The sequence below is a fragment of the Lentzea sp. NEAU-D7 genome (assembly GCF_026242055.1).
GTDB lineage: Bacteria > Actinomycetota > Actinomycetes > Mycobacteriales > Pseudonocardiaceae > Lentzea.
This window is the reverse complement of record NZ_JAPJDL010000017.1, coordinates 1-56627: the sequence shown is the minus strand read 5'-3', so window position 1 is coordinate 56627 and position 56627 is coordinate 1. Positions and strand designations below refer to the sequence as shown.

Sequence of the window (56627 nt, the reverse complement as noted above, 5' to 3'; positions counted from 1 at the left end):
ATCCGTTCACCGCGTAGAACTCCCGCGCGTTCACCCGGTTCACCCCGGTCACCAGCCGCACCCCGCGAGCACCGTCGGCCCGCGCCCACTCCTCGCCCGCGGTCAGCAGGGCCCTGCCCACGCCCCGGCGCTGGTGCCGCGGTGAGATCGCCAGCGTGATCAGGTTCTTCAGAGAGTGGTGGTACGTGTTCTCGTAGTCGCTGAGCTGGATGTAGCCCAGCACGTCGGCGTCGTCGACGGCCACGAGCAGCAAATCGTTGGGCGCCTTGATGATGCGTTCCAACTGGGCCAGCGTTTCGGACAGGGGAAACTCGTAGCCCAGAGCCTCGCGGTTGATCTGCTGGATCGCCGGCGCGTCTTCGGCCAGCACGTCCCGGATGTGCAACTCGCCCCCTTCGGTTGACCTCTCCAGCCAACCACACTGGGCAGGACGGGCGAATCGGCTGGACACAAACGGGATCCCGCTGCCAACCTGGGCCGGCGAGGTGATGCCGGTGCGCGGGACCCGACGACGCTTCGACCTGTCCGCCGTGACCGAACTGCTGCTCGGGATCCCCACGGTGCTGAGCAGCCTGCTGATCGTCGGCCTCGCCGGCAAGGCGCTGACACCGGGGACGTTGTGGCTGCTGCCGGCCATCTGGCTGGTGTCCGGGGCGATCGTGTTCGTGCCGGCCACCGACAAGGTGCTGGCGGTCGTGGCCCACCGGCTGCGCAAGCCGACGCCGACCGAGAGCGACCTGCTGACGCCGTTGCTGGACGAGGTGTGCGCGGCGGCCGGGGTGGATCCGCGGCGGTACTGGTTGCGGATCCAGAACTCCAGGGAGATCAACGCGATGGCGGTCGGCGGGCACGTCGTCGGGGTCTCGACGGCGGCGCTGCGGTTGCCCGGGCCGCAGCTCGAAGCTGTGCTGGCGCACGAGGTCGGGCACCACCTGGCCGGGCACACCAAGATCTCGTTGCTGCGGTGGTGGTACGAGCTGCCGGCGCGGTGGACCGTGTGGCTGGTCGTCATGGCCGGCGTGGTCATCCACGAGGTGGGGCGCGCGGTCGGCACCTCGGGGGCCAGGGCCATCAGCATCGCGCTCGTCGTCGTCCTCGCGGCGGCGGCGCTCGTGGTGAGCCCGTGGCTGGTGCTGGTGCCGGTGATCGCGCCGTTGCTTGCGCTGGCGAGCCGGCGCGCGGAACTGCACGCGGACCGGGTCGCGGCCGAGCTCGGGTACGGGCCGTTGCTGCTGGAGGTGTTGCAGCGGTGGGTGAAGGAGGGACACGACGAGCAACGCGCCAGGGCCGGTCTCCGGGCACGGATGCTGGCCTCGCACCCGTCGTGCGCGCACCGCATCAGCAGGCTGCACAGCAAGAAATAGCCCCCAGGCCGAAGCCTGGGGGCCCGTGCATCAGGCGAGCGGTGGCTTGAACAGGGCCGGCACCGCCGAGGCGGCCGCCGAGTCCAGCAGCCACAGCGTCCGGCGGCGGCCGGTGGCACCGGCGGCGGGCAGGCGCACCTCGCCGGCACCGCTCAGCGCCATGGCCACCGCGGCGGCCTTGGCCTCACCGGTGGTCATCAGCCAGACCTCCTGCGCGGAACGCACCGACGCCAGCGTCAGCGACACGCGCGTGGGAGGCGGCTTCGGGCAGTTGCGCACCGCGACGACCGAACGCTCCTGCTCGTGCACAGCGGGGGAGTCCGGGAACACCGACGCCACGTGCCCCTCCTCGCCGACGCCCAGCATGCAGACGTCGAACGCGGGCACGTCGCCGTGGTCCTCCGGACGGGCCACCGACGCCAGCAGAGCGGCGTAGGCCTCGGCGGCCGCCTCGGGGTCGTCGCCGAACTCGCCGTCCGACGGCTCCATCACGTGCACCCGCGACGGATCCACCGGAACGTGGTCCAGCAGCGCGGCACGCGCCTGGGTCTCGTTGCGGTCCGCGTGCCCGGAGGGCAGGAACCGCTCGTCGCCCCAGTACAGGTCGACGCGGGACCAGTCCACCGCGTCACGCGCGGCGTTGCGGTTCAGGTGCTCCAGGACGGCGGTGCCGGTGCGGCCGCCGGTCAGCACGACGGACGCGTAGCCGCGCGCGGCCTGGGCGTCGACCATGCGGGTGACCAGGCGGGCCGCCGCGGCGGCGGCCAGGAGGTCGCCGTCGCGGTGCACCACCACTTGCGGGTTGCTCACGAACCGGCCTTCGCCTTCGACTTCTTGGGAGCGGCACCGTTGGCGGCGGCCTCCGGCGCGGCGACGGGCGCCTCGTCCTTCGGCGACGGCGTGCGGCCCTTCACGACCTTCGCGAGCGACTTGAGCGCCGCCGCGTAGACCTCGTCGGGGTCGAGCCGGCGCAGTTCCTCGGCGAGGCAGTCGCGCACCGAACGGCGCTGCAGCGCCACCCGGCGGGAAGGCTGGCCGGGCTGGGTCAGCGTGCCGACCTTGCCGTCCGGGCGCAGCAGGTCGACGTCGCCGGAGGGACGGCCGAGCCGGACCTCCACGATGCCTTCGCCCGACGTCGCCTTGAAGCGCTTGGCGGGGACCTTGAGCCGGTCGGTCAGCCACGCGGCGAGCAGGTCCGTGGACGGCGAGTCGGCCTCACCGGTCACGTCCGCTTCCACGACCTTCTCGTACGGCGGCAGGTCCAGCGCCGAGGCGAGCATGGCGCGCCACAACGTCAGCCGCGTCCACGCCAGGTCCGTGTCGCCCGGCGCGTAGTGCGCCCGCCGGGACTCCAGGGCCTTGATCGGGTTCTTCTCGGCAGCGGCGTCGGTGATGCGGCGCTGCGCGAGCTGGCCGATCGGGTCCTTCGACGGCGAGACCGGCGCGTCGAACGGCCACCACGCCACGACCGGGGTGTCCGGCAGCAGCAGCGGCATGACGCACGAGGCGCCTTCCTTGGCCAGTTCGCCGTAGAGCCTCAGCACGACGACTTCCGACGCTCCGGCGTCGCCGCCGACGCGGATCTGCGCGTCCAGGCGGGGTGCCGCCTGACGCGCGCCGCGGGCCACGACGATCACGCGACACGGGTGCTCGCGCGACGCGTCGTTCGCCGCGTCGATCGCGGCGTCGGTGCGCTGGCCGTCCTCGGTCACGATGACGAGGGTCAGCACGCGACCGAGAGTCGTCGCACCGCCTTCGTCCCGCAGCCGGACCAGCCGCGAGTTGATCTGGGAGGTGGTGGTCGAGGGCAGGTCGATGATCACGGACGCCTCCAGTGCCTTCCGGTCCTGGCGGTCATCGCGTCCGCCGAGGGCGGACCCCAGGTCCCAGCCTTGTACTTCTCCAGAGCCGGCTCGTCCTTGCGCGCCCAGAAGTCGAGGATCGGGTCGAGGATCTCCCAGGAGAGCTCGACCTCGTCGTTCTTCGGGAACAGCGACGGCTCGCCGAGCAGGACGTCCAGCAGCAGCCGCTCGTAGGCCTCCGGCGACGACTCGGTGAACGAGTGGCCGTACCCGAAGTCCATCGTGACGTCGCGGACCTCCATCGTGTTGCCCGGCACCTTCGACCCGAACCGGATCGTCACGCCCTCGTCCGGCTGAACCCGGACGACCAGGGCGTTCTGGCCCAGCTCCTCGGTCGCCGTGTCGTCGAACGGCAGGTGCGGCGCCCGCTTGAACACGACGGCCACCTCGGTGACGCGGCGGCCCAGGCGCTTGCCGGTGCGCAGGTAGAACGGCACCCCGGCCCAGCGGCGGGTGTTGACCTCGCAGGTGATCGCGCCGAACGTCTCGGTCTTCGACTCGGGCGAGAAACCGCCCTCCTCCAGCAGACCCGGGACCTTCTGGCCGCCCTGCCAGCCACCGGTGTACTGGCCGCGCGCGGTGGTCTCCTCGAACGGCTCCGCGGGACGCGTCGCCGAGAGGATCTTCACCTTCTCCGCCCGCAGGTCCGACGGCTTGAAGGAGACAGGCTCCTCCATCGCGATCAGCGCGAGCAGCTGCAGCAGGTGGTTCTGGATGACGTCGCGCGTCGCGCCGATGCCGTCGTAGTAGCCCGCGCGACCGCCGAGACCGATGTCCTCGGCCATGGTGATCTGCACGTGGTCGACGTAGTTCGAGTTCCAGATGGGTTCGTACAGCTGGTTCGCGAACCGCAGCGCCAGGATGTTCTGCACGGTCTCCTTGCCGAGGTAGTGGTCGATGCGGAACACCGACTCCTCGGGGAAGACCTCGTTGACCGTGCGGTTCAGCTCCTTGGCGGAGGCGAGGTCGTGGCCGAACGGCTTCTCGATGACGACGCGGCGCCACTGGTCGCCCTGCGCCTGCGCCAGACCCGCGCGCTTGAGCTGGTTGACCACCGTCGGGAACGCGCCCGGCGGGATCGACAGGTAGAACGCGTGGTTGCCGCCCGTGCCGCGCTCGGCGTCCAGAGCCGCGAGGCACGACGCGAGGTTGTCGAACGACGCGTCGTCGTCGAACGTGCCCTGCACGAACCGGATGCCTTCGGCGAGCTGTGCCCAGACCGCCTCGTTGAACGGCGTCCGCGCGTGCTCCTTCACCGCGTCGTGCACGACCTTCATGAAGTCCTGGTCGGCCCAGTCGCGGCGGGCGAAGCCGACGAGACCGAAGCCCGGCGGCAGCAGACCCCGGTTCGCGAGGTCGTAGATCGCGGGCATCAGCTTCTTGCGCGACAGGTCACCGGTGACACCGAAGATGACCAGCGCGCTCGGGCCCGCGATGCGGGGCATGCGCTTGTCGCGCGCGTCCCGCAGCGGGTTGTGCCACTTGGCGGATGTGGTCACGAGCCGTCCTCCTGGACTGCCTCGACGAGCTGGGCCAAGCCGGCGATGCGGTCTTCGAGGTGAAGACGCAGCACCGGGCGACCGTGTTCGGCCAGGACCTGACCGTCGCCGAGCGCCTGCGCGAGCTGCAGCTGCGCCAGCGTGTAGGGACGGCCGGGCACCTCCAGGTCGTCACCGGACTCGCCGGTGATCTGGATGAACACGCCGTTCTGGTGACCGCCCTTGTGGTACTGGCCGGTCGAGTGCAGGAAGCGCGGACCCCAGCCGAACGTGGTCTGCAGGTGCGTCCTCTTCGCGATCTCCGCACGGAGCAGCTCGAACGACGCGTCGTCGATCCTGTCCAAGTACGCCTGAACCGAGATGTAGCCGTGGTCGGGCGCCACTTCAACGATCGCCGCAAGCGCTTCCGCGACGGTGTGGACCTCGCGCGGCGCCCAGCCGGTGCCGTGACCCTGCACCGGACCGTCCACGAAGGACGGAACGGTGGCGGCGACGGCCGGCGCGTCGAGCAGCGCGCGGGAGGCCTTCTTCGCGGCCTCCACGTCGGGCTGGTCGAACGGGTTGATGCCAAGCACCCGGCCGACGAGCGCGGTCGCGTACTCCCACAGCAGGAACTGCGCGCCGAGCTTGCCCTCCACCGCGATGGTCGCCGACCCGGTGGCCGGTCCGATCGCGACGGTGGTGGCGTCCGAGCGCGCGTCCACGAAACCGGGGGCGCCGGGGCCCTCGACGACGACCGGCAGCAGGCCGGTGCCGTTCTTGCCGGTCGACTCGGCGATGAGCTGCTCGGCCCAGTCGCCGAACCCGACGATGCCGGACCCGGTGTCGGCGAAGACGATCTTCTCGGCACCGTGCGCGTGCGCGGCACCGAAGACCGCGGCCAGCACGACCGCGGGGTTGTCCTCGGAGTCCTGCGACACGACCTTCGCGACCTCGGCCGCGTCGTCCAGCAGCGCCTCGACGTCGGCACCGGCCAGGTAGGACGGCACCAGGCCGAACGCCGTCAGCGCCGAGTAACGGCCGCCGACGTTCGGGTCGGCCAGGAACACCTTGCGGTAGCCCGCCTCCTCGGACGCCTTCTGCAGCGGCGAGCCGGGGTCGGTGACGACCACGATGCGCGACGCGGCGTCGATGCCCGCGTCGGTGAAGGCCTTCTCGAAGATCCTGCGGTGGCTGTCGGTCTCGACGGTGCCGCCGGACTTGGACGACACCACGATCACCGTGCGCTCGAGGTCGCCGGCGAGAGCGTCGGCGACCTGGGCGGGATCGGTGGTGTCCAGCACGACCAGCGGGACGCCCGCGGTCCGCGTGATCACCTCGGGGGCCAGCGACGAGCCGCCCATTCCGGCGAGGACGACGCGGTCGACACCCTCGGCGTGCAGTGCGGCGCGCAGTGCCACGAGTTCGGGGAGCAGTGCACGGGACGACTCGTGCAACGTCGTCCAGGAGAGGCGGATGCTCGCCTCGGACTCGGCTTCCGGCCCCCACAGGGTCGGGTCCTGCGCGGTCAGCTTGCTCGGCACCGAATCCGCGACCAGGTCAGCAGCGATAGTGCTGACCTGGTCGGCGTTCGGTGACCTCACGATTTCGACGGAGGTCACTTGGTAGTCAGCCCTTCAGTTGAGCCAGTTGGTTCGTCACCGTCTCGAGCAACTCTTCCCAGGACTTCTCGAACTTCTCGACGCCCTCGGTCTCCAGGGTCTTGAAGACGTCCTGGAGGTCGATTCCCACGGCGGCGAGCTGGTCGAACACCTCCTGGCCCTCAGCGGCGCGGCCGGTGACCGTGTCACCGGTGATCTTGCCCGCGTCGGCGACGGCCTGCAGCGTCTTCTCCGGCATCGTGTTGACGACGTCGGCGACGACGAGCTGGTCGACGTAGAGGGTGGGGGAGTAGCTCGGGTCCTTCACGCCGGTCGACGCCCACAGTGGACGCTGCGCGTGCGCGCCGTCCGCCTTGAGGGCCTCCCAGCGCTCGCCCTGGAACGTCTTCTCGAACGCTCCGTAGGCGATCCACGCGTTGGCGAGAGCGGCCTTGCCCTTCAGCGCGGTCGCCTCGTCCGTGCCGATCTTGTCGAGCCGCTTGTCGATCTCGGTGTCCACGCGGGACACGAAGAACGACGCGACGGAGTGGATCGAACGCAGGTCGTGGCCGTTCGCCTTGGCCTGCTCCAGGCCCGCGACGTAGGCCTCCATGACCTTCTCGTACCGCTCGACGGAGAAGATCAGCGTCACGTTGACGGAGATGCCCTCGGCGATCACCTTCGTGATCGCCGGGATGCCCGCCTCGGTGGCCGGGATCTTCACCAGCAGGTTCGGCCGGTCCACGGTCTTCCACAGGTCCTGCGCCTCGGCGACGGTCTTGTCCGTCTCGAACGCCAGGCGCGGGTCGACCTCGATGGAGACGCGGCCGTCCACACCCCCGGTCGAGTTGTAGATGTCGCGGAACTTGTCGCACGCGTTGCGCACGTCGGTCGTGGTGACCTCGCGGATGGTCGCCTCGGTGTCGGCGCCCCGGTTCGCGAGCTCGCGGACCTGCTCGTCGTAGGACTCGCCCTTCGACAGGGCGCCCGCGAAGATCGTCGGGTTCGTCGTCACGCCGACGACGTTCCAGTCGCGGATCAGCTCGTCCAGGTTGCCGCTGGTGAGCCGTTCACGGGACAGGTCGTCGAGCCAGATGGAGACACCGGCGCCGGACAGGGCGGCCAGATTCGGCTTGCTCACGAGATTAACCCCTCACTCGGTCAAGGGAACGGCGGGCGGCGGCGACGACGTTCTCCGTCGTGAAGCCGAACTCCTTGAACAGGACCTGGTAGTCGGCCGAGGCACCGAAGTGCTCGATCGAGACGATCTCGCCGTTGTCGCCGACGTAGCGGTACCACGGCTGTGCGATGCCGGCCTCGACCGCGACGCGCGCCTTGACCGACGAGGGGATGACCGACTCGCGGTACTCGGCGTCCTGCTGCTCGAACCAGTCGATGGACGGCATGGAGACCACACGCACTGCAACGCCCTCGCCCTGCAGGACCTTCCCGGCCTCGGCGGCGACCTGCAGCTCAGAGCCCGTGCCGATGATCACGATCTCCGGGTTCTCGTCACCGAAGAGCACGTAGCCGCCGCGCTTCACGCCCTCGGCGGAGGTGCCCTCGAGCGTCGGGACGTTCTGGCGGGACAGCGCCAGGCCCACGGGGCCGAGCTGCTCGATGACGGCCTTCCAGGCGAACGCGGTCTCGTTGGCGTCACCGGGGCGGACCACGGCGAAGTCCGGGATCGCGCGCAGGGCGGCGAGGTGCTCGATCGGCTGGTGCGTCGGGCCGTCCTCGCCCAGGCCGATGGAGTCGTGCGTCCACACGTACGTGACGGCGGCCTTCATGATCGCCGCGAGGCGCACCGCGGGACGCATGTAGTCGGAGAACACGAGGAACGTGCCGCCGAACGGGCGGGTCGGGCCGTGCAGCGCGATGCCGTTGAGGATCATGCCCATCGCGTTCTCGCGGACACCGAAGTGCAGCACGCGGCCGTACGGGTCGGCGTTCCACATGCCCGTGGAGATCGACTCCGGGCCGAACGACTTGGCGCCCTTGATGGTCGTCAGGTTCGACTCGGCCAGGTCGGCCGAACCGCCCCAGAGCTCGGGCAGGTGCTTGGCCAGCGCGTTGATGACCTCACCGGAGGCCTTGCGGGTCGGCACGCCCTTGGCGTCCACCGGGTAGACCGGCAGGTCGGCGTCCCAGCCCTCGGGCAGCTCGCGCGCGACCAGGCGGTCCAGCAGCTCCTTGGCCTCGGGGTTGGCCGACGCCCACGCGTCGAACGACTTCTGCCACTCGGCCTTGGCGTGCTCGCCGCGCTTCACGACCTCGCGGGCGTGCGCCAGGACCTCGTCGGCGACCTCGAAGGTCTGCTCGGGGTCGAAGCCGAGGATCTCCTTGGTGGCCTTCACCTCGTCGACGCCCAGCGCGGCACCGTGCGCGGCACCGGTGTTCTGCTTGTTCGGCGCCGGGTAGCCGATGATCGTGCGCAGCAGGATGAACGACGGCTTGTCGGTGACGGCCTTGGCCTTCTCGACCGCCTCGAGGATGCCCTTGACGTTCTCGCCCGACTCCACGACCTGGACGTGCCAGCCGTAGGCCTCGTAGCGCTTCGCGGTGTCCTCGGACAGCGCGATCGTCGTGTCGTCCTCGATGGAGATCTTGTTGTCGTCGTAGAAGACGACCAGGTTGCCCAGCTGCTGCGTGCCCGCGAGGGACGAGGCCTCGGAGGTCACGCCCTCCTCGATGTCACCGTCGGACGCGATCACGTAGACGTGGTGGTCGAACGGGCTCTCGCCCGGCGCGGCCGACGGGTCGAACAGGCCGCGCTCGCGGCGGGCGGCCATGGCCATGCCCACGGCGGCGGCGAGGCCGGAGCCCAGCGGGCCGGTGGTGATCTCGACGCCCCTGGTGTGGCCGTGCTCCGGGTGGCCCGGCGTCTTCGAGCCCCACTTGCGCAGGGTCTTGAGGTCGTCGAGCTCCAGGCCGTAACCGGACAGGAACAGCTGGATGTACAGCGTCAGGCTGGAGTGCCCGGCGGAGAGCACGAACCGGTCGCGGCCGATCCAGTCCGCGTCCGCGGGGTCGTGGCGCAGCACCCGCTGGAACAGCGTGTAGGCGAGCGGCGCGAGGCTCATCGCGGTGCCGGGATGGCCGTTGCCGACGTTCTGCACGGCGTCCGCCGCGAGCACGCGCGCGGTGTCCACGGCGCGCTTGTCGAGCTCGGTCCAGTCGTCAGGCAGATCGGCCTTGGTGAGCCGGGTGATGTCGTCGGTGACGGTCACGGACTTACAGCTCCAAACTTTGTCGCTAGGGCGGGTGCCCAGCTCGTTCGGAATCGATCCCGAAGAGCCTGACCCGCGTCTCTCCCACGTCCTCCGGCAAGCCTAGTCCTGAGAGATTCAGATGTTGCTCTGAAAGGTCCCAGGCACGTGTGTGCCGGGGCACACCAGCACCCGAACGGGCTGTGAATTCTTTGCGCGGTTACCATCAGTCGCTGGTTTTCACACCTGTCTCAACACGAGGAGCGTTCCCGCGATGAGTGCCGTCCTCGAGGCCCCCAGGTCGCCTCGCCAGGTTGTTGGCGCTTACGTGGCGCTCACCAAGCCGCGGGTCATCGAGCTCCTGCTGATCACGACGATCCCCGCGATGCTCCTGGCCCAGCACGGCCTGCCGCCCCTGTGGCTCATCGCCTGCACCCTCACCGGCGGCACCCTCGCCGCGGGGTCGGCAAATGCCCTCAACTGCTTCGTCGACGCCGACATCGACTCGGTCATGAAGCGGACGGCGGCCCGCCCGCTCGCGCACAACGCCATTCCGCCGCGCAACGCCCTGATCTTCGGCATCGTGCTCGGAATCGTCTCGTTCGCGTTCCTGTGGATCTTCGTGAACCTGATGTCGGCCGCGTTCGCGGTCGCCACCATCCTCTTCTACATCTTCGTCTACACGCTGGTGCTCAAGCGCCGGACCTCCCAGAACATCATCTGGGGCGGCATGGCGGGCTGCATGCCGGTGATCATCGGCTGGAGCGCGGTGACGGGCACCGTCGAGTGGCCGGCCCTGGTCATGTTCGGCGTGATCTTCTTCTGGACCCCGCCGCACACCTGGGCCCTCGCGATGAAGTTCAAGGAGGACTACGCCCGGGCAGGCGTGCCGATGCTGCCCGTGGTGGCCACAGCGGCGCAGGTGACGCGGCAGATCGTGATCTACAGCTGGATCACCGTGGTCTGCACCCTCGCCCTCGCCCCCGTCACCTCCTGGATCTACGTGGCGGTGGCGGCCCTGTCGGGCCTGTGGTTCGCGGTCTTCGCGCACAAGCTGCACAACGTCGTCCGCCGCGGCGGGTCCACGAACACCATGAAGTTCTTCCACATGTCGAACCTCTACCTGATGCTCGTGTTCTGCGGTCTCGCCGTCGACGCCGTTGTCGGGTTGCCGGTGCTGGGCTGGCCGTTCTAGCTGCACCTCCAGTCGTACGGCTGTGGCGCCCGTTGAGTTCACCGTCACCGGTGGTGAAGGTTCACCACTGGACTTCGTCGCGGCGCTGACGCCCGCCACCTCGCTCGTCGTGATCACCGATCCGGCCGGGTGGGCGCAGGTCAGCCGGGGACTGGCCGTCGGATCGGCCGCGTCCACCGCGGTCACGACGCAGGTGCGGGTGCTGAGGTTCGCCGTGCTCGACCTCCGGCACTTCCCGTCGGCCTCGTCGCTGTCGTCGCTCTCGGACGTGCCCGGCGACGTGGTGGCGCTGCACGACACGCGCTCGTGGGACTCGGCCCCGGTGGTCGCGGCGTTGCGCGCGGCCGGCCGGCCGGTCGTGCTCTTCACCGCCGTGCACACCTGGGTGTCCGGTGTGGACACCGCGTCGGTGGTGATGGGCTGGAGCGCCCCGCACGTCGTCCTCGCCGCGCCGCTCGGGCGCGGTGAGGCACGGGTCGAGGACGTCCTCTGGCAGTTCCGGGAGCTGGAACGGCGGGGGCGGATGACCTACACGTCCCTGCCCGCGCCACCCGTGGTCGCCGATCGCGCGGTGACGGTCGTGGTCGCGCTGCCGGGAGCCACCGAGGGCATCGCCGGGGCGTTGCGGCCGGGCGCGGACTACGAGGTGTGGGCGCGCGTCGGAGATCATCCCGCGGTCCTGGCGGGCGACCTGGAGCTGCGCGCCGTGCTCAGCATGTCCGGCCGGCCCGGGCAGTCCGAGTCGTTCGTGCTGCCGGCCGAGGGGCCCAGCTCGTGGGTGAGCTTCGAGGTCACGACGCCGTACGCCGCTGTGCCCTGGACCGGTGAGCTGGTCGTCTACCACGGTGTGGTGCCCGTGCACGTCCAGCAGGTCGTGCTGCCCGTCGGCGCGGGTGAGCCGCGTGCGGTGCCGCGGCTCAAGCTCTCCCGCACGTTCGCGGACCTCCCGGCTCCCCGCGCGGTGTCGGTCCTGGAGCTCGGCGACCGCGCACTGGTCGCGGCGGGAGGCGTGCCGTCGTGGACCAGTCTCGTCGGCCCCGCCCTGACGCTGCCCGCGTCGTCGGGGCTGGATCCCTGGTACGGCAAGGACTTCCCGGCCTACTGCGCGGATCTCGCCTTCCTGGCCCGGCAGGGCGCGGCCGCCTATGCGCGGCTGTTCGGTGAGCTGGGACCGGCCGACGCCCTGCGGCACGCGGCGCGGGTGACGGGACGCCCGGCCGGGGTGGTGGTGGCGTCCGCCGCGTCCGGTCCGGTGCGGTGGCCGATGATCTACGACCTGCCGTTCGCGGACGGGCCGCACCGGTTGTGCCCCTCGGTCGGGCAGTTCGGGCCGTTCGGCGCCGGGGGAGAGGTGCCGCCGCACTGCCCGGTACCCGACCACAGCGGGAACGTGTTGTGCCCCTTCGGGTTCTGGGGCCTGTCGAGCGTGCTGGAACACCCGGTCGGGCCGCTCGTGCCGCGGATCCTGCCGCGCCCGTGGCCGTTCGAGGTGGCGATGGCCGTCGACGCCGGGATGGACCGGTCGCTGACCGAGCGGCACGTGACGGAGCTGATGTCGCAGGTGCCGCCGGAGTCGGTGACGTCGGCGTACGTCACCCCGCCCGAGCTGGGGCGGGCGCTCGCGGACGAGAACATGGACGTCGTGCACCTGCACTTCCGCGAGGGTTTCCTCGACGCCGAGGAGATCGCAAGGTGGGACAGAGAGGGCGTGTGGCCGCAGCCGCACTGGCCCGTGCGCAAGCCGTTGGTCGTGGGGACGACACCGATGAACGGCCTCGTGCGCTCGTTCGTTGAGCACGGCGCGTCGGGCGTGATCAGTCCCGAGGTCGCCGTACCGCAGGACATGGCCGGCTGGGTGACGGGCATGCTGCTCTCCCGGCTGGCCGCCGGGGTCAGCGCGGGCGACGCGCTGCGGCAGGTGCGGTGGGAGATGCTCAGCCGCGGCAACGTCATGGGGCTCGCGTACGCGCTGCACGGAAGTGCCGATCTCCGGGCTCGCTGAACCGCGGGCGGCGGCTGGGCGTTTACCAGGGCATGCTGAACTCGGAAGCCCAGCTGCGGCAAGCGGTCGACGAACTGCTGTGCCGCTTCGGCGATCGCGTGCCGGGTGACCTGGTCGTCGAGGCCGCCGTCGAGGCGTACCTCGACCTGCGGCGCGCTTCGACCGTGCACTCCTACCTCGGCGTGCTCACCGTCCGGCGCGCGGCTCGCGAGCTGGCGTTCACCGCTGTCGGCGTGACGATGCCCGTGCAGCAGACCGCGGGTCTCACGCCTGCTCGCTGACCTTCAGACAGACGTCCGGGGAACGCCCTCAGGACGCCACCTTGGTCAGCAGGTCCTCGACGCACGGGTCGTCCAGGGACTCGACGATGCACTTCCACAGCAGCAGGTTCGTCTCGGCCCACTTCGTGTAGGTCGCGGCGGCCTCCGAGTCGTAGAAGTAGTAGCCCTCGTCGGCCTTGCCCACCTGCTCGCCCACGATCTTGTACGCGAGCTCGCGCAGGGTGATGCCGTTCTCCTGCAGGTACTTGTGCGCCAGGACGACCGGCGTGACCGGCAGCGCCTTGAACAGCGTGTCCGCGTCGGAGAGCGCCTGCGCCTCCAGCGAGATGTCGCGGGAGCGGGTGCGCATCTCGGCCTCGAGGACGATCCGCTCGATCCACTCGATGTCGCCCTGCGAGACGCCGGCGACGAAGAGGACCTTCCGGCGCAGCGCCGCGCCGTCGGTGGGCAGCGAGTTGCGGCGGACCATGTAGTTCAGGTCGTGCACCAGCGCGGCGACCTCCACGACGTCCCGTGCGGCGCCGTTGCGCCCGGCGAAGTGCACGGACTTGTCGCGGACGAAGCTCACGTGGTGCCAGCCGTGGAACTGCAGCTTCGCGGCCAGGTCCTCGCACAGCCTCCTCACGCGCTGCTCCACGTCCGCTATGACAGACCTCGGGATCATCGTGCGCGTACGCATCATCAGCCCTCCTGACAAGGTGGGCTGATGGTAGGCGTGTCGCGGCGGCCTCGGCGGCGGTTCAGAGGTGGTTCGTCAGATCCTCCAGTCGGTCCTCCACCGGCACGTGGCGGTGGCTGATTCCGGTGTCCGGGTCGTAGCTGAGGCTCCACGGGTTCACGGCACGCGACTTGACGAGGAACGTCATCGTCCCGTCCGCCGCGCGCGGGATGCGGTGGAACTCGTGCGCGAGCATCGTCCCGGTGGCGCCTTCGGTGCACTGGGTGCGGTTCGTGAGCTCGGTGCCGACGATGCTGCGGCCGCCGATGCCGAGCCGGGCGTCGAAACGTTCGTGCAGGTAGGCGCCGCTCAGGATCGTGGTGCAGAAGTGGTAGCGGTGGTTGTGCACCGAGTCGGCGTACCCGGCGCGCCAGTCGGCCAGCGGCTTGTACTCGTGCAGCCAGAACGTGAACGGTTCGTCCGCCTCGTCCCTCAGGCACCACGCGAAGTGCGTCGTCGTCTCCCGTGAGTGCGCGATCACCCAGGTCGCCTCCTGGGGCGTGAGGCCGTCGATGTACGCGCGAAGCTCTTTGCGCAGCTCGGGCCGCGCCGCCCATTCGGTGAACCAGGCGCCGACATCGGCCCAGTGGTCCTCGACGGGGAATTCGGCGCGCTTCACCCGGGCGGCGAGCTCCTCGAGCGCGGACAACCCGGTGAACTCGGCTAGCAAGATCGATCAGCTCCTCAACTGAGCAGATGCGGAGAATTCGCGACGGAATTCGTGGAACTTGCCTTCGAGTTCCGTGAACCCGTCCTGGGTGAGTGTCTCGCCGGTGATCTTCTCGAACAGCGCCATGAAGTCGTTTCGCGTCGTCGCTGGCGTGATGGCGAAGTGGTAGCCGGCCTTGGAATTGCTGATGCGCAGGAACTCCGCGCGTTCCATCGCGTACAGGAACGAACTCTCGGTGAACCTGAGCGTGCGCGGATACGGCCTGAGCACTCCCGCGGTGTTGCTGTAGAGCGTGAGCCACGCGGAGTCGTCGAACAACTCGAGCCGGTCGAGCGGCGGATCCGAAACGATGGTGACGTCGATTCTCGTGCACCGGCTGCGCGCCGCGTAGAGCCCGACGAGCCCGATCCCGATCTGCTCCTTGAGCCGTGCCTGGATCTCGTCGTAGTCGCCGTCCGCGCCCTCGTTGCGCAGCAGGTACCGCGCCCGCCCGCTGATCGCGTTGTCGTCGCGCGGGTCGGCCAGCACGGCCCTGAGCTCGCACTCCGTCTGGCTGAGCAGCACCCTGCCCGCCGCGTACCGGCCGGCGAACCCGCGGAAGCAGTACAGCCGCGTCCGTTCCAGGTCCTGCATCATGAGCTGGTTGAACACCGGGTCCGGCCTGGCCGTCGGTTCGAACACGTGACTGGGGAAGAACTCCCGGTCGAGTGCGCGGTACTCCTGGGTGAGCTCTTTGAGCGCCTTGCGGCTCTCCTCGATGACCGGGGCCAGCAGTGCCTTCTGCGCCGCTTTCGACGTGATCAGCGTTTGCGTGAAGCTCACCACCGCCGAAATGAGCGTGCCCGTGCCCAGTGCCGTCAGCAGGTTTCTCGGTGCACCGGAATCCATTTGACTGGAAATGGCCAGCGACGCACCCGACGTCACGACGAGTATGAGGAGGAGCAACCCGGTCCGAGTCCAGAACAACTCCTGGATCAGGTTGCTGCGGATGCCTCCGGCCTCCGCGGACACGTGTGCCACCTCCTGGATCACCGGATTGGCCGCTACCCGAACGGACGAATGCGCTCGGTGTCCGGTCAAGTGCGAGGAGTTACTGTACGCGTCGGTCAAAAGATAAGGAAGCTGCTATTCGTGCGACATTCCCGGCCGGAATAAGCGTCCTTGAGCGCAGTCGCCGGCCCGTACTCGTGCACTTCGGTGACGCGCCGTCGCCACCACCCCCGAACGGGTCGGATGAGGGGGACCACCCCACCCACATGCACCCATGACCTGTGTCGTGCTCCGAAGGGCCGCGCGGGTTGCTACACGCCGCTCACACCCGTCCGAATACGCTCACCCACCATGCGTAACGTCCTGCTCATCGCTTCTGTGGCGCTCGCGGCCACCGGCCTCGCCGGGTGCGCCGGGTCGGCCCAGCCCTCGGCCGGCGGTTCGTCGCCGACCGCCGCCGCGCCCACGAACCCCTGCAAGGCCGACGACTTCAAGGTCACCGGCGAGTTCGGTTCGGCGCCCAAGGTCGAGATCCCGAGCTGCAAGCCCACCGGCGAGCTCATCATCAAGGACCTGGTGGTGGGCACCGGCGCCGAGGTGAAGGCGGGCACGACGGCCACCGTCGACTACCAGCTCACGACCTTCTCCGACAAGAAGATCCTCGACACCTCGTTCGGCAAGAAGCCGTTCGACGTCGAGAACGTCGGCCAGGCGCCGGTCATCGACGGCTGGAACGAGGGCATCGTCGGGCTCAAGGAGAAGGGCCGCCGCCTGCTGGTCGTGCCGCCGGAGAAGGGCTACGGCAAGGGCGGTCAGGGCATCAAGGCGAACGAGACGCTCGTGTTCGTCATCGACGGCGTGAAGGTCACCCCCGCCGCCTGACCCGGAAAGCGGACGGCCCCCGGAGCACCGGGGGCCGTCGCGTCTCTCTCGTGCTCAGGGCAGGAGGAGCAGCTTGCCGGTCGTCCGGCGCGACTGCAGGTCGGTGTGGGCCTGCGCCGCCTCCTCCAGCTTGTACCGGCCACCGATCCGGATGTTCAGCTCCCCGGAGGTGATGGCGGAGAACAGGTCGCCCGCCCGCCAGTCGAGCTCGGCGCGGTCGAGCAGGTAGGCCCCGGTCGACGGCCGCGTCAGGTAGACGGACCCGGCCGCGTTGAGCCGCTGCGGGTCGACCGGCGGCACCGGCCCGGACGAGGCCCCGAACAGCGCCAGCATGCCGCGCGGCTTCAGCGACGCCAGCGACTGGTCGAACGTGTCCGCGCCGACCCCGTCGTAGACGACGTCGACCTTCTCGATCTGCGAGGCGAAGTCCCCGTACCGCAGCACCTGGTCGGCCCCGGCCCCGCGGGCCAGCGCCTCCTTCTCGTCGGTCGACACCGTCGCGACCACGGTGGCCCCCTTCGACTTCGCCCACTGCGTGAGCAGCAGGCCGACGCCGCCGGCCGCCGCGTGCACCAGCACCCGGTCGCCTTCCTCCACCACGTACGTCGAGTGGACCAGGTAGTGCGCGGTGATGCCCTGCAGCAGCGAGGCCGCGGCCAGTTCGACGTCCAGCCCGTCCGGCACCCGCACCGCCGACGCCGCCGGCACCACGACCTCGGACGCGTAGCTGCCCAGCACGCCCATCCACGCGACCTTGTCGCCCACGGCGAAGTCGGGTGAGTTGCTCGTCACGACCTCGCCGGCGCCTTCGAGCCCCAGCGTGGTGGGCAACGGCAGCGGGTACTGGCCGCTGCGCTGGTAGGTGTCGATGTAGTTGACGCCCGCGCAGCTCACCTTCACCAGCAGCTCGCCGTCACCGGGCACGGGCGGCGGCACGTCCGTGTGCTCCAGCACCTCGGGGCCGCCGGCCGAACGCACCACCACTGCCTTGGGCATCTGTCCTCCTTGATCGACTCAACCCGGTCAACCCGGGCCACGACCGCGATGTTCCCGCTCCCGCCGAGCAGGAACCACCGCGGTCCAGCATGAGGGCATCCGCCTCGTCCCGCCCGCGTGCGGTACCACCACGGCGACAGGCAGCACCCGCCCCTGGTAGGACCGGTCCATGCGAAAAACATCCCTGCTGCTGATCGCATTGCTGCTACTGGTGGGAGCGCTTCCATCCCACGCCGCGTCCGCCAAGAAGGGCGTGAACGCCGCCGACGACCCCGGCCCGGCCGGCGCCGCCATGACCGCGCTCGACGCCCGCTGGTACTACACGTGGGCCTCGGACCGGCGCGGGATCCAGAGCAACGCCGAGTTCGTCCCCATGATCTGGGGCGCGGCCAGCGTCACCGACGCCGAGCTGAACAACGCGAAGGCCAACGGCCGGCAGCTGCTGGGGTTCAACGAACCCGACATGGCGGGCCAGGCGAACATGACCGTCGAACGCGCGCTGGACCTGTGGCCGCGCCTGCAGAGCACCGGCCTGAGGCTCGGCGCGCCGGGGGTCGCGTTCGGCGGTGACGTCGCGGGCGGCTGGCTCGACCGGTTCATGGCGGGGGCGAAGGCGCGCAACCTGCGCGTCGACTTCATCCCGCTGCACTGGTACGGCCAGGACTTCTCCGACAAGGCGACCGGGCACCTGGAGTCGTACCTGCGCAACGTCCACAACCGCTACCAGAAGCCGATCTGGCTCACCGAGTACGCGTTGATCGACTGGCGCTCCGGCCGCGCGGTCTACCCGACCCAGCAGCAGCAGACCGCGTTCATCACCGCGTCGACCAGGATGCTCAACGGACTGTCCTTTGTGGAACGGTATGCGTGGTTCACGCTGTCCGCCAAGACGAGCCCGACCGGTCTGTCCACCGGCACGGCGCTGACGGCGGCGGGCCGCGCCTACGCGCCCGCCTAGTCCTCGCCGAGGGCGACCCGGCGCGCGAGCCCCAGCGGCAGCGCGCCGGACCCCGCGATCCGGTCGTGGAAGTCCCGCAACGAGCCGAGTCCCGCGGCCAGGTACTCGTCGCGGATCAGGTCGATCTCCAGCGCGCCGGTCAGGTACGACGGCGCCTGCGTCGGCCACGCGCAGTACCGCTTCACCTCGCCGGCCGCCGTGCCCGGCGTCAGGGCGGTGCGCGCCACCATGAACGCCTCGGCCTCGCCGGGAGTCATGTCGCCGCAGTGCAACGCCGTGTCGACGATCATCCGCGCCGCCCGGAACAGCCGCGCCTCGACGTGGCTCATCAGAGCGCCCCGAGTCGTGTAGTACCCGACGGAGCGCAGCAGCTTCTCCGAGTACAGCGCCCAGCCCTCGGAGAAGTACGACGTCCGGAACACCTTGCGCAGCGGGTGCGCCGGGCCCTGCGCCGCGAGCCACGCCGAGTGCCAGTGGTGGCCGGGGTACGCCTCGTGCACGGAGATCGTCGGCAGCTGCGAGCGCGAGTTGGTGCGCAGGCGCTGCGTGATCTGCTCGTCGGTCGCGCCGTCGGGGGTGAACGGCACGAAGAAGAAGCCGGTCCGCTTCGAGGTCAGCGCCGGCGGCCCGAGGTAGCTCGCGACCGACATGACCGCCCGCTGGAACGCCGGCGACGCGACCACCTGGCACTCCTCGCCCTCGGGCATCGTCACCAGCGAGTGCTCGACCAGCGCGGCGCGTGCCCGCGAGGTCTCCGCCTCGTACTCGGCGCGCATCGCCTCCAGGGTCGGCGGGTGGTCGTCCTGCAGCGAGCTCATCACCGCCCGCCAGTCCGGCGATCCCGCCAGCTCGACCAGCTCGGCCTCCAGCGCCGCGTATGCGTCCTGCCCGCGCTGGTGCAGCTCCGGTGCTCCGTAGCCCAGCAACTCCTTGTCCTGCAACACGGCCGAGTAGAGCTTCTCGCCCATCCGCCAGTCGCCTGACGCCCGCACGGCGAGGTCCTCCAGGAACACCGCGTACCGGTCGAACGCGTCGGCCGCGGGCCCGGCGGCCTCGGCCAGCGTCGCGCGCAGCCCCGGCGACGACACCTGCCGCGGCAACTGGTCCAGCAGGAACGCCCGCCCCGTCCGCACCTGGCCGAGCGTGCGCAGCACGACCAGCGACGACGCCAGCGACGCGTCGAGGTTCGCCTCGGCGGCGGCGAGCACCGACGGCACCTCGCGCAGCTTGGCGACGGTCGACGCGACGAGCTCGGCCTCGGGCATCAACCCGTGCAGGAACGGCCCCAGCAGCCCGAAGAAGATCATCCCGGTGTACTCGTGCGGATCCCGCCGCCAGCCCGGCCACGCGTCCATCGCCGACGCCCCGCGCAGCACCGACACGGCGAGGTCGCGGTCGACCGACTCCGGCGACGCCTCCAGCCGTGCCAGCCAGGTCTCCCTCTCGCGAGCCCGCTGCTCGAACGCCGCCGCGGAGAGGTCCCCGAAGGTCGAGCAGTGCTCCAGCGAACCGGCTCCGGCGGCGTGCGCGGGGTGGCGGTCGAAGTACCACGAGAGGAACGACGTGAGCGTGTCGGTGGTCACCCGACCGAAGCTACCCGCTGGTTTTACAGTGTGGGGATGTCTGATCACACCACTCAGAAGCGCATCGCCGAGTTCGTGAAGGCCCACGGTAAGGCGGACACGCCGGTCAGGGCCGTCGTCGAACCGATCGGCCGGGCAGGCGCGCGGATCGTGCTGGTCGGCGCGGACGGCGCCATGGGCGACGTGATGGTGAAGGACGTCGAGTCCGCCACCAAGGCCGTCGAGGCCGCGGACGGCGTCGAGCAGGCCGAATGGGACCGCGAGACCACCGCCGCCACCAAGATCGGCCCCGCCCACCGCCGCAAGATGGCCACGATGCAGTCATGAGGGTCGTGCTCGCCTCGTGCGACCGGTTGCCCCTGGGAGACGGTGACGAGGAGCCGCTCGTCGCCGCCCTCCAGCGCGACGGCGTCGACGTCGAGTGGCGGCCGTGGGGCGGCGAGGTCGAGGCCGACCTCGTCGTCCTGCGCACGACCTGGGACTACCCGGACCACCTGGACGAGTTCCTGGCGTGGTGCGCGGGCGTGCCCACCCTCGCCAACCCGCTGCCGGTGGTCCGCTGGAACATCGACAAGTCGTACATGGCCGAGCTCGCCGCGCACGGCGTCCCCGTCGTGCCCACCGCGGTCGTGCGGCCAGGGGAGGAGCCGGCCTTCCCGGACGGCGAGTTCGTGGTGAAGCCGGCGGTCGGCGCGGGCTCGCGCGGTGCCGGCCGGTTCACCGACCACGCCGCGGCCCGCGCACACCTGGACGCCCTCGGCGCCACCGCGCTGGTGCAGCCGTACCAGTCCAGTGTGGATGCCCACGGCGAGACGGCGCTGGTGTTCTTCGCGGGCGAGTACTCCCACTCGTTCCATAAAGGACCGATGCTGGCCCAGGGCCTCGCCGAGTCCGAGTCTGGGCTCTACGTCGAGGAGCGGCTGAGCGGCATCGAGCCCGCGCCGCGCCAGGTCGCGCTCGCCGAGCAGGTGCTCGACGTCGCCGCGGCCCTGCTCTCGTTGCGGCGCGCCGACTTCCTCTACGCCCGCGTGGACGTGGTCGAGGGTCCCGGCGGGGAACCGCTGCTGCTCGAACTGGAGCTGACCGAGCCGTCGCTGGGCTTCAAGCTCGCGACCGACGATGCGGCCTCCCGGTTCAGCAAGGTGATCCAGGAAGCGGCCTCGCGTTCGTAGATCGCGCTACGGTCGGATCATGACCACGGCGAACGTCAACGGCATCACGATCGGCTACGACGACGAAGGCACCGGCGACGACGTGCTGGTGCTGGTGCACGGCCACCCCTTCGACCGCACGATGTGGCGGCCGCAGGTCGAGCACTTCAGCACCCGCGGCCGGCGTGTGGTCGCGGCGGACCTGCGCGGGTACGGCGAGACCACCGTCGTGCCCGGCACCACGCCGCTGGACGTCTTCGCGGCCGACATCGCGGGCCTGCTCGACCACCTCGGCATCGAGAAGGTCGTGCTCGGCGGCCTCTCGATGGGCGGGCAGATCGTCATGGAGTTCGCGCGCACGTTCCCCGAGCGCCTGCGCGGCCTCGTTCTCGCCGACACGTTCGCGCAGGCCGAGACCGAGCAGGGGCGCCGCGACCGCAACGCCATGGCCGACCGGCTGCTGCGCGAGGGCATGTCCGGCTACGCCACCGAGGTGAAGTGGAAGATGGTGGCACCGCACAACCCCGAGGCCGGCGAGTTCGTCGCGGGGCTGATGCTCAACGCGCCACCGGAAGGCGCGGCGGCGGCGTTGCGAGGCCGCGCGCAACGGCCCGACTACACCGAGACGCTCACCGCGATCACCGTGCCGACGCTCGTGATCGTCGGCAGCGACGACGAGTTCACCCCGGTCAGCGCGGCCGAGTACATGAGCGAGCGCGTTCCGGGTTCGACGCTGGTCGTGGTCGACGGTGCCGCCCACATGCCGAACCTGGAACGCCCCACCGTCTTCAACGAGGCGGTGGAAGACTTGCTAGCGCAGACCTGAGCCGATGCCGGTCAGGCCGCGCACCTCCATCTCCGCCTGCTTGGCCGCGTCCGCCTTCTCGCCACCGAGGACCGTGCCCAGGAACCCGGCCAGGAACGACAGCGGGATCGACACGATGCCGGGGTTCGACAGCGGGAAGAACGCGAAGTCGGCGTCCGGGAACACCGACGACTTCGAGCCGGAGATCGCGGGCGAGAAGACGATGAGCAGCACGCACGACGTGAGGCCGCCGTAGATGCTCCACAGCGTGCCGCGCGTGTTGAAACGCTTCCAGAACAACGAGTACAGCAGCGTCGGCAGGTTCGCGGACGCGGCCAGCGCGAACGCCAGGGCGACCAGGAAGGCGACGTTCTGGCCGTTGGCCGCGATGCCGCCGACGATCGCCAGCACGCCCACGCACACGGCGGTGATGCGCGCGACGCGGACCTCGTCGCGCGGGTCGGCCTCGCCCCGCTTGATCACGTTCGCGTAGACGTCGTGCGCGAACGAGGCCGACGCCGTCAGCGTCAGACCCGCGACCACGGCGAGGATCGTGGCGAACGCCACGGCGCAGACGATGCCCAGCAGGACCGTGCCGCCGACCTGGAACGCCAGCAGCGGCGCGGCCGAGTTCTCGCCGCCGGGAGCGTTGGTGATCTTGTCGGTGCCGACCAGCGCCATCGCGCCGAAGCCGATGACCAGGGTGCACGAGTAGAAGATCGCCATCATCCACGTCGCCCACACGACGGACTTCCGCGCCTCACGGGCGTTCGGCACCGTGTAGAAGCGCATCAGCACGTGGGGGAGAGACGCGGTGCCCAGCACGAGCGCCAGGGCCAGCGAGATGAAGTCGATCTTCGACAGGTCCGTCGCGCCGTACTTCACACCCGGCGAGAGGACGGCCTCGCCCAGCGGCGAACGCTGCGTCGCGCGGTCGAGCATTGAGGAGAAGTCGAAGCCGAACTTGCCGATCAGGAAGATCGTCAGCAGCGACACCGTGAGGATCAGCAGCACGGCCTTGATGATCTGCACCCACGTGGTGCCCTTCATGCCGCCGACCAGCACGTACAGCACCATGACGATGCCGACGACCGCGATGATGATCGCCTGGCCGATCTTGCTGTGCACGTCCAGCAGCAACGCCATCAGGCCGCCGGCGCCCGCCATCTGGGCGATCATGTAGAAGAGCGAGATGACCAGGGTCGAGTTCGCCGCGGCCGCGCGCACGGGCCGCTGGCGCATGCGGAACGCCATGACGTCGCCCATGGTGAAACGGCCGGTGTTGCGCAGCCGTTCCGAGATCAGCATCAAACCGATCAGCCAGGCGACGACCCAGCCGATCGAGTACATGAAGCCGTCGTAGCCGTTCACGGCGATCGCGCCGGAGATGCCCAGGAACGACGCCGCGGACAGGAAGTCGCCCGAGAGCGCGATGCCGTTCTGCGTGCCCGTGAAACTGCTGCCCGCCGCGTAGTAGTCCGACGCGCTCACGTTCCGCGTCGAGGCCCGGTACACGATGTAGAGCGTCAGCAGCACGAAGACGCCGAAGACGGACAGGTTGATCGCGGTGTTCGCCCCGGTCACGCGAGCTCCTCATCGGTTTCCACGAGCGCACGCACCCTGTCGACCTGCGGATCGAGCTTCCGCTTGGAGTAACGCGAGTACGCCATTGTGATGATGACGGTCGTCACGATCTGGAGAAATCCCATCGTCAGGCCGACGTTCACCGTTCCGAACAGCGGAGTGCTCATGAACTCGGCGGCGTAAGCCGAAAGCAATACGAACGTGACGTACCAAGCGAGGAACACCACCGTCGCCGGGAGAATAAAACGCTTCACCCGGCGCTTCAGGGCGAGGAAATCCTCACTCGTTTGGATGGCATCGAAATCAGGCTCACCGTCACCATCGATAAGCAATGAGTGATGTGGCTCGTCAAAGGTCGCGAAACCGGGGGTGGCCGGGCGTGACACGGAGGGCAGCGCCTTCGTCATCAACCGCTCGCATTCGTTACGGGGAGTGCCCGGCGAGGCTCCGCGCGCACAGCGCGTCCGATCCGGGGTTGGGAGGCGCAAGCGTAACCACGCGTGGCGTTGAGTCAATCCCCGGAACCAGCAGGACCACCCCAAAAGGTCCAGTGTCACCCTGGGTGATCGATCGTGCACGCCGCAGGTCGTTGTCGCGTCACGCTCTCTGGCCTACTATCCGCTCACACCCGATACGGCTGATGGAGATATCGAGCTGCGGGGGACATCGACTCGCGGGGATTCACCAGGCCAGGAGGTAGCCGATAGTGGGGCACTTCGAACGCGCCTTGGGGATCATTTCGTGAATGTCGAGTGGAGAAAGATCAGCGACTGGCGCAACTGGCGCCTGCCCGTCAAGCTCGGCGTCGTGCTGCTCGTCCCCGTGGCGGTGGCCGTCGGCGCGGGCGCTCTGCAGATCTCCGGTTACGTCGACCGGTCCAACAACTACGTGCAGATGCAGGGCCTGGTGCGGCTGAGGGCGGATCTCGCGCCTTTGATCTCCAGCGTCCAGCAGGAGCGCACGCTCGCCGCGCAGAGCGCCACCAGCGGTTCCGGCGTCGGCGCCTACCAGAACCAGATCAGCGCCACCGACAACGCCGCCTCCACGGTGCGCCGCCGGATCGAGCGCACCGACGGCGTCAGCGACGTCTCCCGCCAGCGCTTCGCCGAGGTCGGCGGCCAGCTGGAGACGCTCAAGAACCTGCGGGAGAAGGTCGCGCAGGGCGGCGACGGCGGTGACCCGTCCGGCGGTACCTACGGCTACACCGCGATCATCAAGTCGCTGCTGGACTTCGAGCAGGCGCTCGTCGGCCAGTTCAACGACAACGCCATCTCGGGCACCGCGACGGCGCTGCACAACATGGTCATCGCGCAGGAGCAGGTCTCGCTGCAGCACGCGTTCGTGCTCGCCGGGATCGGCCGCGGCAAGCTCCTCGGCCCCGAGATCCGCGCGCTGGAGCAGTCCGACATCCGCCTGCAGGACCGCCTGAACGACTTCCAGGCCATCGGCACCACCGAACAGCGCCGCATCTACGACCAGACCGTGACCGGTGCCGCCGTCGCGATCCGCTCCGCGCTCGTGGAACGCGCGCTCACCCAGCCCGACGGCACCCCGCCACCCGCGACGCGCCCCGGCCAGCCCAAGCCGCCGCAGGAGTTCGGCATCGCCGTCGACGACTGGAACAAGTCGTCCGGCACCACCGCGCGCCTGATGGAACAGGTCGTCCGCGAACTGCAGGACGAGCTCGCGAACACCGCGGGCGCCCTGCAGGACGACACGTCCAACAAGGCGGGCGCCGCCGCGGTCATCCTGCTCGCGATGCTGCTGATCGCCGGCACGCTCGGCTTCGTCATCGGCCGCTACCTGCTGCGCTCGCTGTCCGAGCTGCGCCGCTCCGCCCTCGACGTGGCGCACCACCACCTCCCCGAGGTCGTCGCCGCGATCCGCGCCGACCGCAAGCCCGACACCGAGATCGAACCGGTGCCCGTGCACACCAGCGAGGAGTTCGGCCAGCTGGCCCGCGCGTTCGACGCCGTGCACGAGCAGGCCATCCGCGGCGCCGTCGAGCAGTCGTCGCTGCGCTCGGGCATGAGGAACATCTTCGTCAACCTGTCGCGCCGCTCGCAGGGCCTCGTCGAACGCCAGCTCAAGCTCATGGAGGAGCTCGAGCGCCACGAGGAGAACCCCGAGCAGCTCGCGAACCTGTTCAAGCTCGACCACCTCGCGACGCGCATGCGCCGCAACAACGAGAACCTGATGGTGCTGTCCGGCAGCGACGTCGCCCGCCGGTTCCACCAGCCCGTCCCGCTCGCGGACGTGCTGCGCGCCGCCGCGTCGGAGATCGAGCACTACCAGCGGGTCGTCGTGAAGTCGACGCCGTCGGTGGAGATCGTCGGCTACGCGGCCAGCGACCTCGTGCGCCTCGTCGCCGAGCTGCTGGACAACGCCACCGCGTTCTCCGCGCCCACCACCCAGGTCGTGATCGGCTCCCGGATCGACCAGCAGGGCGCCGTGCTCGTCGAGGTCGCCGACCAGGGCATCGGCATGGGCCCGGCCGAGCTCACCGAAGCCAACGAGCGGCTCTCGACCGGCACCGAGGAGGACGTGCCCGTCTCGCGCCAGATGGGCCTGTTCGTCGTCGGCAGGCTCGCGGGCCGCCACAACATCACCGTCCGGCTGCGCGGCGCGGGCGAGGGTCGTGAGGGCCTGCGCGCGTTCGTGCTCGTGCCCGCGGACCTCGTGCGCTCGCACGAGGAGGCCCCGGCGCCGTCCCAGCCGCGGCACGCCGCGCTGCCCCAGCCGAAGCCCGCCCTGCCCCGGCAGCCGCACGTCGTCGTGAAGACGCCGAACCTGGCGCCGCCACCCGCACCCGCGCCGGCCATCGACAGCCCGCGCGAGTCCGCCGAGTGGATGTCGTTCCGCGGCGCCGCGATCGACGAGTCGCTGCCCCAGCGGGCACCGCGACCCGCGGCACAGCACAACGGTGTGCCGCACGAGTCACCGAGCGAGACGACGTCCTCCTGGTTCCGGGGCGCCGCCCTCTCGGACGAACCGGCAGACGGCGACCGGCCGCCGGCACGGCCCCACCCCGGACCCTCACCCGCGTCGTCACCGTCGGTAGTGGCATCCTGGTTCGGCAAGAAGCCCGGAGGGACGGTCTGGGAGCAGGCCGGAGACCCCGTCACGGACGCGGGGGAGACCGATGCCGGGTTGCCGAAACGGGCGCCGCGCAAGAACCTGCTCCCCGACCTCGCGGAACACTCCGAGAACGGTGCGCGTCCCGCTGTGAGCCAGAAGCGCGATCCGGAACGAGCGCGAGGCTTTCTCGCGAGCTACCAGACGGGCCTGCGCCAGGCGCCGCTCGGCGGCAACGCGAACGGAAAAGGCCAGGGGAACGGCCAGTACAACGGGGAGAAGGCATGAGCACGCCTCAGTCGCGCCAGGTCGACCAGTTCGGCTGGTTGGTCACGAACTTCACCGATCGCGTGGCCGGTGTCGCGCACGCGATCGTGATCTCGGTGGACGGCTTGCTGCTCACCAAGTCGACGGGTCTGCCGCCGGAGCGCGCCGACCAGTTGTCCGCCATCGCGTCGGGAGTCACGGCCCTCACCGCGGCCGCCTCCCGGTGCTTCGAAGGTGGCGGAGTGTTGCGCACCGTGATCGAGATGGACTACGGGATCATGCTTCTCATGTCCATCCGAGACGGGTCTTGTCTGGCGGTTCTCGCCGCCCCCGACAGTGACGTCGGCCAGGTCGCCTACGAGATGACCGTGGTCGTCGACCAGGTGGGCCAGATCCTCACCCCCGAACTGCGAGCGCAGCTGCACAGCGTGAGGTGATCCCATGAGTTCCTCCCCAGACGCGCACCGACGGCGGAAGCGGGCCGAAACGCCCGCCGAGCAGACGTTCGCCGACCTGATGAACGGGTTCTCCCTGAATTCGGGCCGGAAGCGGTCGCCCGCGCCGGAGCAGGTGCCCGCGCGGGAAGCGACTCCCGTTGTACGGCAAGAAGATGCCGGGGTGTTCGAACCCTCGGTCCAGGAGGCTCACGACGCCTCGATCGTTCGTGCATATGCCTGGACGGGTGGGCGCACTCGGTCCAACATCGACCTCGAGATCGAGACACTTGTCTCCGCCAATGATCAGAGTCGGCAGTCTGCAGGTATCTTGCAGGCTGAGCACCAACGCGTTGTCGAGCTGTGCCACTCCCCGCGATCCGTCGCGGAGGTGGCCGCACTGATGCGCCTCCCGCTGGGAGTCGTGAAGGTGCTGCTCGGTGACATGGCGGAACGAGGCTTGGTGGACGTGCACCAGACCGCTTCCGCAGGCGGTGACACGCCAGACCTCGGGTTGATGGAGAGAGTGCTTAGTGGACTACGTCGGCTCTAGATTTCCCGAATTCGGCCCTCCCGGGCCGCCCGGTCGGGAGCTGACCTCGGCCAAGATCGTCGTCGCCGGCGGCTTCGGCGTGGGCAAGAGCACCTTCATCAGGTCCATCGTGGAGAACGATCTCCTGACGATGAACGCACTCCCGCCGGAACGCGCGGGTGCCGTGACGGAACTGGTGCGCATCCAGTTCGGACGCGTGTGGCTCGATCCGGGCCTCGCGCTGCATCTCTTCGTGGCGCCGCAGTGGCAGGACCCGCGCGCGGGCTGGGGCGACGTGGTGCGCGGCGCCGTGGGTGCCGTGGTGCTGTTCGACGTGATGCGTCCCGCGGACTCCGTGGACGCGATGCGGTACTTCGAGGACCACCGGATCCCGTACGTGCTCGCTCTGAACAACGTGCACTCCTCGGTCCGGTCGGACGTCAAGGCCATCATCCGCGGGATGGGCATCTCGCCCGACGTCCCCGTGGTGAACTGCGACCCGCGCGTGCGGCTTTCCGTGCGGGAGACGCTGATCTCGCTGACCGAGCACGCGAAGCTGGACCGGTGGCGCCGGCGGGCCGGGCCCGACGAGACCACTCCGCTCGCGCCTGTCTGCTGACCCGGGGTTTCTCCGGGCGACAGCTCTTCCTGGTTGATCGGCCCCCAGCGCCTGGCGCTGGGGGCCGACTGCTTCAGCGCGGTGCCTGGACGGCTGCACGGAGGCGCTGGCGTCTCACCGCCGCGGCCCTCTCGCTGAGCTGATCGGCGACGTCGCAGAGCACGGCCGCCTGGTGGCGGACGTGGGCGACCAGGCCGGCTCTGCCGGAGTGCTCGGCGATGATCCGGCCGAGGTTCCAGGGGGCGAGGCAGACCCGGTTGTCGAAGGCAGGGCGTGCGCCGGACACGACGCCGAGTGCGACGGCGGCGGCCGCCGCGTCGACGCTGAGAACGTGGGCCGGCACCTGGTCGGCGTTCCAGCCTCCGTCCGCGGCCTCGCCGAGGTCAGGTGCCGCGGCCACGTCGAGGAACTTCTCGCAGGCGCTGCGCAGTGCGGTCGTGTCGTTGACAAGATCGCTACGATAGTTTCAGTGTCGACCGAAAGGGATCACTGAGATGAGCGTCGGACGCGAGACCCGCCTGTCGGCCTGGATCGAGCGGTTCGCGGCCCACTTCGCCGAGGAGGGCATTCCGCTGATCGGCGGCCGCATCCTCGGTTACCTGCTGGTGTGCCAGCCGGTCGAGCGCACCGCGGCCGAGCTCTCGCAGGAGCTCGAAGCCAGCAGCGGGTCGATCAGCACGAACCTGAAGTACCTGGTCAACGTCGGCCTGGTGACCAAGCGGACCCGGCGCGGGCGGCAGGCGGCCGAGTACCGGATCAACGAGAAGGCCTGGACGGACTTCATCCAGCGCAAGCTCAACGCGATCGCCAGCGTCCAGACGCTCACCGAGGACGGCATGCGCCTGCTCAGCGGTGACCCGGAGCGTTCGATGCGGCTGAGGACCGTCGACCACATCTACGGTTGGCTCTCAGAGGAACTCCCCGCTTTGTGGGAGCGCAGGCCCTCCGCACCGAAGTAGCGTGGTGCCATGTGGCACCCGTTTCGCGATGACGTCGAGTACTACGAGGAGCGGGCCCGGGGTCTGCTCGCCTCCGCGTGGGACGGCGTACCGGGTGCGCTGGAGATCTTCGACGACGTGCCGCTGACGGACGAGGGCGCGCACATGGTGCTGGCCAGGGCCCACGGCTGTGAGGACTGGAAGGCGCTCAGGGCCAACATCCGCAAGCCGCGCCCGTTCGCCCGCGCCTACCAGGCCATCGAGATGCAGAACCCCGGCGAGCTCAAGGCGATCATCACGCGCGACCCGTGGCTCGTGAAAGCCAGCGGCACCAACGGGAACGACCTGCTCGGCCTCGCGACGGCGAAGGGCGACGAACGCCTCGTCGAGGTGCTGCTCAACGACGGCGCGGACATCGACCACCAGAACGTCCACGGCTGGACGGCGCTGCACCAGGCGGCCTACGCGAACCTGCCGGGCCTGGCCCGGCGGCTGCTGGACGAAGGCGCCCGCACCGACCTGGACGCCCGCGGCGAGGGCGGCACCCCGCTCGCCGTCGCGTTGTTCTGGGGCAACAGGGAGACCGCCGAACTGCTGGCGCGGCACGGAGTTCACCCGCCCAACCTGCGCACGGCGGCCGGCCTGGGCGACCTGGAGCTGGCGGCCGCACCGGAGGCCGGGCGCGGCTACTACCGCCCGCACAGCGGGTTCCCGCGCTGGTGGCCGACGAACGACCCGCAGGAGGTGCTCGACGAGGCGTTGTCGTGGGCCGCGCGCAACGACCGCACCGAGGTCCTGGGCGACCTGCTCAAGCGCGGCGCCAGGATCGACGCGGACGTCTACCGCGGCACGGCGCTCGCCTGGGCGGCCTGGTGCGGGCTGGAGAACGCCACCCGCACGTTGCTCGACCTGGGCGCGAACCCCAACCAGCGCACGACCTTCGGCGGTCCGATGCACGGCGAGGGCGTGACGGCGCTGCACCTCGCGGCCGAACGCGGCCACCTGCGGGTCATCCGCGTCCTGCTTGACGCAGGCGCCGACCGGACCATCACCGACGTGAACTTCGAGGCCACGCCCGCGAACTGGGCCGGCCACAACGACCAGGGTGAGGCTCAGGCCTTGCTGAGCGCCTGATCGTCCGAAGCGGGCAGCTCGACCTCGTGCGTGCGCTCGCGCGACGACGTCCACAGTGCGGCCGTGGCGATGACGACCGCGCCGGCGCCGAGCACGTGGATGGACACGAGCACCTCGGGCACGCCCGTCCAGTACTGGACCATGCCCAGTGCGCCCTGGGCGAGCACGACGCCGACGAGCGTCCAGTACGGGCGGGTGCGGGTGAAGAACCCGACCGCGATCAGCAGGCCCAGGAACAGGAACAGCAGGTCCGCGTGGATCTGCGCGAGCGTCTCCACGTCGACGCCCAGCCGCGGCGTCGACGCGTCACCGGCGTGCGGCCCGGCGGCCGTCACCCAGGTGCCGGCGAGCAGCAAGGCGCCCAGCACGACGGCCATGACGACCTGGAGCCTCATCAGCGGCGCCGGCACCTTCAGCCGGACCGGCCCGTCGCCCTCGGACAGCGAGCTCACGAGGAGCACGGCCATCCAGACCAGGCCCATCGAGATCATGAAGTGGATCGACACGGTGTACCAGGCCAGGCCCGTCAGCACCGTGATGCCGCCGACGACCGCCTGCACGGCCACGCCGACGAGCTGCACGAGCGAGAGCACGAGCACCCGCCTGCGCCGCGGCAGGTGGAACCACGCCGCCAGCACGCACAGGCCCGCGATGATGCCGACGACACCGGTCAGCGTCCGGTTGCCGAACTCGACCCACTGGTGCAGGGCCGCGACCTCGGGGTGCTCCACCGGGACGACGCTGCCGTCGACGCACTCGGGCCACGTCGGGCAGCCGAGCCCGGAGCCGGTCACGCGGACGATCGACCCGGTGACCGCGATTCCGGCCTGCGCGATGACGACGGCAATCGCGAACGCGCGCTGCCAGGACACGAGGAAGGCGGTCAGCTTCGACACGCCTTGATGGTAGGTCCAGTCAGGTCAAGCGAGTCGTCCGGGTGGCCAACGCCCCCGCGACAACACCCCAGGCCACGAGCACTGCGACCGGGCCCACACCCGGCGCCGTGCCGTGCACCACAGAGGTCTCGAGCGCCTGGGCCAGCGCGGCGGACGGCAGCAGGTGCACGAACCCGACCGGCACCGACAGCGCCACACCGCCGACCATCAGCAGCACGAACCAGATGATGTTCGCCAGCGCCAGCACGACGTCGGCCCGCAGCGAGCCGCCCAGCAGCACACCCAGCGCGCCGAACGTCAGCGTGCCCAGGACGATCAGCAGCACCACCCACGGCAGGCCGCCCAGCGGGAAGCGCCAGCCCAGGAACAGCGCCGTGACCGCCAGCAACGCGATCTGCAGCGCGACCACGACCAGCGCGCCGCAGACGCGTCCGGCGACGAGCAGCCAGCGGGGCAGCGCCGAGGCCGAAAGCCGCTTCAGCACGCCGTACCGCCGGTCGAAGCCCAGCGCGATGGCCTGCCCGGTGAAGGCGCTCGAGATGATCGCCAGCGCGAAGATCCGCGCGGTGGCGGACCCGACCCGCGGCTCCGGCATGGGGATCACCGACATCAGGCTGAGCGCGATCAGCAACGCCAGCGGGATGATCACGGTGAGCAGGATCTGCTCGCCGTTGCGCAACGTCAGCATCGCCTCGGTGCGGGCGTGCACGAACAGCATGCGCGGCAGCGACCCGCGGCCGGGCGCGGGCGTGAAGGTGCCGGGAGCGAAGGTGGTCACGAGCGCAGCTCCCTGCCGGTCAGCTCCAGGAAAACGTCTTCGAGGCTGCGCTTGGCCACCGTCAGCTCCTCGGCCAGCACGCCCTGCTGCGCGCACCACGACGTGACGGTCGAGACGACCTGCGGGTCGATCAGGCCTTCCACGACGTAAGCGCCCCGCGTCACCTCGCGCACCTTCAACCCCTCGGGCAGCGCGGCGGACAGCAACGTGGTGTCGAGGCCGGGCCGGGCGCGGAACCGCAGCTGCTGGTCGTCCGGCCGGTTCGCGGTCAGCTCGGCGGGTGAGCCCTGCGCGACCACGCGGCCCTCGTCGATGATCACGACGTCGTCGGCCAGCGACTCGGCCTCGTCCATGAGGTGCGTCGTCAGGAGCACGGTCACGCCGTCGTCCTTGAGAGCGGCCACCAGGTCCCACACCAGACGGCGTGCCTGCGGGTCCATGCCCGCGGTCGGCTCGTCCAGGAACACGAGCTCGGGACGGCCGATCAACGCGCACGCGAGCGACAGCCGCTGCTGCTGGCCGCCGGAGAGCCTCTTGTACGGGGTGCGCACCGCGCCACCGAGCCCGAGGACGTCGATCAGCCACTTCGGGTCGTGCGGGTTCTTCGCGCACGCGGCCACGAGGTTCAGCATCTCCTCGGCGCGGATGCCGGGGTACCCGCCGCCGCCCTGCGGCATCACGCCGATGCGGGGCCGCAGCGCCTCGGTACCGGCCGGCAGCCCGAGCACGCGCACCGAGCCGTCGTCGGCGGAGCGGAAGCCCTCGCAGATCTCGACGGTCGTCGTCTTGCCCGCGCCGTTGGGCCCGAGCAGGGCGAGAACGGTGCCGGGCTGCTGAACGAGATCGAGGCCGTCGACGGCGGTCTTCGAGCCGTATCTCTTGACCAGCCCCGACACTTCCACCGCAGGCTGGGGATTCGGGCTCACGAGCACGCAGCCTAGGCGGTCGGGACGACCCGCACGCAGCTGGGTCATTCGGCCCGTTCTCAGAAACCGGGCCGAAAAAGGTGGGGCTAGCCCTACCCCGGCGACTCAGGGACACCTCAGGGTCCGCTCGGGGGAGTTCCCCATTGGTTGATCACGCCGTTCGCAAGAGACTTTTCCCGTGATCCAAGCGGGGGAGAAAAGACGGGGCCTGGTGGTCGGGGGACTGGTGTTCTCACTGGTTCCGATTTTCTACCTGCATGTGATGTCGGCAGGACAGCTCAACCCGGTCACCGACGTGATCAGCGACTACGTGTTCGTGGACAACGGCACGGGCTGGCTCGCGGCGACGTCTCTCAGCCTCGCGGCAATCTCGGCGTTGCTCGCCGTCAACCTGCGGGGTGTAGGCAGGTCAGCGCAGTGGCTGATCGGCCTCTGGTCGGCAGGGCTGACCGTGTCGACGATCTTCCCGACCGATCCGACGGGGGCACCGACGTCCATGTCGGGCTACATCCACCGGTACGCCGGCGCGGTCATGTTCATGGCGTTGCCCGCGGCGGGAGTGCTCATCGCCCGCAAATTTCCGGCCCTGCTCGGTGTCGCAATAACGGCGAGTGTCTCCAGTGCGGCTTTTCTGGTCAGCCACGTTTCCTTCGTCGGTTTCGAGGCACGCGGACTCACCGAACGAGTTTTGTTCGCATCCCTTTACGGACTCCTTTTCGCCATCGCGGCACTACAGGTGAGGCGCACCTCATGACCATGCTCGCCATCACGCTCGCCGTGTTCGGTGCCGTGTGCTTCGCCCTCGCGGCCCGCCTGCAGCACGACGCGATCGCCTTGACGGGGGCCCGCGCCGGTGTCCTGCGGCAGCCCCGGTGGCTCGGCGGGCTCGCGCTGCTCGTCGCCGGTGCCGGGGTGCACGCCGCCGCGCTGGGCATGGCGCCGTTGACCGTCGTGCAGCCGATCGGTGTGCTCGCGATCGGCATGACCGCGTTGATGGACCGCCGTTTCCGCGAGCTGCCGGCCATCCTGCTCACGACCGTGGGCGTCGGTGCGTTCGTGTTGCTCGCTTCGGGCAGTGCGACCGCGACCAAGGTCGTGCCGGACATCGAACTCACCGCCGGACTCGTGACTCTCGGCCTGATCGCGGTGCCGGGTGTGATCGCGGCCCTTACGTCGAACGCACGCGTTCGCGCTGTGGCGTTCGCATCAGCCGGTGGCGTCGCATACGGCTACGTGTCGGTGTTGATGCGCGCCGTGTCCCAGTCCGTGCAGCAAGGCGGTTTCGGGCTCTCGCACCTCGCGTCCGTGCTCGGCATCGCCCTCTCGCTCGCCGTCGGCGGCTGGCTGGTCCAGCACGCCTACGCCGGCGGGCCCCCTCATCTCGCCGTCGCCTGCCTGACCGTGGTGGACCCGCTGGTCGCGGTCGGCCTCGGCGCGTTCCTGCTCGGCGAAGCCGCGCACCTGTCTCCTTCGACCGGTGTCGCGCTGTTCGCCTGCGCTCTCGCCGCGGTTTGCGGCGTGTTCGCACTTGCTCGTCAACCTCGTGAAAACATCCGAACGGAGCTTCTCGTGAACACCTCCAGCGCGCTTCGCGTCGTCATCGCCGCCGACACGTTCCCGCCGGACGTCAACGGTGCCGCGCGATTCGCGCAGCGCCTGGCGGTCGGCCTCGCCGAGAAGGGCCACGACGTCCACGTCATCGCCCCGGACTCGCCCAGGGCCGCGGAGATCCCCGGTGTGACGGTCCACCGGCTCCGATCGCACCGGTTGCCGTTCTACCCGGACTTCCGCTTCTGCCTGCCGTGGCAGGCCTCCCGCGAGGCCGACGCGCTCGTCAAGGCGCTGAAGCCGGACGTCGTGCACGTGCAGGCGCACTTCGTGGTGGGCCGGTTCGTCCTGAACTCCGCCGTCGCCCAGGGCATCCCGACGCTCGCCACGAACCACTTCATGCCGGAGAACCTGTTCAGCCACGCCCACGTGCCGGCGTTCCTGCAGGGCATGGCCCGCAAGTTCGCCTACCGCGACCTGGCCCGCGTCTTCGGCCGCGCCGACGTGGTGACCGCGCCGACCCCGCGCGCCGTGCAGCTGTTGCACGACAGCGGTTTCCCGGCGGCCGCGGTGCCCGTGTCGTGCGGCATCGACATCGCCCGCTACCAGCGTTCCGTGACGCACAACGACCGGCCGACCGCGCTGTTCGTGGGACGGCTGGACGAGGAGAAGCGCGTCGACGAGTTCCTGCGCGCCCTGGCCCGCGTGCCCGGCGCGTTCGGCGAGATCGTCGGCGACGGCACCTGCAAGGCGGAGTGGGAGCTCCTGGCCCGCGACCTGGGCATCGCGGACCGCGTGCGCTTCCACGGGTTCGTCTCCGAGGACGACCTGCTCGACGCCTACGCCCGCTGCGACCTGTTCGTCATGCCCGGTGTCGCGGAACTGCAGAGCCTCGCCACGATGGAGGCGATGGCGGCGGGCAAGCCGGTGATCGCCGCGAACGCCATGGCGCTGCCGCACCTCGTGCACACCGGCCGCAACGGCTGGCTGTTCGAGCCGGGCGACGTGAACCAGCTGGCCCAGCGCCTGCACACGCTCGTGCACGACGCGCCGATGCGGGCGCGGATGGGCGCGGCCAGCAGCGAGATCATCTCGCACCACGCGCTGGCCACGACGCTGGAGCGCTTCGAGGCGCTGTACGCGCGGGCCATGGGTCAGAGGGCGCCGGTCAGCGCGCTGGCGGCCTGACCGCTCGGGGGAGTCGGGGGAGGCCACCGGCACGGTCGCGTCACGCGACCGTGCCGGTGGCCTGGTCGCGCGGCACGTCAGCCCTCGTCGGCGGAGAAGTCGGCGGACGCGCTGACCGCGGCCCACCTCCGCGTCTCGGCGGTGCGCAGGGCCTCCGCGGCGAGCACCGTCTCGACCGCGGCGGCACCCAGCACGAGGCGGCGCGGCGGTTCGTCCGAGGCGACGACGTCGAGGATCACCTGAGCCGCGCGGGCGGGGTCACCGGGCTGCCTGCCGTCGGTCTCGTCGCGGAAGCGGTTGATCGCCCCGACGGTCTCCTCGTAGTCGGGACCGACCTGGTGGCGCACCATCGACGAGCCCTGCCAGTCGGTGCGGAACGCTCCCGGCTCGACGATCACGACCCGGACGCCGAAGGGCGCCACCTCGTTCGCCAGCACCTCGGAGAAGCCCTCCACCGCGAACTTCGCGGTCTGGTAGGCGCCCATGCCCGGCGTGCCGCCCGCGCGCCCGCCGACGGACGAGAACTGCAGGAAGATGCCGGACCGCTGCCCGCGCAGCACCGGCAGCGCCGCACGGGTCACGTTCACGACGCCGAACAGGTTCGCCTCCACCTGCGCGCGGAAGTCGGCCTCGGTCATCTCCTCGATGGGCGCGCTGTTGGCGTAGCCGGCGTTGTTGACGACCACGTCGAGCGAGCCGAACGCCTCGACGGCCCGCTCGACCGCCCGGCGGGCGGCGTCCGCGTCGGTCACGTCCAGCGCGACCGCGCGCACCTGGTCGCCGTACCGCGCGACCAGGTCCTCGAGCTGTTCCGGGCGTCGTGCCGTCGCGACGACCCGGTCACCCGCCTTGGCGGCGGCCTCGGCCAGTTCGCGCCCGAAACCCCGCGACGCCCCGGTGATGAGCCACGTCCTCGACATCATCTGCTCCGATCTAAGTGTCACTTTCTATGACACTTATGACGCTGGAGGCAGCGCGGAAATGCCCGGGACGGGCATGGCCCTCGTCACAGGGGGTTCAGGCGCCGACGCCGTGCAGGAACGTCTCGACCACGAGCTCGGCGGCGGCGCCGGGCTTCAGCGCGGGCATCTCCTGCGCGACCGTGTGCAGCTGGGTCTGCAACGTCCGCAACGACCACCTGGCGGGCAACCCGGCCGCGACGACCCCCGCCTGCTCGGCGCGGCGCAGGAAGTCGTCGATCCGCGCGTCCAGCTCCTCACGCCGCCGCCGGATCGCCGGGTCGGCGACGGCGCGGATGTCGACGGGCCAGTCGCGGCTGAGCCGGATGCCGCCCTCGGCGAACGCGAGCAGCGCGTCGCGGACCGGCCGCTCGTCGGCGAAGGTCGCCTCGATCAACGACTCCAGCTCGTCCAGGCGGGCGCGGTAGACCGCGAGCAGCAGGTCCTCGCGCGAGTCGAAGCGCCGGTAGACGGTCCTCTTGTCCACGCCCGCCGCCTCGGCGACGTCGGCGATGCGCGCGTGGGGGTCCGCCGAGAACACCCGTGCCGCCGCGCGCAACACCGCCTGGACGTTGCGCGTCGCGTCGGCCCTCATGAGAGCTTCGCCTCGATCCGCCGCGCCACGGCCAGCCCAGCCGGGGAGAGCGTGAGCTCCGACGGGTGCTCGCCCTCGCCGTGGATGAGGAACCGGTACAGCGACGCGTGGCCCTCCAGCCGTTCGCGCAACGTCGCCGCGACGTCGCAGCCGGGCGGGTAGATCGCCGGGACGGCCTCGTCGACGAGCTGGTCGCGCAGCCGGCGGCGTTCGATGCGGGGCACGTACCAGGGCGTGATCAGCAGCAGCGTCAGGCCGAACGCCAGCGCCGTGCCGATCACCGCCTGCCAGCCCCAGCCGCGCGGCCCGATGACCAGCAGCACGTCCGCGACCACGAGGTAGCCGATGCCGTAGACCACGGCCCAGCCGGCGGTCGCGGCGGCGGGAGGCTCGGCGCGTTCCGTGCCCCACACCCCCTCGACGCGGCGCCAGCGCTGCAGCGACTTGCCCCCCGTCAGCGCCGTGCGCACGCCGAACGCTCCACAAAGGACCGATGCGGGGATCACCAGCCACGGCTTGGTGTGCAGCTCGAAGTGCCACACCGACCAGACCATCCCCGCCACCACCGACACCACCGCGGCCTGCTTCCAGCGCCGCTCGACGATCTGCCACGGCCGGAAGTCGGCCAGCACGGCGAGCGGTGTGCGGATCGGGGAGGGCAGCGAGCCGAGGACGAGCAACGCGGCGACCACGAACGCGACACCGGCCACCGTGATCGTGCCGGTCGTGACCTCCGCCGTGTCGTCGGGCAGCCTGTCGACGGCTATGGCCGCCAACGGGATCACGGGTGACAGCAGCACCAGGCCGTGCAGCATCGTGCCGCTGCGCAGTGCCGCGTAACCGAAGGCGCCGAGCAGGCTGGCCGCGCCGAGCGCCGCACCGGGACCGGCGGCCCACGGCGGCAGCATGCCGAACAACGCCATGACGACGAGCGCGCCGCCGACCGCGAGACCCAGCAGACCGAGGAACTGCGCGAGCCTGCCGCCGCGGGTCAGGCCGGTGATCGTCCAGTAGGGGAGCAGGGCGGCACCCCGCAGCACCCGCGTCACGGGCCTGACCGCGGCGAGCCCGGACCGTTCGGAGTCGGCGACCGTGACCGCCACGGCCGCGGCGGTGGCGGCCGTGCGGATCATCTGGTCCGACGCCGCCTCCTGGGTCAGCGGCTCCCGGCCGATGCCCGCGCGGTCGAACGCGGTCAGCGCCGACATGCCCAGCGTGACCGTGTGCTCGTGCGGATGCTCCAGGCGCCGCAACAGGTCCGCGTGCTCCTCCAGGAACAGCTCGCCCCGCGAACGCTTGTCCGCGCCGTCGCCGCGGTCGGCGATGATCGCGGCGCGCAGCCGGGGGAGCTCCTCGCAGATGATCCGCCAGTGCAGGCCCCACGCGGCGAGCTCGGCGAGCTTCAGCGACGACGGCGACAGCTCGTTCTCGGTCTCGTAGACGCCGGCGAGCTCCTTCCTGGCCTCCTCGGCGCACGCGGCGACCTGCACCGGCAGCTCCAGGCCGAACATCGCCGTGACGACCTGGTCGACGACGGCCTGCGCGCGTTCCTCCGCGGTGCGCTGGTCGCCCGCCGGCCGGCCCAGCAGGTCCATGCGCCGCAACCGCCGCGGGTCGAACAGCACGCGGCACAGCATCGTGGCGCCGTCCAGCCGGCCCCAGATCCAGTCGTTGACCCGCCACGACCGCTTGAGGAACCCGGAGAACCGCGACAGCGAGGCACCGCCCGCCTTGTCGTCGGCCGTGATCGACTGCTTCGCGAACGCGTTGCGCGTCTGCAGCGACACCTGCACCAGCTCGACCGGTGTGTCCATCCCGGCCGAGGCGTCGTCGGACAGGCACGTGCCGGCGACCTCCAGCGCGAGCAGGCGGCTCAGCCACCGCTCGCCGTCGTCGAGCCCGGCCTCGGACGCCACCGCGGGGGCGTCGAGCAGCGCGCGCCAGCAGACCAGCCCGCCGAGCTTCAGGCGGTGCTCGTCGAGCGCGGTGATCACCTGCTGCGCCGCGCCGGCGATCCGGCCGATCTCGGCCACCTGCGCCCTGACCTCCAGGCCGAGGTGCCCGTCGATCATGTGCTCGTGGTAGCTCGCGAGCCTGCCGGTCCAGTAGGTCTCGCCGAGCGAGCCGGACGGCTTCCAGTCGAACAGCTCGTCCCGCAGCCTGCGCAGTTCCGCGCGGACCCGGTGCAGTTCGCGGCGGGCCGCGGTGACCTCGTCGGCCTGCGCCTCCGGCACCACCCACACGATCCGCTTGAGCAGGTCGAGCACCGACGCCCCGAGGCGTTCGGCCATCGTGACGCCCCACTCCCAGCCCACGTCCTCGCGGCACACCACGCCCGGCAGCCGCACTCCCGGCACGTAGGGCAGGACGCCGTGCAGCGCCTTCCACTTGCGCTGCGCGGTCTCGGCGGCCCGGCGCGCCCGTTCGAACGACCAGTTCGCCGGGTTTCCCCCCGGCAGCGCGAACTGCTGCGCCGTCACCTGCCGTGCCGCGAGCCGGATCTCGACGTCCTCGTAGTGGCCGAAGAGCTTGTCCGCCAGCGAGTACACCTCGCCGACGACGTCCTCGCCGCCCGCGTGCAGCCGCTCCAGCAACGCCATCCGGCCGCCCCTGCTGCTGGCGGCGCGCCGGTTGTGCTCCTCGATCTTCTCGACGTAGGTCCGGCCCGCCTGGCTGGACATCGCGCCCAGCAGCCTGCCGCCGGACCCGACCGTCGTCAGCCCCTTGTCGAAGGTGTCCGCCACCGGCTCGGAGCCCAGCGGTTCGGCGTGCGGGAAGACCAGCAGCATCACCCGCCGCACCGGCCCGTCCGCCGGCATCCGGTCGATGGCCTCGAGGGCTTCCTTCGTCGGCGTGTTCACGAGGACACCGCCGTCGACCGCGAACCTGCTGCGGTCGCCGTCGGCGGCCCAGCTGGCGACGTCCGCCATGTCCGGGCGGCCCGGTGCGGCCTGGCCGCCGACCGGGATGAAGCTCGGCTCGAACGCGAACGGGAAGCTGGCGCTCGACCGCGCGGCCAGCGCGAGCTGCAGCACGCGGTCGTCGAGCGTCGCGGCCGCGAAGTCGTCCCTGGTCTCCTCGCTGACCCAGTTGTAGGGGTCGCGGCGGAACGAGAACGAGCCCTGGTGCACCGACTGGGTCAAGGGCTGGCCCAGGTCGTCGTAGGTCACCGTCGGGACGCCGCCGAGCAGCGTCGTGGTGATCCGCAGGTCGATCGGGCGCTCGTCGGGCCCGGTCGGCTCGAAGTCCGCGGTGAGCCGGGACAGCGCCTCCTGCAGCCGGGGCAGGAAGAACTCGTCACCCTGCAGCAGCGATCCCGGCTGGCCGCGGAACGGCGTGCGCAGCAGCTGCTCCATCCGCCCCTGCTCGGCCCAGAGATCGCGCAGCCTCGTCAGGTCGGCCTGCTTGTTGACCTGCGACAACGCCAGCGCGGCGCCGTTGATCCCGCCCGCGGACGTGCCCGCGATGACGTCGGCCCTCGCCGTGCAGCCGACCAGGTCCAGCAGTGGCTGGTACACCGATCCGGGCCTGGTCAGGCGGTCGAGCTCCAGCACGACGCCGCCCATCCAGACGGCGAGACTGACGCCACCGTTGAGCACGACGGCGAACCGGACCTCTTCCCGCGACATGGGTTGCTCGGACATGCCACGTCACCCCCTCCGGCGACGATCTTCCCCTGCTGGTTCCTCGTTCGCCGGAGGTTCGGGGTTACCGCCCGCCGGAGCGTCAGACGTGCCCGCCCCCGGCGGGATCGGACCTCAGGAACGGCCCGACCCGCTTGCGCGCGATCAGCACGCAGATCGCGAACGTGATCACGGCGCCCGCGACCGCCTGCGGCACGGTGTAGGCGCGCCCGTCGAACGCGGACCCGGTCGGCGGCAGGATGATCGCGATGATCGCCGACGTCACCATGGCGAACATCCGGAACTTCGGCCCGACCACGGCCGTGGCCAGCGGGATCGCCGCCCACAGCACGTACCAGGGCTGCAGCACCGGCCCGAGCACCAGGATCGCGCCGAGGGCCGCGCCCAGGCCGTTCATCGCCTTGATCCGGCCCTTGAAGCTGCGCCACAGCAGCCCGACCGTGATCACGACGGACACGGCCTGCCCGAGCAGCCGGGTCAGCGAGATCATCGCCTCGGTGTGGTTGCCGAGGCTGAGCATGATGCCGGTGCCGGCACCGAGGAACCCGAGCGCGGTCGGCGGCGACATCCACGACTTCACGGTCGACGCGACGTTCAGCGTCTCGACCCAGCCGAAGCCGAACCCGGTGCCCAGGCAGATCACCACCACCCCGACCGCGGCTATGACGGCCATGATCCCGGCCACGGCGGCCAGGTGCTTGAGCTGCCCGCCGAGCTTGCGCGCCACCATCACACCGAGGAACCCGAGCGCGGCCATCGCGGGGATCTTCACCATCGCCCCGCACACGATGACCCCGGCACCGAGCGTGATCCAGGTCCACTTCAGCGGTTCCAGCCCGCGCATCGCGAGCTCCAGGCCGACCAGCATCAGGCCGAGCGCCAGGCCGTCGTTGTGCACGCCGATGACGATGTGGAACAGCACCAGCGGGTTCAGCGCGCCCAGCCACAGCGCGCCGACCGGCGGCACCCCGAACCGGGCCGCGAGCCGCGGCAGCGCCCACACGATCATCCCCAGGCCGACCAGCACCAGCAGCCGGTGCACGAACACCCCGGACACCACGTGGTCGCCGGTCAGCATCGCGGTCAACCGGCCGAACGCGAGGAACAACGGCCCGTACGGCGCCGGCGTCTCCCGCCAGATGTTCGGCACACCGCGCGTGAGCACGTGGTCGACGCCCAGCGCGTTCGCGGGCCCCAGCTCGTACGGGTCGAGCCCGCGCGCCGCGATCTCGCTCTGCGCGAGGTAGGAGTACACGTCGCGGGAGAACATGGGCACGCAGAAGACCAGCGGAACGGTCCACATCAGCAGCGTGCGGTCCATCTGGCCGCGCGAGATCAGCCGCGGCCGGCCGGGCTTCACGAACCGGCCCAGCGCGAGCCAGGCCGACACGATCATGAAGATGCCGGTCCAGACGACCCCCATCGCGACACTGGGCATCCTCGAGAAGAGCCCGAGGACCGGCACGCCGTAGAGCGGCGAGTAGATGGGCGCCGCGCCGCCGCCGAGCGAGCCGACGGTCAGCAGCAACGCGCCGATGGTGCCCCAGCGGCGGACGATGTCCAGCTGGCGACGCTCCCGACCGTTCAGAAGGTCGCTCTCCGGAGTGATGGCTCCGCCGTTCGTGGACATGTCAGGAGAGTATCGAGCCACGTTCAGCCGTGAGTCAGGTCACCCTGTGACCGCGATCTTTGCGACCTCCGGCTAAATACGCAACACTGGTGTTGTGAAAAACGCCGAGACCCATCTTGACGCCGTGCCGCAGCACGACGGCAGGACTCGGCGTGCTGTCGCCCGGCTCCTCCTGGAGCAGGGCCCGGTCACCGCGGCGGGTATCGCCGAGGAACTGGGCATCAGCCCCACGGCCGTGCGTCGTCACATAGACGCGCTGCTCGCGGACGGCGAGGCGACGACGAGGGACGCACCGCGGCAGACCCAACGTGGCCGTGGCCGTCCCGCGAAGCTCTTCCTGCTGACTGATGCCGGACGCGCCCGGTTCGGCCACGCCTACGACGACCTCGCGGTCGCCGCGATCAGGTTCCTCGCCCAATCGGGTGGGGAAGAGGCTGTGCGCGCTTTCGCGCAGAGCCGTGTCGACGCACTGGTGGACCGGCATCGTTCAGCGATCGTGGCCCAGGTCACGCCCGCCGAACGGGCGAAGGCCCTCGCAGCCGCGTTGACCAGGGAGGGTTACGCTGCGGCGGCGCGAAACGTGGGTACGGGCGAGCAGTTGTGCCAGCACCACTGCCCGGTCGCCCACGTCGCCGCCGAGTTCCCCCAGCTGTGCGAGACCGAGACGGAGACGTTCGCGAACCTCCTCGGAACCCACGTGCAGCGCCTCGCGACGATCGCCCGCGGCCACGCCGTGTGCACGACGCACATCCCGAACATTTCACGGATCCCAGATGATGGAGGGGAGCCCGCATGACTGCCGCTGCCGAGCAGCGCACGCCCACCACGGTGCAGTCTCCGCTCACGCAGGAAGAGACGATTGCGTCTCTCGGCAACTACGAGTTCGGCTGGGCCGACTCGGACACTGCCGGCGCGAGCGCCCGCCGAGGAATCAACGAGGACGTCGTCCGCGACATCTCGGCGAAGAAGAGCGAGCCCGAGTGGATGCTCGAGTACCGGTTGAAGGCGCTCAAGCTCTTCGACCTCAAGCCGATGCCGAACTGGGGCGCTGACCTCTCTGGGATCGACTTCGACTCGATCAAGTACTTCGTGCGTTCGACCGAGAAGCAGGCCACCTCCTGGGAGGACCTGCCCGAGGACATCAAGAACACCTACGACCGCCTGGGCATCCCGGAGGCGGAGAAGCAGCGCCTCGTCGCGGGTGTCGCCGCCCAGTACGAGTCCGAGGTCGTCTACCACCAGATCCGCGAGGACCTGGAGCAGCAGGGTGTCATCTTCGTCGACACCGACTCGGGCCTGCGCGACTACCCGGAGCTCTTCAAGGAGTACTTCGGCTCGGTCATCCCGGCCGGGGACAACAAGTTCTCCGCGCTGAACTCCGCGACCTGGTCCGGCGGCTCGTTCATCTACGTGCCGAAGGGCGTGCACGTGGACATCCCGCTGCAGGCCTACTTCCGGATCAACACCGAGAACATGGGCCAGTTCGAGCGCACGCTGATCATCGTCGACGAGGGTGCCTACGTGCACTACGTCGAGGGTTGCACCGCGCCGATCTACTCCTCGGACTCGCTGCACTCGGCCGTGGTCGAGATCATCGTGAAGAAGGGCGGCCGCTGCCGCTACACGACGATCCAGAACTGGTCGAACAACGTCTACAACCTGGTCACCAAGCGCGCCAAGGCCGAAGAGGGCGCGACCATGGAGTGGGTCGACGGCAACATCGGCTCCAAGGTGACCATGAAGTACCCGGCCGTCTTCCTGATGGGCGAGCACGCCAAGGGCGAGGTCCTCTCGATCGCGTTCGCGGGCGAGGGCCAGCACCAGGACGCCGGCGCCAAGATGGTCCACATGGCCCCGCACACCTCCTCGACCATCGTGTCGAAGTCGGTGGCGCGTGGCGGTGGCCGCACGTCGTACCGCGGCCTGGTCCAGGTCAACAAGCGGGCGCACCACTCGAAGTCCACGGTGAAGTGCGACGCGCTGCTGGTCGACACCATCAGCCGCTCGGACACCTACCCGTACGTCGACGTCCGCGAGGACGACGTGCAGATGGGTCACGAGGCCACGGTCTCGAAGGTCTCCGAGGACCAGCTGTTCTACCTGATGTCGCGCGGCCTCAACGAGGACGAGGCCATGGCGATGATCGTGCGCGGGTTCGTCGAGCCCATCGCGCGCGAGCTCCCCATGGAGTACGCCCTCGAGCTGAACCGCCTGATCGAACTGCAGATGGAAGGGGCCGTCGGCTGACATGGCCGCCCTGTCGACTCAACCTCACTCCCACGGAGCCGTCGTTCCGGTCTCCTCGCGCGCGGAGCACTTCACGTCCTACGACGTGGACGCGTTCGAGGTGCCGGGCGGCCGTGAGGAGATCTGGCGCTTCACGCCTCTCAAGCGTCTTGCCGGTCTGCACTCCGGCGCTGCGGCAACGGGTACCGCTGCCGTCGAGGTGAACGCCGCTTCCGGTGTCACCGTCGAGACGGTCGGTCGTGACGACGACCGCCTCGGCAAGGCCGGCGTCCCCGGTGACCGCGTCGCGGCGCAGGCCTACTCCTCGTTCGAGCAGGCCACGATCGTGACGCTGCCCGGTGACGCGAAGACCGAGCCGACCACCGTCACGGTGACCGGCGCGGGCTCCGGCACCGTCGCCTACGGCCACCTCCAGATCAAGGCCTCGCAGTTCGCCGAGGGCACCGTGATCCTGGACTTCCGCGGTTCCGGCGCGTACGCGGACAACGTCGAGTTCCTCGTCGCGGACGGCGCTCACCTCACGGTGATCACCATCCACGACTGGGCCGACGACGCCGTGCACGTCTCGCAGCACCACGTGAAGCTCGGCCGCGACGCCACCATCAAGCACACCGTGGTCACGCTCGGCGGCGACGTCGTGCGTGTGACGCCGGTCGTGCAGTACGCGGGCCGCGGTGGTGACGCGGAGCTGTTCGGTCTGTACTTCGCGGACGCGGGCCAGCACCAGGAGCACCGGCCGTTCATCGACCACGGGCAGCCCAACTGCCGCAGCAACGTCGTCTACAAGGGCGCGCTGCAGGGCGAGGGCGCGCATGCGGTGTGGATCGGTGACGTGCTCATCCGCGTCGCCGCCGAGGGCACCGAGACGTTCGAGCTGAACCGGAACCTGATCCTGACCGACGGCGCGCGTGCTGACTCGGTGCCGAACCTGGAGATCGAGACCGGCGAGATCGAGGGCGCGGGCCACGCCAGCGCCACCGGCCGGTTCGACGACGAGCAGCTGTTCTACCTGCAGGCGCGCGGCATCCCGGAGGACCAGGCGCGGCGTCTCGTCGTGCGCGGCTTCTTCCAGGAGCTGATCGCGAAGATCGCCGTTCCCGAGGTGCGCGAGCGCCTCGAGGCCGCCATCGAGGCAGAGCTCGAGGCGGTCGGCACGTGATTCGAGTGTGTGCACTGTCCGAACTGGACGACCGCAAGCCGTTCGCCGCCAGTGTCGACGACGTCGACGTCGTGCTGGTGCGCAGCGGCGAGCGGGTGCACGCCCTCGCGGATCTGTGCTCGCACGCCGCGGTGTCGCTGAGCGAGGGCGAGGTCTCCCGCAAGGGGATCGAGTGCTGGTTGCACGGGTCGTGCTTCGACCTGGAGACCGGCGCGCCCTCCTCGCCGCCCGCCAGCGAACCGGTCGACGTCTACGCCGTCGACATCCGTGACGGCGACGTCTTCGTCGATGTCACCGTCACCACGAACTGACTGACTTCTAGCTACACCACCAGGAGAACGGCAAGTCATGGCCACCCTTGAGATCAAGGACCTGCACGTCTCGGTCGTCAGCGAGGACGCTCCCAAGGAGATCCTCAAGGGCGTCGACCTGACGATCAAGGCCGGCGAGACGCACGCCATCATGGGCCCCAACGGCTCCGGCAAGTCCACGCTGTCCTACGCGATCGCCGGGCACCCGAAGTACACGATCACCTCGGGCACCGTCACGCTCGACGGTGAGGACGTCCTCGAGATGTCCGTCGACGAGCGCGCCCGCGCGGGTCTCTTCCTCGCCATGCAGTACCCGGTCGAGGTCCCCGGCGTCTCGATGTCGAACTTCCTGCGCACCGCCGCCACCGCCGTCCGCGGCGAGGCCCCGAACCTCCGCCACTGGGTGAAGGAGGTCAAGGGTGCGATGGCAGACCTCGACATCGACCCGGCGTTCGCCGAGCGTTCGGTGAACGAGGGCTTCTCCGGCGGTGAGAAGAAGCGCCACGAGATCCTGCAGCTGGGCCTGCTCCAGCCGAAGGTCGCGATCCTCGACGAGACCGACTCCGGTCTCGACGTCGACGCCCTGCGCGTCGTGTCCGAGGGCGTCAACCGCTACAAGGCCTCCGGTGAGGTCGGCGTCATGCTGATCACGCACTACACCCGGATCCTCAAGTACATCCAGCCCGACTTCGTGCACGTCTTCGCGAACGGCCGGATCGTCGAGTCCGGTGGCCGCGAGCTCGCCGACGTGCTCGAGTCCGAGGGTTACGTGAAGTACACCGGCAAGACGGAAGCCGCAGCACTGTCCTGACGTTGAAGGTGTTGAGAGGAGGCGCTGTGACCACCACCGCAGCACCACTGGACGTAACCGCCCTCAGGGCGGACTTCCCCATCCTGTCTCGCACCGTTCGTGACGGGAAGCGCCTGGTCTACCTGGACTCCGGCGCCACCTCGCAACGCCCGACGCAGGTTCTGGACGCGGAAAAAGCATTCCTGCAGCAGCACAACGCCGCTGTGCACAGGGGAGCCCACCAGCTCGCGGAGGAAGCGACCGACGCGTACGAGGGTGCGCGTCAGCGCATCGCGGACTTCGTCGGCGCCGACTTCGGCGAGCTGGTGTTCACCAAGAACGCCACCGAGGGGTTCAACCTCGTGGCGTACGCGATGGGCAACGCCGCGACCTCGGGTCCCGAGGCCGCGCGCTTCGTCGTGGGTCCCGGCGACGAGATCGTCGTGACCGAGATGGAGCACCACGCGAACCTCGTTCCGTGGCAGCAGCTCGCCTCCCGCACGGGCGCGACGCTGAAGTGGTTCACGCTCACCCAGGACGGTCGTCTCGACCTGTCCGACGTGGACAGCGTGATCACGCCGCGCACCAAGGTCGTCGCGTTCACGCACCAGTCGAACGTGACCGGCGTGATCAACCCGGTCGACGTGCTCGTCGCGGCGGCCCGGAAGGTCGGCGCGCTGACGGTGCTGGACGCGTGCCAGTCCGTTCCGCACAGCCCGGTCGACTTCCACGCGCTCGGCGTCGACTTCGCGTCGTTCTCCGGCCACAAGATGCTCGGCCCGTCCGGCATCGGTGTCCTCTACGGACGTCGTGAGCTGCTGGAGGCGTTGCCCCCCTTCATCACCGGCGGTTCGATGATCGAGCTGGTGAAGATGGAGGGCTCGTCGTTCGCGCCGCCGCCGCAGCGCTTCGAGGCCGGTTCGCCGATGACGTCCCAGGCCGTCGGCCTGGGTGCCGCGGTGGACTACCTCAGCGTCGTCGGCATGGAGCGGGTCAACGCTCACGAGCACGCGCTGACCGTCGCCGCGCTGGAAGGTCTGTCGGGCATCAAGGGTGTCCGCCTGATCGGCCCGCAGGACGCGGTCGCCAGGGGCGGCGCCGTGCCGTTCGAGATCGAGGGCGTCCACCCGCACGACGCCGGCCAGGTGCTCGACAGCCTGGGCATCGCCGTGCGCGTCGGCCACCACTGCGCGTGGCCGCTGCACCGCTGCCTGAACGCCCAGTCGTCGGTGCGCGCGTCGTTCTACCTGTACAACACGCTGGACGAGGTCGACGCACTGGTCGACGGCGTCCGCGAGGCGCAGAAGTTCTTCGGGGTGGCCTGATGCAGCTCCAGCAGATGTACCAGGAGATCATCCTGGACCACTACAAGAACCCGCACGGCCGAGGCCTGCGCGACCCGTTCGACGCGGAGTCGTTCCAGGTCAACCCGACCTGCGGTGACGAGGTGACGCTCCGGGTCCACGTCGTCGACGACGTGGTGAAGGACGTCTCCTACGACGGCCAGGGCTGCTCGATCAGCCAGGCCTCGACGTCGGTGTTGACCGACCTCGTCGTGGGCAAGCCGGTGGGCGAGGCGTTCAAGAAGATGGACGCGTTCGTCGAGCTGATGCAGAGCCGCGGCCAGATCGAGCCCGACGAGGACGTCCTGGAAGACGGCATCGCCTTCGCCGGAGTCTCGAAGTACCCGGCGCGCGTGAAGTGCGCGCTGCTGGGCTGGATGGCCTTCAAAGACGCAGTAGCACGAAGCCAGGGAGCAGCATGAGCACCGAAGAAGTCGTCCGGGGAGCCGAAGGCATGCCGGTCTTCGAGCCCAAAGCTGACGTCGCCGCGCTGGACGACCTCGAAGAGGCGATGCGCGACGTCGTGGACCCGGAGCTCGGCATCAACGTCGTCGACCTCGGGCTCGTCTACGACATCCACGTCGACGAGAAGAACGTCGCCACCATCGACATGACGCTCACGTCCGCGGCCTGTCCGCTGACCGACGTCATCGAGGACCAGACCCGCGCGGCCCTCACCGGCGGTGCGGGAGGCGGCCTCGTGTCGGACTTCCGCATCAACTGGGTGTGGATGCCGCCGTGGGGCCCGGAGAAGATCACCGACGACGGCCGCGAGCAGCTGCGCGCGCTGGGCTTCACCGTCTGAGGTTTCCCATTTGTTGGAACGGCGCGCATCCACTGGGTGCGCGCCGTTTGCTTGCGTAGAATTAAATGCGTTGCGAGCGTGCGAGACGGTCGCATAGCTTGGTCCCATCACGAACGACAGAGATCAACCGGAGGAAGACATGCTTGCCAAGACTCAGCTCGCGGGATGGCGAATTCTCGCCCTCGTCGCCAGCGGTCTGCTGGCGGTGGCGTGGGGCTCCACGCCATGACCTGATCCCCAGGTCATGACCTCGGAGCCGCCCACGGAGAAACGTGGGCGGTTTTCTTTTTGCCACCCCGAATGCCGATGAGCTTCGGAAGCGGAACGGATTCCAAACCCGTTTCCCGAGGGTTCGACTCCTTCCATCGGTGCTGCTCGAAAACAATGCGGTCGTGGTGAACTCGGCGGACACGTCGGTCTTCCAAACCGAAGCAGGGGGTTCGATGCCCCCCGGCCGCTCGCCGTACAGGTGGATCTAGCCCAACTGGCAGAGGCACATGGTTGAGGGCCATGACAGTCGGGGTTCGACTCCCCGGATCCGCACGCCCCGGTAGCCCAACGGAAGAGGCAACGCGCTCAGAACGCGTCCAGTGCAGGTTCGAATCCTGCCTGGGGCACCACACAACTGAATCAGGGGGACGCGCCGGCGCGCAGGTGATCCTTGCAAGATCGCCCTGGAGGGTTCGACACCCTCGTCTTCCACCGTCCCGTAGCTCAGCCCGGTGAGAGCGTCCGTCTGATACGCGGCAGGTCCCAGGTTCAAGTCCTGGCGGGACGACCACCGTCTGGTAGCTCAGCGGAAGAGCATCTGCCTTACAAGCAGAGGGTCCCAGGTTCGAACCCTGGCCGGACGACCACCGTACAAAGGAACCGTGGATCACAGCAGCAGAGCGCTCTCCGGCGCAGGCGCCCTCTTCTTCGACGAAGCAGGGCGCCTCCTGCTCGTGGTCGACTGGGCACCGCACGACGGCGACGACCGCGTCCTGTTCATCTTCGAAGGCGGCCTGCTCACTGCGGGCGACCACATCCGTCTGCAAGCCGAGGAGCTCAGGTCGTACGAGTTCGTGCCTCGTCCCAAGCCGGGGAACGCCTGATCCCCAGGCTCGCGGAAGCGGTGCGAGCAAGGGAATCAGGCGAGACCCGCTATCTGGAGCACGGCAGGTCGCCTCAGGCGTAGACCCGTTCGACGAACGCCGCCAGCTTGTCCTCCGGCAGGTGCCTCGCGAGGTCCGCCTCGGACACCATGCCGACCAGCCGGTGGTCCTCGATGACCGGCAGGCGCCGGATCTGGTGCGCACCCATGGTCTCGAGCACGTGGTCCAGCGGGTCCTCCGCGTCGACCCAGTGGACGTGGCCGCCGAACTCGCCGGCGCGGGTCGTCGCGAGGTCCAGTCCCTCGGCCACGGCCCTGATCACGATGTCGCGGTCGGTGATGATCCCGTGCAGCCGGTCGTCCTTGCCGCAGATCGGCAGGGAACCGACGTCGAGGTCCCGCATCATGCGGGCGGCCTCGACGAGGCTCGCGTCCTCGGCCACGCACTGCACTCCGGGGTGCATGATGTCGCGCGCTGTCGTCACAACCTCCTCCTTCCGGCCTTTCACCCAGCATCCGCCCACCTCGGCCACCCCGCAGTTCAGTCTGCTGAACGGCGTAGAGGCAACGCTGCGAACGGCCCAAAGTGCTACTCTCTGTGTTCCTAAGGCTACGCAGTTGCCGTCTCCGGGGGCCGTCATGAGGCTGTTGGCGCGCCGGCGCCTCAAGCTCGGATTCTCGGCCGGCACACCGCGGTTGCGGGGCGCCACGTGCCGGCGTTGACGTACCTCCACCGCCTGGAGCCTCCGTTCGGCGCGTACTACGCGTGCGCCGCCTCCTGGGGTGCCTGCTACGCGACGAGGTTCGACCTCGCCGTGGTGATCGCGGTGCTCGCGAACTTCGTCGCGATCGTCTCCGGCAATCCCCTCAACGCCTACGCCGACGTCCGCCACGACGCCCACACCGCCGGCAAACGTCATCTGGCGCAGGCGGTCCGGGAGATCGGTGCGCGGAGGGTCCTCGCGCTGGCGATCTTCGAGATGATCTTCGCCCTCGCGCTGGCCGTCGTCGTGTCGTGGAAGGTCGCGATCGGTGTCGGGCTGGTCCTGGTGCTGTACCTGGCCTACAACCTCGAACCGATCAGGCTGAAGCGGCGCGGGTACGCCGGTCCGGTGGCGCTCGCGATGGCCGCCAGCCTGCTGCCGAGCGTGACGGCCTACGCGGCGGCCGGGGGACAGGCCGAACCGGCGGTGTGGCTGGTGTTCTCCGGGGTCGCCACCCTCGCCGCCGGCCGGGCGCTCTGGTGGGCCGTTCCCGACCGGGCCGGCGACGCCCGAGCCGGGTCGCGGACCCCGGCCGTCCTGTACGGCACGCGGCACGCCGTCAACGCGACCGTTCAGCTGACCGTCGGCGGTCTGCTGTTGATCGGCGGCGGGCTGTGGTTCCGGTTCGGCCCGTCCTGGGCGGCTGTCGGCGTCGTGGCGTGCTCGGCGTTCCTGCTCGCGCGAGACCTGCCGACAGCGCGTCAGCAGCTGAGCCACGGCATGTCCACGGCCGTCGTGTCGACGATCGTGCTGGCCGCGATTCCTTTGCTCGCCTAGGGATCGCGCGCGAGACCGCGTACCCCGCGGAAGTTCTCCGGACCGCTCACCCGGCTCAGACCGGCGAGGTCTGCGCCACCAGGAACCGCACCACGTCGTCCATCCTGCCGCGCCGCGCGAACGCCCGGCGCTGCCGCACCGCCCCCGTGCCGTCGAGCAGCAACCTGTCGATCGCGGTGGTCACCATCTCGTGGTCACCGGAGAACTCCAGCGCCGGCCTGATCCACCGCAGCAGTGACGCGACGATCGACGACGCGGGCGTGGGCGCGCCGGTCACCGGGTCGATGCCGAAGCCCTCCAGGCCGTCGCGCGCGGCCCGCCACATCGCGACCTTCAGCAGGTGCGGCGGCGGGTTCACCGGCGCGGCACCGGAAGTCAGTGCGGTGGCGGCGATTCCACGCACCAGCGCGGCCATCAGCACGGCCTCCTCGACCGTCGGCGCGACGTCGGAGACCCGCAACTCCAGCGTGGGGTGACGGGCGGAGAGCCGGACGTCCCAGTAGAGCATCCCGGCGTCCATCGCCGCGCCGCTCGCCACGATCTCCTCCCGTGCCGCGTAGTACTCGGCCGCGGAGTCGAAGTGCGGCGGCGCACCCGAAGTGGGCCAGCGATTCCACACCACGTACCGCCAGCTCGCGTACCCCGTGTCGCCGTAGAGCCAGTACGGCGAGTTCGCGCCCAGCGCCAGCAACGTCGGCAGCCACGGCCGCAGGTGGTTGCTCACGAAGATCTTCGACTCGTCGTCGGGCAGGCCGACGTGCACGTGACAGCCGCAGATCGCGAGGTCGTTGGTGAGCGCGCCCATCTCCTGCGCCATCCGGTGGTAGCGCGGGGAGTCCGTCAGCGGCGTCGGCATCGTGAGGCCCAGCACGGGCGTCCCGGTCGCGGCCAGTCTCGCGTCGTGACGCGCGGCCCGTTCGATCAACGCCCGGCGCGCGGTGGTCAGCTGCTCGCGCAGCACGGCCATGTCCGTGCAGATGCCGCTGGCCGATTCCACCTGGTATTGCGCGATTTCCGGCTGCAGGTCCACCTCGAACCGGTCCGCGCCCGCCAGGACTTCGTTGGCACGGTTGGCCAAATGGCCCGAGGAGGCTTCGACGAGGACGAATTCCTCTTCCACGCCAACGGTGAGGAGGCCGTCGATGCTTCTGCGCTGCGCGGGAACCGTCTGAGTTCTGCTGCCGACCTGCACGCCGAACCTCCTGTGCACTGAGTAGCGCTCTCGATGCTATGAGTGATCAGAGCGCCGCACAGGAGGCGTTTGGTTGTACTTGTTAACTCACCGCGCGTTGCGCGACACCACGCAGCACATCACGTCGTTCGGTGCCCGGCCGGCCCATGACCCAGCTGGACCCGGTGAGCGACTTCGCGTGCTCCTTGACTGGCGCCAGCAAGCGCGACACCTCGCGATACGACCCCACTGATCCCGGGGCACAGATAAGGGTCGCAAGAGAGAGGGTGACGTGTCGTCCCTCTGCCGTGTACGGCTTGTCCAGCAAACGAGCACTCAGCGGCACCGTCTCGTCGAGCCCCGCGAGGAGGAGGAAGTCGTCACCACCGACGTGCCCGACCTGCGTGCCGGGGAACGCGTGCGCGAGATCCGCGAGGTCGTGCCCGATCTCGCGGATCAGATCGTCACCCGCCGCGAACCCGACCGTGTCGTTGACCAGCTTGAAGCTGTCGACGTCCAGCCAGGAGATCGCGAAGATCTCGCCGAGCTCGATGCGCCTGTCCACTTCCTTCGCCACCGCGTCGCTACCGGGAAGGCGCGTCAGCGGACTCAGCGCCGCGGCCTGCTCCACCTTCAGTTCGGCGACACCGCGCACAACGTCGGCCACGCGCACAACACCCATGCACCGCTCGTTGTGGTCCACGACGATGAGGTCGTCGTTCGTGCGCTCACGGTTCGCACCCGTCACCACGTCCAGAAGGTCAAGCGCCGACGCCTCGGTGCCGATCACGTGTGGCTTGTCCGCGAGCCGTGCGGCTTCTCTCTTGGCGTGCAGGGCGTGCCCGTACGGACCGGTCACCGCGAGCAGGAACCGGTTGCGGTCCACCGACCACTTCGGGCGGCCCTCGTCGTCCACGAGGACGACACCCGTGACCGAAGGCTGCGAGGCCAGCACCTCGCGCACTTCCTCGCTCGTGGCGTTCTCGGGCAGCACCGTGGCGGGGTGCAGGAACGCCGTGATCCGGGGACCCGTGTTGCTGCGCCGGATCTCGCCGGTCTCCGTGACCGCCTCGGGCGCGATGCGGGCGTTCACCGCCGGCCGCCGCTGCGGAGGCGCGAGGAACTTGCCCTGCGCGTACCCCACCCCCAGCTTGCGCAGGTAGGTCAGTTCCGCCTCGGTCTCCACGCCCTCGGCCACGACCTGGCCGCCCGTGTACTCGCCGAGGTGCACCAGCGACTTCACCAGCGCGCCCCGCGCGGCGTCGCCGGGCAGCGAACGGACGATCTCGCGGTCGAGCTTCACGTAGTCCGGCGAGGCGCTGGTCAGCAGACCGAGCGGCACGTCGCCCTCGCCCACGCAGTCGAGCGCGATGCGAAAACCGTTGTTCCGCAGCGTCTGCATCCCCCGTGCCAGGCGGCCGCGGTTGGCACGGGAGTACGGCTCGCCGATCTCGATGACGATGCTGTCCGGCGACCGGCCCGCGTCCCGCAGAGCACCGTAGAGAGGGCTCATCACCTCTGGCTTGTCCGCGACCGTGATCGCGAGCAGGTTCACGTGCAACGGCAGCAGCAGGTCGAAGTCGGCCGCGGACCGGATCGCGCGGCAGGCGAGTCCGACGTCGGCGTTGGCCAGCAGGCCCGCCCGGAAGGCGGCCTGGAGCAGATCCTGCACGCTGCCGTCGTGCGGGCGGGCCAGAGCCTCGATCGCGACGACGCCCCCGGTGTTCAGGTTGAACAGCGGCTGGAAGGCGAACCTGACGTCATCCAGCAATGCGGGCACGTACCGATCGTGCCGGTGCGAACGAGCGCCTCCAAGCGGGTTCACCAGCTGTTCACGAGGTTGGCGACCATTTGCCACGCCGGCGCTGCGTTCGGTGACACGGCGTTCACGCTGGGAGTTCAGCGCGGAAGTTTCCACCTGAGGCGGCCTGGAGCCGTGCGGAACAACGCGAGCATGGCGGCCGCTGTTCCTTTGACGTCCTCACGACTGGACAGGTACGCGCGCTGGTGTTCCGTGTCGAGCCGGAAGAACACCTCGAAGAAGTCCAGCGTCTCCTCCGGGCTGAGGCGGAGGAGCGCTTCGAGGCCTCTCATGCGCATGGCGTGCACGATGCGCGCCTTCCTCGGCCAGATGACGTGCCGGGGGTCCTCGTTCGCCCTGACCGCCGCGGCGACCCGCGGCGCGAGCTGCAGCGAGGTGGCGACGCTGTAGCCGGTGGCGGGGTGGATGAAGCCGGCCGCGGCGCCGAACGCGTTGCCCCCGGCCCTCGGCGCGTCGAGGGGGAAGCGCACGCGCTCCTCCTCCGCACCCGGCGCGAGGCGAGCGTGCAGGCGTTCGCGAAGCTCCTGCAGCGGCATGCCCGGCCGGGCCGCCAGGCAGGTCTCCTCAACCAACACGCGGTTGGCGCCCAGAGGGACCGTGTAGAGGAACGTGTCGCCGTTGCCGCGCCAGTCCATCAACGTGGTCTCGGTGCTGTCGGACTCGATGACCGTGCCCACGGCCGTTTGCTCGGCACGGCCCTTGCGCGCACCTGTCGCGTTGAACGTGTAGCGCGCCGGCTCCGGCCGTTGCAGCACCTCGACCGTGTCGGGCAGTTCGTGGAGCTTGGCGTTGTCCAACACGACGTAGGTGCGCTGGATCTGGTGCTCCTCGCGCGCGTACGCACGGACAGTGGTGCTCACCGCCCTGGTCGGTGTGCCGGGCGGGAGCTCGTCGGCCCACGCGCCGTACGTCGCCGTCCAGGGACGATCCGGACGGCGGTCCACTATCGCTGTGTGGAGGCCTTCATGCGCACACGCCCGTGCGAGCGCACGGCCAGCCGGACCTCCGCCAATCACCACCACGTCGAACGTCACGAGGTCCATGATTGACCTTGTGGCCAAGACCTACCGTCAGCACCTCCTCCGTCGTGTCGGCAACATCGTCATCAGCCGCGCCGTCGCGCTCGGCGTCGCGCCCTCCTACTACGTGCTGCTGACCATCCGCGGCCGGCGCAGTGGAGCTGAGCGCACGATTCCCATTCGCCTGATGTCGCATGACGGCAAGGAGTGGCTCGTCGCGCCGTACGGCGTTCGCGACTGGGTGCACAACGCACGCGCGGCCGGTTCGGCGGTCCTGCGAAGGGGACGTAGGTCACGTCAAGTCGTTTTGAACGAGGTTTCCGCGGCCGTTGCCGCGCCCGTGCTGGCCGCTTATGTGCGCAAAGAGCCCGTGACTAGGCCTTTCTTCGACGCACGGGTCGGCGACCCCGTCTCCGCGTTCGAGGCGGAGGCAGACCGCCATCCGGTGTTCGCGGTGACGAACTCGCAGGTCAACGGTGGTGCGGGCGCTTAGGTGACCCCCCGATTTGGAGATCGAAAGTGCCCCGTGTAATGTTCTCCAAGTCAGAGCGACACGGGCCGGGAAACAAGCCGGAACGGGCCTGACCACAAAGCCGGAAGACAAAGAGCCTCTCAGAGGCCGATTTGACACCGGCGAGCAACACCAAATAAGCTTTGAAACACAGCCCCGGAAGTAAGTCAGCGAAAAGCTGATGTGACTGCGGTGTGCGCGTGTTCTTTGAGAACTCAACAGCGTGCCGAAACACAGCCAGTAATATATGAATTACCTCCTCGTCGAGGTAGTTCCTTTGAGGCAAGACTAGATTGATGCCAGACATATTCCGTCTGGAGCGA

At 69.8% G+C, this 56627-nt stretch carries 54 protein-coding genes and 5 tRNA genes (1 of these 59 running past the window's edge); 33 read left to right on the top strand and 26 right to left on the bottom strand.

Annotation, left to right across the window (positions count from 1 at the left end; translation table 11 throughout):
- A protein-coding gene (locus ORI60_RS29830; RefSeq protein ID WP_266041327.1) for a GNAT family N-acetyltransferase crosses the window boundary here: on the bottom strand, positions 1 to 385 show its 5' portion. 44 nt of this gene lie to the left of the window's left edge; the window shows 385 of its 429 coding nt (coding positions 1-385); it begins with the start codon at positions 383 to 385; the stop codon falls past the left edge of the window.
- A gap of 103 nt (positions 386 to 488) precedes the next feature.
- Between ORI60_RS29830 and ORI60_RS29825 the strand changes: the two genes are divergently transcribed.
- The gene (locus ORI60_RS29825; RefSeq protein ID WP_416234509.1) at positions 489 to 1364 is read left to right on the top strand and encodes a M48 family metalloprotease; all 876 of its coding nucleotides are present in this window, start codon (positions 489 to 491) and stop codon (positions 1362 to 1364) included.
- A 30-nt stretch (positions 1365 to 1394) separates the two neighbouring features.
- Here ORI60_RS29825 and pgl read toward each other — a convergent pair whose 3' ends face one another.
- The 6 genes from pgl to tkt are packed head-to-tail and all read right to left on the bottom strand — an operon-like array spanning position 1395 to position 9535.
- Entirely contained in the window at positions 1395 to 2174 is a 780-nt protein-coding gene (pgl, locus tag ORI60_RS29820; RefSeq protein WP_266041325.1) for a 6-phosphogluconolactonase, read from the bottom strand.
- A complete protein-coding gene (gene opcA / locus ORI60_RS29815) occupies positions 2171 to 3187 on the bottom strand; it encodes a glucose-6-phosphate dehydrogenase assembly protein OpcA (RefSeq protein ID WP_266041324.1) in 1017 nt (338 codons plus the stop codon). Before opcA ends, pgl begins: the two co-directional genes overlap by 4 nt.
- Positions 3184 to 4671 carry a glucose-6-phosphate dehydrogenase gene (gene zwf, locus ORI60_RS29810; protein WP_266041472.1) on the bottom strand — a complete coding sequence of 496 codons (1488 nt, stop codon included), beginning with the start codon at positions 4669 to 4671 and terminating at the stop codon, positions 3184 to 3186. Before zwf ends, opcA begins: the two co-directional genes overlap by 4 nt.
- Positions 4672 to 4721: 50 nt before the next feature.
- The gene (locus ORI60_RS29805) at positions 4722 to 6308 is read right to left on the bottom strand and encodes a glucose-6-phosphate isomerase (RefSeq protein ID WP_266041323.1); all 1587 of its coding nucleotides are present in this window, start codon (positions 6306 to 6308) and stop codon (positions 4722 to 4724) included.
- Positions 6309 to 6333: 25 nt separating this feature from the next.
- Complete coding sequence (tal, locus tag ORI60_RS29800) at positions 6334 to 7446, bottom strand: transaldolase (RefSeq protein WP_266041322.1); 1113 nt, start codon at positions 7444 to 7446, stop codon at positions 6334 to 6336.
- A gap of 4 nt (positions 7447 to 7450) precedes the next feature.
- A complete protein-coding gene (gene tkt, locus ORI60_RS29795; RefSeq protein ID WP_266041321.1) occupies positions 7451 to 9535 on the bottom strand; it encodes a transketolase in 2085 nt (694 codons plus the stop codon).
- A 253-nt stretch (positions 9536 to 9788) separates the two neighbouring features.
- Between tkt and ORI60_RS29790 the strand changes: the two genes are divergently transcribed.
- The 3 genes from ORI60_RS29790 to ORI60_RS29780 are packed head-to-tail and all read left to right on the top strand — an operon-like array spanning position 9789 to position 12992.
- The gene (locus tag ORI60_RS29790) at positions 9789 to 10709 is read left to right on the top strand and encodes a heme o synthase (RefSeq protein WP_266041320.1); all 921 of its coding nucleotides are present in this window, start codon (positions 9789 to 9791) and stop codon (positions 10707 to 10709) included.
- A gap of 22 nt (positions 10710 to 10731) precedes the next feature.
- Complete coding sequence (locus ORI60_RS29785) at positions 10732 to 12711, top strand: hypothetical protein (RefSeq protein ID WP_266041319.1); 1980 nt, start codon at positions 10732 to 10734, stop codon at positions 12709 to 12711.
- A gap of 32 nt (positions 12712 to 12743) precedes the next feature.
- The gene (locus ORI60_RS29780; protein ID WP_266041318.1) at positions 12744 to 12992 is read left to right on the top strand and encodes a three-helix bundle dimerization domain-containing protein; all 249 of its coding nucleotides are present in this window, start codon (positions 12744 to 12746) and stop codon (positions 12990 to 12992) included.
- 28 nt (positions 12993 to 13020) lie between these two features.
- Here ORI60_RS29780 and ORI60_RS29775 read toward each other — a convergent pair whose 3' ends face one another.
- From ORI60_RS29775 to ORI60_RS29765, 3 genes are all read right to left on the bottom strand, one after another.
- Positions 13021 to 13671: an HD family phosphohydrolase gene (locus tag ORI60_RS29775; protein ID WP_416234515.1), complete on the bottom strand. Its 651-nt coding sequence runs from the start codon at positions 13669 to 13671 to the stop codon at positions 13021 to 13023.
- Positions 13672 to 13732: 61 nt separating this feature from the next.
- Positions 13733 to 14380 (bottom strand): hypothetical protein, encoded by a 648-nt coding sequence (locus ORI60_RS29770; protein ID WP_266041316.1) that lies wholly within the window; start codon positions 14378 to 14380, stop codon positions 13733 to 13735.
- A gap of 6 nt (positions 14381 to 14386) precedes the next feature.
- On the bottom strand, positions 14387 to 15400 hold the full coding sequence (locus ORI60_RS29765; protein ID WP_416234508.1) for a hypothetical protein: 1014 nt from the start codon (positions 15398 to 15400) through the stop codon (positions 14387 to 14389).
- 321 nt (positions 15401 to 15721) lie between these two features.
- Here ORI60_RS29765 and ORI60_RS29760 point away from each other — a divergent pair, with 321 nt between their 5' ends.
- Positions 15722 to 16252: an FKBP-type peptidyl-prolyl cis-trans isomerase gene (locus ORI60_RS29760; protein ID WP_266041314.1), complete on the top strand. Its 531-nt coding sequence runs from the start codon at positions 15722 to 15724 to the stop codon at positions 16250 to 16252.
- 54 nt (positions 16253 to 16306) lie between these two features.
- On the opposite strand, the gene ORI60_RS29755 is transcribed toward ORI60_RS29760, so the two are convergent.
- The gene (locus ORI60_RS29755) at positions 16307 to 17248 is read right to left on the bottom strand and encodes a quinone oxidoreductase family protein (protein WP_266041313.1); all 942 of its coding nucleotides are present in this window, start codon (positions 17246 to 17248) and stop codon (positions 16307 to 16309) included.
- A 169-nt stretch (positions 17249 to 17417) separates the two neighbouring features.
- Here ORI60_RS29755 and ORI60_RS29750 point away from each other — a divergent pair, with 169 nt between their 5' ends.
- The gene (locus ORI60_RS29750; protein WP_266041312.1) at positions 17418 to 18206 is read left to right on the top strand and encodes a glycoside hydrolase family protein; all 789 of its coding nucleotides are present in this window, start codon (positions 17418 to 17420) and stop codon (positions 18204 to 18206) included.
- Here ORI60_RS29750 and ORI60_RS29745 read toward each other — a convergent pair.
- The gene (locus ORI60_RS29745) at positions 18203 to 19789 is read right to left on the bottom strand and encodes a DUF885 domain-containing protein (protein ID WP_266041311.1); all 1587 of its coding nucleotides are present in this window, start codon (positions 19787 to 19789) and stop codon (positions 18203 to 18205) included. The genes ORI60_RS29750 and ORI60_RS29745 overlap by 4 nt on opposite strands.
- 36 nt (positions 19790 to 19825) lie before the next feature.
- Here ORI60_RS29745 and ORI60_RS29740 point away from each other — a divergent pair, with 36 nt between their 5' ends.
- From ORI60_RS29740 to ORI60_RS29730, 3 genes are read left to right on the top strand one after another with little or no spacing between them, the layout of a single operon-like run.
- Positions 19826 to 20116 (top strand): hypothetical protein, encoded by a 291-nt coding sequence (locus ORI60_RS29740; protein WP_266041310.1) that lies wholly within the window; start codon positions 19826 to 19828, stop codon positions 20114 to 20116.
- Positions 20113 to 20961, top strand: a complete 849-nt coding sequence (locus tag ORI60_RS29735) for an ATP-grasp domain-containing protein (RefSeq protein ID WP_266041309.1) — start codon at positions 20113 to 20115, stop codon at positions 20959 to 20961. The genes ORI60_RS29740 and ORI60_RS29735 overlap by 4 nt, the downstream gene beginning before the upstream one ends.
- A gap of 19 nt (positions 20962 to 20980) precedes the next feature.
- Positions 20981 to 21766: an alpha/beta fold hydrolase gene (locus ORI60_RS29730; protein ID WP_266041308.1), complete on the top strand. Its 786-nt coding sequence runs from the start codon at positions 20981 to 20983 to the stop codon at positions 21764 to 21766.
- Here the strand turns inward: ORI60_RS29730 and ORI60_RS29725 are convergent.
- A complete protein-coding gene (locus ORI60_RS29725; RefSeq protein WP_266041307.1) occupies positions 21752 to 23329 on the bottom strand; it encodes a cation acetate symporter in 1578 nt (525 codons plus the stop codon). The genes ORI60_RS29730 and ORI60_RS29725 overlap by 15 nt on opposite strands.
- Positions 23326 to 23736: a DUF485 domain-containing protein gene (locus ORI60_RS29720; protein WP_266041306.1), complete on the bottom strand. Its 411-nt coding sequence runs from the start codon at positions 23734 to 23736 to the stop codon at positions 23326 to 23328. The genes ORI60_RS29725 and ORI60_RS29720 overlap by 4 nt, the downstream gene beginning before the upstream one ends.
- A 334-nt stretch (positions 23737 to 24070) precedes the next feature.
- Here ORI60_RS29720 and ORI60_RS29715 point away from each other — a divergent pair, with 334 nt between their 5' ends.
- Genes ORI60_RS29715 through ORI60_RS29700 form a run of 4 tightly spaced genes read left to right on the top strand, consistent with a single transcriptional unit; the run spans position 24071 to position 28256 of the window.
- The gene (locus ORI60_RS29715; RefSeq protein ID WP_266041305.1) at positions 24071 to 26692 is read left to right on the top strand and encodes a nitrate- and nitrite sensing domain-containing protein; all 2622 of its coding nucleotides are present in this window, start codon (positions 24071 to 24073) and stop codon (positions 26690 to 26692) included.
- Positions 26689 to 27108, top strand: a complete 420-nt coding sequence (locus tag ORI60_RS29710) for a roadblock/LC7 domain-containing protein (RefSeq protein ID WP_266041304.1) — start codon at positions 26689 to 26691, stop codon at positions 27106 to 27108. Before ORI60_RS29715 ends, ORI60_RS29710 begins: the two co-directional genes overlap by 4 nt.
- Before the next feature lie 4 nt (positions 27109 to 27112).
- Positions 27113 to 27658 carry a DUF742 domain-containing protein gene (locus ORI60_RS29705; protein WP_266041303.1) on the top strand — a complete coding sequence of 182 codons (546 nt, stop codon included), beginning with the start codon at positions 27113 to 27115 and terminating at the stop codon, positions 27656 to 27658.
- Positions 27639 to 28256, top strand: a complete 618-nt coding sequence (locus tag ORI60_RS29700; protein WP_170176395.1) for a GTP-binding protein — start codon at positions 27639 to 27641, stop codon at positions 28254 to 28256. Before ORI60_RS29705 ends, ORI60_RS29700 begins: the two co-directional genes overlap by 20 nt.
- A 73-nt stretch (positions 28257 to 28329) precedes the next feature.
- Here ORI60_RS29700 and ORI60_RS29695 read toward each other — a convergent pair whose 3' ends face one another.
- Entirely contained in the window at positions 28330 to 28656 is a 327-nt protein-coding gene (locus tag ORI60_RS29695) for a hypothetical protein (protein ID WP_266041302.1), read from the bottom strand.
- A gap of 94 nt (positions 28657 to 28750) precedes the next feature.
- Here ORI60_RS29695 and ORI60_RS29690 point away from each other — a divergent pair, with 94 nt between their 5' ends.
- Both ORI60_RS29690 and ORI60_RS29685 read left to right on the top strand, forming a co-directional pair.
- Positions 28751 to 29215, top strand: a complete 465-nt coding sequence (locus tag ORI60_RS29690; RefSeq protein ID WP_266041301.1) for a GbsR/MarR family transcriptional regulator — start codon at positions 28751 to 28753, stop codon at positions 29213 to 29215.
- A 9-nt stretch (positions 29216 to 29224) separates the two neighbouring features.
- The gene (locus ORI60_RS29685; RefSeq protein WP_266041300.1) at positions 29225 to 30328 is read left to right on the top strand and encodes an ankyrin repeat domain-containing protein; all 1104 of its coding nucleotides are present in this window, start codon (positions 29225 to 29227) and stop codon (positions 30326 to 30328) included.
- Here ORI60_RS29685 and ORI60_RS29680 read toward each other — a convergent pair.
- From ORI60_RS29680 to ORI60_RS29670, 3 genes are read right to left on the bottom strand one after another with little or no spacing between them, the layout of a single operon-like run.
- Positions 30307 to 31224, bottom strand: coding sequence for a COX15/CtaA family protein (locus ORI60_RS29680; RefSeq protein WP_266041299.1), 918 nt, complete (start codon positions 31222 to 31224; stop codon positions 30307 to 30309). The genes ORI60_RS29685 and ORI60_RS29680 overlap by 22 nt on opposite strands.
- A gap of 19 nt (positions 31225 to 31243) precedes the next feature.
- On the bottom strand, positions 31244 to 32002 hold the full coding sequence (locus tag ORI60_RS29675; protein WP_416234507.1) for an ABC transporter permease: 759 nt from the start codon (positions 32000 to 32002) through the stop codon (positions 31244 to 31246).
- Complete coding sequence (locus tag ORI60_RS29670; RefSeq protein WP_266041470.1) at positions 31999 to 32904, bottom strand: ABC transporter ATP-binding protein; 906 nt, start codon at positions 32902 to 32904, stop codon at positions 31999 to 32001. The genes ORI60_RS29675 and ORI60_RS29670 overlap by 4 nt, the downstream gene beginning before the upstream one ends.
- Before the next feature lie 202 nt (positions 32905 to 33106).
- Here ORI60_RS29670 and ORI60_RS29665 point away from each other — a divergent pair, with 202 nt between their 5' ends.
- Both ORI60_RS29665 and ORI60_RS29660 read left to right on the top strand, forming a co-directional pair.
- Entirely contained in the window at positions 33107 to 33682 is a 576-nt protein-coding gene (locus tag ORI60_RS29665) for a DUF998 domain-containing protein (RefSeq protein WP_266041298.1), read from the top strand.
- Complete coding sequence (locus ORI60_RS29660; protein WP_266041297.1) at positions 33679 to 35664, top strand: glycosyltransferase; 1986 nt, start codon at positions 33679 to 33681, stop codon at positions 35662 to 35664. Before ORI60_RS29665 ends, ORI60_RS29660 begins: the two co-directional genes overlap by 4 nt.
- Positions 35665 to 35741: 77 nt before the next feature.
- On the opposite strand, the gene ORI60_RS29655 is transcribed toward ORI60_RS29660, so the two are convergent.
- The 4 genes from ORI60_RS29655 to mptB all read right to left on the bottom strand — a co-directional run bounded on the left by ORI60_RS29655 (position 35742) and on the right by mptB (position 42492).
- On the bottom strand, positions 35742 to 36584 hold the full coding sequence (locus tag ORI60_RS29655; RefSeq protein ID WP_266041296.1) for an oxidoreductase: 843 nt from the start codon (positions 36582 to 36584) through the stop codon (positions 35742 to 35744).
- A 97-nt stretch (positions 36585 to 36681) separates the two neighbouring features.
- Positions 36682 to 37218, bottom strand: coding sequence for a TetR/AcrR family transcriptional regulator (locus ORI60_RS29650; protein ID WP_266041295.1), 537 nt, complete (start codon positions 37216 to 37218; stop codon positions 36682 to 36684).
- Positions 37215 to 40862, bottom strand: coding sequence for a patatin-like protein (locus ORI60_RS29645; RefSeq protein WP_266041294.1), 3648 nt, complete (start codon positions 40860 to 40862; stop codon positions 37215 to 37217). The genes ORI60_RS29650 and ORI60_RS29645 overlap by 4 nt, the downstream gene beginning before the upstream one ends.
- Positions 40863 to 40944: 82 nt before the next feature.
- The gene (mptB, locus tag ORI60_RS29640) at positions 40945 to 42492 is read right to left on the bottom strand and encodes a polyprenol phosphomannose-dependent alpha 1,6 mannosyltransferase MptB (protein WP_266041293.1); all 1548 of its coding nucleotides are present in this window, start codon (positions 42490 to 42492) and stop codon (positions 40945 to 40947) included.
- A 94-nt stretch (positions 42493 to 42586) separates the two neighbouring features.
- Between mptB and ORI60_RS29635 the strand changes: the two genes are divergently transcribed.
- The 14 genes from ORI60_RS29635 to ORI60_RS29570 all read left to right on the top strand — a co-directional run bounded on the left by ORI60_RS29635 (position 42587) and on the right by ORI60_RS29570 (position 50241).
- Positions 42587 to 43288 (top strand): helix-turn-helix transcriptional regulator, encoded by a 702-nt coding sequence (locus ORI60_RS29635; RefSeq protein WP_266041292.1) that lies wholly within the window; start codon positions 42587 to 42589, stop codon positions 43286 to 43288.
- On the top strand, positions 43285 to 44739 hold the full coding sequence (gene sufB, locus ORI60_RS29630; RefSeq protein WP_266041291.1) for a Fe-S cluster assembly protein SufB: 1455 nt from the start codon (positions 43285 to 43287) through the stop codon (positions 44737 to 44739). Before ORI60_RS29635 ends, sufB begins: the two co-directional genes overlap by 4 nt.
- 1 nt (position 44740) lies before the next feature.
- Positions 44741 to 45898: a Fe-S cluster assembly protein SufD gene (gene sufD, locus ORI60_RS29625; RefSeq protein WP_266041290.1), complete on the top strand. Its 1158-nt coding sequence runs from the start codon at positions 44741 to 44743 to the stop codon at positions 45896 to 45898.
- Positions 45895 to 46209 (top strand): non-heme iron oxygenase ferredoxin subunit, encoded by a 315-nt coding sequence (locus ORI60_RS29620; RefSeq protein ID WP_266041289.1) that lies wholly within the window; start codon positions 45895 to 45897, stop codon positions 46207 to 46209. Before sufD ends, ORI60_RS29620 begins: the two co-directional genes overlap by 4 nt.
- Before the next feature lie 37 nt (positions 46210 to 46246).
- Positions 46247 to 47020, top strand: a complete 774-nt coding sequence (gene sufC / locus ORI60_RS29615) for a Fe-S cluster assembly ATPase SufC (protein ID WP_266041288.1) — start codon at positions 46247 to 46249, stop codon at positions 47018 to 47020.
- Positions 47021 to 47046: 26 nt separating this feature from the next.
- Positions 47047 to 48324 carry a cysteine desulfurase gene (locus ORI60_RS29610; protein ID WP_266041287.1) on the top strand — a complete coding sequence of 426 codons (1278 nt, stop codon included), beginning with the start codon at positions 47047 to 47049 and terminating at the stop codon, positions 48322 to 48324.
- Entirely contained in the window at positions 48324 to 48764 is a 441-nt protein-coding gene (gene sufU / locus ORI60_RS29605; protein WP_266041286.1) for a Fe-S cluster assembly sulfur transfer protein SufU, read from the top strand. The genes ORI60_RS29610 and sufU overlap by 1 nt, the downstream gene beginning before the upstream one ends.
- Positions 48761 to 49147: a metal-sulfur cluster assembly factor gene (locus ORI60_RS29600; RefSeq protein WP_266041285.1), complete on the top strand. Its 387-nt coding sequence runs from the start codon at positions 48761 to 48763 to the stop codon at positions 49145 to 49147. Before sufU ends, ORI60_RS29600 begins: the two co-directional genes overlap by 4 nt.
- Positions 49148 to 49533: 386 nt before the next feature.
- Positions 49534 to 49606, top strand: a tRNA-Gly gene (locus ORI60_RS29595).
- A gap of 10 nt (positions 49607 to 49616) precedes the next feature.
- Positions 49617 to 49690 (top strand) — tRNA-Leu (locus tag ORI60_RS29590).
- A 1-nt stretch (position 49691) separates the two neighbouring features.
- A tRNA-Leu gene (locus ORI60_RS29585) sits at positions 49692 to 49767 on the top strand.
- 83 nt (positions 49768 to 49850) lie between these two features.
- Positions 49851 to 49928, top strand: a tRNA-Ile gene (locus tag ORI60_RS29580).
- Between the two features lies 1 nt (position 49929).
- Positions 49930 to 50004: transfer RNA gene (locus ORI60_RS29575), tRNA-Val, on the top strand.
- Positions 50005 to 50019: 15 nt separating this feature from the next.
- Positions 50020 to 50241 (top strand): hypothetical protein, encoded by a 222-nt coding sequence (locus tag ORI60_RS29570; RefSeq protein ID WP_266041284.1) that lies wholly within the window; start codon positions 50020 to 50022, stop codon positions 50239 to 50241.
- A gap of 73 nt (positions 50242 to 50314) precedes the next feature.
- On the opposite strand, the gene ORI60_RS29565 is transcribed toward ORI60_RS29570, so the two are convergent.
- Complete coding sequence (locus tag ORI60_RS29565) at positions 50315 to 50725, bottom strand: CBS domain-containing protein (RefSeq protein ID WP_266041283.1); 411 nt, start codon at positions 50723 to 50725, stop codon at positions 50315 to 50317.
- A gap of 225 nt (positions 50726 to 50950) precedes the next feature.
- Here ORI60_RS29565 and ORI60_RS29560 point away from each other — a divergent pair, with 225 nt between their 5' ends.
- On the top strand, positions 50951 to 51781 hold the full coding sequence (locus ORI60_RS29560) for a UbiA prenyltransferase family protein (RefSeq protein ID WP_266041282.1): 831 nt from the start codon (positions 50951 to 50953) through the stop codon (positions 51779 to 51781).
- A gap of 55 nt (positions 51782 to 51836) precedes the next feature.
- Here the strand turns inward: ORI60_RS29560 and ORI60_RS29555 are convergent, their stop codons facing one another.
- The 3 genes from ORI60_RS29555 to ORI60_RS29545 form a co-directional block, all read right to left on the bottom strand.
- Positions 51837 to 52973 (bottom strand): carboxylate-amine ligase, encoded by a 1137-nt coding sequence (locus ORI60_RS29555; RefSeq protein WP_266041281.1) that lies wholly within the window; start codon positions 52971 to 52973, stop codon positions 51837 to 51839.
- A gap of 82 nt (positions 52974 to 53055) precedes the next feature.
- Positions 53056 to 54732, bottom strand: coding sequence for a GGDEF domain-containing protein (locus ORI60_RS29550; protein WP_266041280.1), 1677 nt, complete (start codon positions 54730 to 54732; stop codon positions 53056 to 53058).
- 119 nt (positions 54733 to 54851) lie between these two features.
- Complete coding sequence (locus ORI60_RS29545) at positions 54852 to 55817, bottom strand: lycopene cyclase family protein (RefSeq protein WP_266041279.1); 966 nt, start codon at positions 55815 to 55817, stop codon at positions 54852 to 54854.
- Positions 55818 to 55827: 10 nt separating this feature from the next.
- Here ORI60_RS29545 and ORI60_RS29540 point away from each other — a divergent pair, with 10 nt between their 5' ends.
- Positions 55828 to 56286 carry a nitroreductase family deazaflavin-dependent oxidoreductase gene (locus ORI60_RS29540; protein ID WP_266041278.1) on the top strand — a complete coding sequence of 153 codons (459 nt, stop codon included), beginning with the start codon at positions 55828 to 55830 and terminating at the stop codon, positions 56284 to 56286.
- The last annotated feature ends 341 nt before the right edge of the window (positions 56287 to 56627 follow it).

Excerpts from the sequence above, each read along its gene's own strand:
- ORI60_RS29825 (WP_416234509.1), top strand. The coding sequence starts at position 489 with ATGCCGGTGCGCGGGACCCGACGACGCTTCGACCTGTCCGCCGTGACC.
- zwf (WP_266041472.1), bottom strand. The coding sequence starts at position 4,671 with ATGCCCCGCATCGCGGGCCCGAGCGCGCTGGTCATCTTCGGTGTCACC.
- ORI60_RS29790 (WP_266041320.1), top strand. The coding sequence starts at position 9,789 with ATGAGTGCCGTCCTCGAGGCCCCCAGGTCGCCTCGCCAGGTTGTTGGC.
- ORI60_RS29780 (WP_266041318.1), top strand. The coding sequence starts at position 12,744 with ATGCTGAACTCGGAAGCCCAGCTGCGGCAAGCGGTCGACGAACTGCTG.
- ORI60_RS29775 (WP_416234515.1), bottom strand. The coding sequence starts at position 13,671 with ATGCGTACGCGCACGATGATCCCGAGGTCTGTCATAGCGGACGTGGAG.
- ORI60_RS29760 (WP_266041314.1), top strand. The coding sequence starts at position 15,722 with ATGCGTAACGTCCTGCTCATCGCTTCTGTGGCGCTCGCGGCCACCGGC.
- ORI60_RS29755 (WP_266041313.1), bottom strand. The coding sequence starts at position 17,248 with ATGCCCAAGGCAGTGGTGGTGCGTTCGGCCGGCGGCCCCGAGGTGCTG.
- ORI60_RS29750 (WP_266041312.1), top strand. The coding sequence starts at position 17,418 with ATGCGAAAAACATCCCTGCTGCTGATCGCATTGCTGCTACTGGTGGGA.
- ORI60_RS29740 (WP_266041310.1), top strand. The coding sequence starts at position 19,826 with ATGTCTGATCACACCACTCAGAAGCGCATCGCCGAGTTCGTGAAGGCC.
- ORI60_RS29735 (WP_266041309.1), top strand. The coding sequence starts at position 20,113 with ATGAGGGTCGTGCTCGCCTCGTGCGACCGGTTGCCCCTGGGAGACGGT.
- ORI60_RS29730 (WP_266041308.1), top strand. The coding sequence starts at position 20,981 with ATGACCACGGCGAACGTCAACGGCATCACGATCGGCTACGACGACGAA.
- ORI60_RS29720 (WP_266041306.1), bottom strand. The coding sequence starts at position 23,736 with ATGACGAAGGCGCTGCCCTCCGTGTCACGCCCGGCCACCCCCGGTTTC.
- ORI60_RS29710 (WP_266041304.1), top strand. The coding sequence starts at position 26,689 with ATGAGCACGCCTCAGTCGCGCCAGGTCGACCAGTTCGGCTGGTTGGTC.
- ORI60_RS29705 (WP_266041303.1), top strand. The coding sequence starts at position 27,113 with ATGAGTTCCTCCCCAGACGCGCACCGACGGCGGAAGCGGGCCGAAACG.
- ORI60_RS29690 (WP_266041301.1), top strand. The coding sequence starts at position 28,751 with ATGAGCGTCGGACGCGAGACCCGCCTGTCGGCCTGGATCGAGCGGTTC.
- ORI60_RS29685 (WP_266041300.1), top strand. The coding sequence starts at position 29,225 with ATGTGGCACCCGTTTCGCGATGACGTCGAGTACTACGAGGAGCGGGCC.
- ORI60_RS29660 (WP_266041297.1), top strand. The coding sequence starts at position 33,679 with ATGACCATGCTCGCCATCACGCTCGCCGTGTTCGGTGCCGTGTGCTTC.
- ORI60_RS29655 (WP_266041296.1), bottom strand. The coding sequence starts at position 36,584 with ATGTCGAGGACGTGGCTCATCACCGGGGCGTCGCGGGGTTTCGGGCGC.
- ORI60_RS29650 (WP_266041295.1), bottom strand. The coding sequence starts at position 37,218 with ATGAGGGCCGACGCGACGCGCAACGTCCAGGCGGTGTTGCGCGCGGCG.
- ORI60_RS29645 (WP_266041294.1), bottom strand. The coding sequence starts at position 40,862 with ATGTCCGAGCAACCCATGTCGCGGGAAGAGGTCCGGTTCGCCGTCGTG.
- mptB (WP_266041293.1), bottom strand. The coding sequence starts at position 42,492 with ATGTCCACGAACGGCGGAGCCATCACTCCGGAGAGCGACCTTCTGAAC.
- sufB (WP_266041291.1), top strand. The coding sequence starts at position 43,285 with ATGACTGCCGCTGCCGAGCAGCGCACGCCCACCACGGTGCAGTCTCCG.
- sufD (WP_266041290.1), top strand. The coding sequence starts at position 44,741 with ATGGCCGCCCTGTCGACTCAACCTCACTCCCACGGAGCCGTCGTTCCG.
- sufC (WP_266041288.1), top strand. The coding sequence starts at position 46,247 with ATGGCCACCCTTGAGATCAAGGACCTGCACGTCTCGGTCGTCAGCGAG.
- sufU (WP_266041286.1), top strand. The coding sequence starts at position 48,324 with ATGCAGCTCCAGCAGATGTACCAGGAGATCATCCTGGACCACTACAAG.
- ORI60_RS29600 (WP_266041285.1), top strand. The coding sequence starts at position 48,761 with ATGAGCACCGAAGAAGTCGTCCGGGGAGCCGAAGGCATGCCGGTCTTC.
- ORI60_RS29545 (WP_266041279.1), bottom strand. The coding sequence starts at position 55,817 with ATGGACCTCGTGACGTTCGACGTGGTGGTGATTGGCGGAGGTCCGGCT.